Origin of the sequence: Streptomyces sp. NPDC127129, from assembly GCF_042671585.1 — a bacterium.
Classification (GTDB): domain Bacteria; phylum Actinomycetota; class Actinomycetes; order Streptomycetales; family Streptomycetaceae; genus Streptomyces.
Genome location: NZ_JBHXTV010000013.1, coordinates 62708 through 119181 on the forward strand (window position 1 = coordinate 62708; position 56474 = coordinate 119181).

A 56474-nucleotide genomic window follows, 5' to 3' on the forward strand; every position below is an offset into this window, starting at 1 on the left:
TGCCCGCCGACGGCGATCCGCTCCGGGTCGATGCCGAGGTCGGCGGCGTGCTCGGCCGTCCAGGCCAGGACGGCGTACGCGTCGTCCAGGGCGGCGGGGAACGGGTGCTCGGGAGAGAGGCGGTAGTCGACCGAGATCACCACCGCGCCGGAGGCGAGGGCGATGCGGGAGGCCCACGGATGTTCGGTGTCCAGGTCGCCGAAGACGAATCCGCCGCCGTGCAGCCAGATGACGGCGCCCTGTGCCTGCTGCGGACGGTAGATCCGCACCGCCACGTCCGGATCGGCGGGAACCAGGCGGTTCTCGATCTCCATGCCGGTGGTGTCCGGCACCGGGAACGCGGCGGCGCGTTCGGCGAAGGCGATGCGTGTGGCGACGGGATCGGAGTAGTCCGGCTTCGGGATGAACGGGAGGAACGCTTCGAGTTCTGGGTCCATGTCGCCATCCTCCCGGCCGCCGCCCACCGGGCGTCAGCGACCGTCGTCGCGCTCCTGGTCCCGATGACGCACCGATCGGCGCACCCGCATCCTCCTATCCTTCTCCCATGGAGGCACTGGCCGTTCGACTCTCAGGACTGGATCCGTACGTCGAGGGTGCGCTCAGGGTCGTCGCGTTCTACGACACGCTGATGCGCCGCCGGGTGGATCTCCCCGCCCTCGCCCGGGCCTCGGCCGGCCTGGCGGAGTCCGTGACGGGCATACGGCTCCACGGCACGGGTCGCACGATCCGGGTCGCGTCCGACGGCGGGGAGGCGTCCGCCCGGCCCGCGCCCGCCTCCACCACGGTGCCGATCACCCTCGACGGGGAGGAGATCGGCGCGGTCTGGCTGGAACGGCCCGGCCCGCCCGGACCGCTCGACGCGGTCCTGCTCGACCGGCTCGCCCTCGCCGCCGCGGCGGTCGTCGAGCGGTACGGCCCGGCCACGACCACGATGGCCGATCCGGCCCTCGTCGAGCTGGTCATCGGCTCCGGCACCGACGAGGCCGCCCGGGCCCGGGCGTTGCGTCTCCTGGGCTTCGCCGCCGACCAGCCGGTGCGCGTCGTCGCCGTACGCTCGGGGCTTCCGCTCGACCGGATCGGCGCCCTGGTCTGCCCGGCCCGCCTGGTGAAGGCGGCCCCGCTCGCCGATGTCGGCGTCGTCCTGGCCGCCACCGTGGACCGCGACCGGTTTCCGGAGGGGGTACGGGCGGGGATCGGCGGCGCCGAGAGCCCCGAGCGTTCCTGGCGGGAGGCCCGCACCGCCCTCCGCTTCACCACCCCGCGCGAGCCCGTCGTCCACCACGACGACCTGGGCGCCCTCGCGTTGTTGGCGGAGGTGCCCGAGGACGTGTCCCGCGGCAACGCCGACGTGGCCGCGATGGCGCGCATCGCCGGCAACTCGGACGACGTGCAGACCCTGGAGGCGTACTGCGCCACCGGCTCGCTGCGTCAGGCCGCCGACCTGCTCCATCTGCACCACAGCAGCGTCGCCCGCCGGATCGAGCAGATCGGGCGGACACTGGGCATCGACCTCACCACACCCTCGGGGCGGACCCGGGCCGGCCTCGCGCTCGTCGCGCGCCGGCTGCTCGACGACGGACCGACGGCCTAGGAGGCCGCCGGCCGGTCGGCCGGAGGGTCAGCCGAAGTCGAGGCCGCCCGTCCGGGTCCGCTTGATCTCGAAGAGGTCGGGGTGACCTGCGAGCACGCGGAAGCTGTCGAAGAGGTCGGCCGCCTCCTTGCCGCGCGGGACGGCCCGCAGGACCGGTCCGAACCAGACGGTGCCGTCGACGTGGAGGGTCGGCGTGCCGACGTAGCCCTCGGCCTCGGGGTCCTTCCCGGCGTCGTGGCTGCGCCGGACGGCCTCGTCGTACGACGGGTCGTGGGCCGCCGCGGCGAGGTCGGCGGGGAGGCCGGCCTCCGCGAGGGACTCGGCGATCACGGCGTCGAAGTCCTTGTTCTTCTCCTGGTGGATCCGGGTGCCGTAGGCGGTGTAGAGGTCGCGCAGGACGTCCTCGCCGTGCCGCTCGGCCGCCGCTGCCGCCACTCGCACGGGTCCTATGGACGCGTCGACCAGCTCCCGGTACCAGTCGGGGAGTTCGTTGCCCATGTTGTGGAGGTACAGGCTCATCACCCGGAAGCGCAGCTCGATGTCGCGGTGCCGCTCGACCTCCAGCATCCAGCGCGAGGTGATCCACGCGAAGGGGCAGGCGGGGTCGAAGTAGAAGTCGACGACGGGCTCGGTCGCTGTCTCGGTGGTCATGCCGGGGAGCCTAGCCAGCCGCCGGCGGCCCGGGCCGGGCCATTCGGGGCCCGGTCGGGCGGGCCACTTCGAGGGGTGGCCGAGCCTTCGGGGACGGGCTCAGGCCCGGGTCATCTCCGCGAGCTTGACCACGGTGTTCCAGTTGCGGCTGGTGGCCACGATCCCCTTGAAGAGAGCGGGGCGGGAGAGCACCTCCCCGAGCTTGGACCGGCCGAGCCCCTCGGGGGCGTAGAGGTACAGCGCGCGGTCGCCGAGCCGGAACTCCTCGGGCAGGAAGGCGGTCTGGTCGATCGAGGCGAACCGCTCGGGGGTGACCGGCTCCGAGAGGTAGGTGACGTGGAGCTGCTTGCCTTCGAGCTCCGCGGCCGGGAACGGGCAGGCGTCGACGACGGCGGCGAGGTAGGCGGCGTCGCGGACGAGGCAGTCGACACGGAAGCCGAACCGCTTCTCGATCGCCTCTTCGAGCGCGGTGGTCAGCTCCTGGTCGGTCAGCCGGCCGGTGTCGGTGGTGAAGACGGCGTTGCCGCTCTGCAGATAGGTCCGGACATCGAGGTGGCCGAGCTCTTCGAGCAGTGAACGGAGTTCCGCCATCGGTACTTTGCGGTGTCCGCCCACGTTGATCCCGCGCAGCAGCGCGGCGTACGTCGTCGTCATGGCCCCACGATAGGGCGGCCGCCGTGCCCCGTGGGGGAGGGCACGGCGGCCGCCGGTCTGTGGAGCCGCCGCTGCCGGACCGCTGGATCACGCGGCCCGGCAGCGGCACGGTGGCTCGCTACTCGACGATCTTGAGCAGCTTGTTCGCGGTGCCCTCGGACGGGTTGCTGATCTTGTCCGCGGTGGCGCCGTCGACGAGCGCCTTGGCGACCTGGTCCGGCGTGGCGTCCTTGTGGGCCGCGAGGTAGACGGCCGCGGCGCCGACCACGTGCGGGGTCGCCATCGACGTGCCGGAGATGGTCTTCGTGCCCTCGTCGCTGTCGTTCCACGCCGAGGTGATGTCCGAACCCGGGGCGTAGAGGTCCACCACGGAGCCGAAGTTGGAGAAGTCGGACTGCTGGTCCTCCTTGGTGGAGGAGGCCACGGTGATGGCTTCCTTCACCCGGGAGGGGGAGCCCTGGCCCGCGTCCGAGGACTCGTTGCCCGCGGCGACACCGAAGGTGACACCGGCGGCGATGGCCTTCTGCACGGCCTCGTCGAGGGCCGGGTCGGCACCTCCGCCGAGGCTCATGTTGGCGACGGACGGGCCCTGGTGGTTCTTGGTGACCCAGTCGATGCCGGCGACGACCTGCTCGGTCGTCCCCGAGCCGTTGTCGTCGAGGACGCGGACGGCGACGATCTTCGCCTTCTTGGCGACTCCGTGCGCGGCGCCGGCGATCGTGCCGGCGACGTGCGTGCCGTGACCGTTGCCGTCGGAGGCGTCGTCGTCGTTGTCGACCGCGTCGAAGCCCGAGGTGGCGCGGCCCTCGAAGTCCTTGTGCGTGACGCGGACCCCGGTGTCGATGACGTAGGCCGTGACGCCCTCGCCCGCGGCGTCCGGGTAGGTGTACTTGGAGTCGCCGGCCGTGTCGGCCTGGTCGACCCGGTCCAGGCCCCAGGACGGAGGGTTGTCCTGGGTCGCGTTGATGGTGAACTTCTTGTTCTGGACGACCTTGGCGACGGCCGGGTCGGCGGCGAGACGCTTGGCCTCGGTCTCCGAAAGGCCGTTCACCGAGAAGCCGTTGACGGCGGAGTCGTAGCTGCGGCGCAGGGTGCCGCCGTACTCCTTCGCCAGATCGCCCTTGTCGGCCTTCTCGTCCAGCAGAACGATGTAGCTGCCTGCGACGGCGCCTTCGACGCCGAGGCCGTGGACCGTTCCGAGGGCGGGTGCGGGGGCCGCGCCGGCGAACGGGCTGACGATGACGGTGACTCCGGCCGCTGCTGCGATCGCGGTCGAGACGGCGATGAGCTTGGTCCGGCGAACACGCTTGTGTATTGCCATGAAGAGGGGTCTCCTCGTCAGGATTTGTGGGGGGTCGAGCCTCCGGAAGGAAACTCTCCGGTGGCTGCCTCGAAACCCTTGCTCATTGACGAGTGCAAATCAAGACCTTCATACATCTGTGATTTACTCAACAAGCCTTCGTAATAATCAATGGGGCATCTCGCCCCAACTCGGCGCACACGTAAGGCCCCTGGGCCATTCCCAGGGGCCTACATCAAGGTTTCGTCACAGCAGTTCGGCCTCGATCAGGTCCGCCGCCCGGAGCGTTCCGCCCTCGTTCGCCATTCGCTCCCGGACCTCCCGGGCACGGAGGGCCACTTCGGGATCGCCCACGAGGCCGAGGACGGCCTCACGCAGGCGCTCGGGGGTCACCTCCTCCATCGGCAGGTGCCGTGCCACACCCAGGGACTGGAGCATGTCGGCGTTGCCGAACTGGTCGGTGGCCAGCGGAACCGCGACCATCGGGGTGGCGGTGGCCAGCCCCTCCTGACTGCCGCCCGCCCCGGCATGGGTGATGAAGGCGTCCGCCTGCCTCAGGATCGCCAACTGGGGTACCCAGGAGTGCACTTCGACGTTGGCGGGGAGCTCCCCCAGCTCGGCCGGGTCGACGAACGCGCCGATCTGGAGCACGACGTGCCAGCCGGGCAGGTCGCCGAACGCGGCGACGCACGCCCGGTAGAAGTCCGGCTGCTTGGTGAAGGCCGACCCCAGCGAGACCAGGAGGACCTTCTCCGCACCCGCCGGCCGCCGCCACTCCCCCTGGTCGGCCCGGTCGCCCTGACAGGCGCCGACGAAGGTGAAGACGGACTCGTCGACCCGGTCGGCGTGCGGCTGGAGGGCGCGCGGGATGAGGGCGATCGCGCGGCGGGGGCGGGCGACGAGCCGGTCGGGGTGGGTGTCGACACCGTACTCGGCCAGCCAGTTCTCGAAGCGGGCGTAGTACGCCTTGCCCCGGTCGGAGGCCTTGAGCTCGGCGAACATGGGCTCGGCCACCTCCTCCTCGTATCCCTTCCAGGGAACGAGATTCGGCCAGAGTCCCACGACGGGCACACCCCACCCGTGTGCGAGGACGGGTGCGGGGTAGGCGGTGATGTCGTGGAGGACGAGGTCCGGCCTGTCGCCGTCGAAGGCGGCGGCGAGCTGGGGCAGGGCCTGGATCGCGTCACGGAGGAAGGGCTCGATGTTGTCGATGAGTTCGGTGCCCCAGGCGTCCGGGTCCTCGTCGGTCGGGAGCGTGGAGGTGTAGACGACGGGGGTGGCACCGGCGGCGGCGACCTTGTCGGCGAAGGAGGCGGGAATGGCGTAACTGACGCGGTGCCCGCGGGCGACGAGCTCGCGGATCACTTCGAGGCTCGGGTTCACATGGCCGTGGGCGGCGATCGAGAACATGGCGATGTGGGCGAGGCGCGGGGTCGTGGTCATGCGCTCACATTAAACGAGACGAGACGTCTCGTCCACTTCATGAAGCGCGAAGGATCACCCCACGGCCGGGGGTGACTCAAAAGGGACGCCTTGGGCCAGGGGTTGGCTCAATCGCGCTGGTAGCGGGCGAGGACGAGATTGCCGTCCTCCTCCAGACGCCTCCGCAGCTCCGCCGCGTCGATCGCCCCGCTGTAGTACTCCTGGTAGGCCGGAGTGGCCACCTTGTCCTTCCACTCGGGGTAGCCGCGGACCGACTGCGCGGGCGCGGAGCGCAGATGCCCGGCCACGGCGGCGCCGGTCGCCCAGCCGTCCTTCGGGGTGTGGAGCGAGGGATCGGCGAGGGCCGCGGTCCCGGTGGGCAGCATCCAGTCGCCGCGGGCGAGGCGGACCATGTTCGCCGGCTGGAGGAAGAAGTCGAGGAACTGCGCCGCCTCCTTCTTGTGCGGGCTGTCCTCGGCGAGGGAGAGCGTCTGCGGGCTGACGCCCTGCGCGAGCCCGTTCGCGCCGGCGGGCGCGGGCAGGACGATCCACTCGAAGCCCTTCGGCGCCTGCTGGGTGATCTGCTGGCGGTACGAGAAGCCGAGCGGCACCATCGCGTACTTGCCGCCGAAGAAGCCCGGCAGCGCGTCGGAGCCGCCGGTGCCGAGCGTCGAACGCGAGGCGCTGAGGTCGGTGTTGACCTGGTCGTGGACGGTGCCGGGCACGATCTCGTCCTGCTCGGTGAAGCGGACGGTCACCTTGCCGTCGGTGCCGCGGTGGAAGAGTTGTCCGCCGGCCGAGAGGCCCAGGTTGAGGCTGACCGAGACGGGCTCCTTGAGCGGCCAGGCGACCGCGTACCGCCCCTTGCCCATGGAGGCCGTGAGGTTCTTGGTGATCTGCCGGAACTCCTCCCAGCTCCAGGGCCGTTCGGGCGTCGGGAGGCGGACGCCCGAGGACTCCAGGATCCGCTTGTTGGCCATGATCACGCGCGGCTCCTGGAGGAACGGCACGCCGTGGATCCCGTCGCCGAAGGTCGTCGTCTCCCAGCTGCGCGCCGGGATGTCGGCCTTGAGCCGCTCGGACAGGAGGCCGGTCAGATCGGCCAGATAGCCGCCGTACGCGAAGTCGGCGAGGTCGTCGGAGGCGTCATGGATGATGTCGGGCGCCTCGCCGCCCTCGAAGGAGGTGAGGAGCTGGTCGTGGACGGAGTCCCAGCTGCCCTGGACGTAGTCGACCTGGATGTCGGGGTGGGCGGCGTTCCACTCGGCGACCAGTTCCCGGTTGGCGTCGACGGACTCCTTCTGCCAGGCCAGGGACTGGAACCGCAGCCGTACGGTCCCGTCGCCGGGCTCGTCCCCGGCCGAGCACCCGGTCAGGAGCAGCGCGGCCGTGGCGACGGCGGCCGTGAACGTCCGTACGCGCATCAGGACTTCACCGCCCCGGCCAGCATCCCGCCCGTGATGCGCTTCTGGATGATCGCGAAGATCACGAGCGAGGGGATCGTGGCGAGGAACGCGGCGGCGGCCAGGGGCCCGAGGTCGGCCACCCCCTCCGCGCCGAGGAAGTGGGTGAGGACGACCGGCAAGGTCTGCTTCTCCGGGGTCTTGAGCAGGACGAGCGCGAAGAAGAACTCGTTCCACGCGGTGATGAAGGCGAAGAGCGCGGTGGCGACGATGCCGGGGGCGAGCAGCGGGGCCGTGACCGAGACGAGGGTACGGAGCCTCCCGGCGCCGTCGACGGCCGCGGCCTCCTCCAGCTCGGCCGGGACGGCCCGGACGTATCCGGCCAGCATCCACAGCGCGAACGGCAGCGACCAGACGACGTAGACCAGGACGAGCCCGAAGAGGCTGTTGATCAGATGCAGGTTCTTCAGGACGAGGAAGAGCGGGATGATCACCAGCACGAACGGGAAGGCCTGGCTGATCACGACCCAGCCGGTGGCGGCGGTGGAGAGCCGGCCGCGGTGCCGGGCCATGACATAGGCCATGGGCGTCGCGATGACGACGGCGATCAGAGCCGCGGCGAGCGCGGCGATCAGGCTGTTCGTGGCGGCCCTGAGCAGCGGCTGCTCGTCGAACGCCTGCCGGAAGTTGGCGAGGGTCGGGTCCTCGGGGATCCAGGTCGGGTGGAGCGAGCCGAGCTCGGTCGCCGGCTTGAAGGCGGTGGAGACCAGCCAGAGGAACGGGAAGGCGAGGAAGACCAGATACGCGAGGAGCGCGAGGTACTGGCCCAAGCGCGCCGGTCTGCTGGTACGGAGCGTGCTCACCGGTCCTGGTCCCCCTTCAGCCGGCCGACGAGGTAGAGGGCGAGGAGCACGGAGACGACGGCGACCATGACGCAGCCCATCGCGGCGGCGTAGCCGAACTGCCCGTAGCGGAAGGCCTCCTCGTAGGCGAAGAGCATGGGAAGCCGCGTGCGGCCGCCGGGTCCGCCGCTGGTCAGCACGTAGACGAGGGCGAACGAGTTGAAGTTCCAGATGAAGTTGAGGGCCGTGATGGCGAGGGCCACTGGTTTGAGGGCGGGCCAGGTGACGGTACGGAAGCGGCGCCAGGCGCCCGCGCCGTCGAGGGCCGCGGCCTCGTGGAGTTCGTGCGGGGTGTTCTGCAGGCCGGCGAGGAGGGCGACCGTGGTCTGCGGCATTCCGGCCCAGATGCCGACGAGGATCGCGGCGGGCAGGGCGGTGGCGAGCCCGGTGAGCCAGTCACGTCCGTCGCCGAGGCCGAGATCCCGGACGGTCTCGTTGAGGATGCCGGCGTCGGGGTTGTAGACGAGCCGCCACATGATGCCGACGACGACCTCCGGCATGGCCCAGGGGATGATCGCGAGTGCCCTGGCCAGCCAACGGAAGCGGAGGTTCTGGTTGAGCAGCAGCGCGAGGCCGAGGGCGAGCAGGAACTGCGGGACGGTGACACCGACGGCCCAGAGCAGCCCGATCCGGAAGGAGTCCCAGAAGAGCGTGTCGTGCAGCAGGTCCTGGAAGTTGAGCGTGCCGACCCACTGGGTGGCCTGGGTCCGGCCGGACTGCGCGTCGGTGAAGGCGAGCGCGATGCCGTAGAGCAGGGGGCCGACGCTGAGGACCAGGATGGGGAGGAGCGCGGGCAGTACCAGGAACCAGGCGCCGTGGTCCCTCCCGGCGCTCGGTCTTCCGCCGGCGGCCGTTGTTCCGCCGGACCGCTTCACCGCGGTCGCCACACTCACAGTTCGACCCCTTGTGCGCCTTTTGCCACGCTGCATCGGCCTCCGTCATGGTCCTGACAGGCCGTCGGTCCGTCAAGACAACCTGCGGGGATGCGAGACTTTGGCTGATTCGCACAGGCATCGGGGACAGCTGGGAGAGACGGATGGACGAGGCGCGGGCACGGGAGATCCTGGCCGCCGCGGGGCTGTCGACGGGCGCCACGGCCGGGGCCACGACCGGCCGCGCGGGCGGGTCCGACGCGCGGCTCCTCGCGCTCGGTGAGAACGCGGTCTTCGCCCTGGGCGAGCTCGTGGTGAAGGTCGGCCGGGACGCCGGCCTGCTCCCCCGCGCCGAGCGGGAGCTCGCGCTCGCGGACTGGCTGGCGGAGACCGGCATCCCGGCCGTACGGGCGGCGGAGCCGAAACCCAGCCTGGTCGACGGCCACCCGGTCACCCTCTGGCACCGTCTCCCCGAGGCGGTGCGCCCGGCCGAACCGCGGGATCTGGCCCCCCTGCTGCGGCGGATCCACGCCCTGCCGGAGCCGGAGGGCTTCACGCTGCCGCGCCGCGACCTGCTGGGCGGGGTCGAGCGGTGGCTGCGGCTCGCGGGCGACGCCGTCGACCCGGCCGACGCGGCCTTCCTGCGCGAGCGGCGCGACGCCTTCGCGCCCGCGGCCGCCGCACTCACCCCGCACCTCACGCCCGGCCCGATCCACGGCGACGCCCTCCCCCGCAACGTGCATGTCGGCCCGGACGGACCGGTCCTGGTCGACCTGGAGACCTTCTCCTCCGATCTGCGCGAACACGACCTGGTGGTGCTGGCCCTCTCCCGCGACCGGTACGGACTCGACCCCGCCGCCCACGACGCCTTCACCGAGGCGTACGGCTGGGACGTACGGGAGTGGGAGGGGTGCGCGGTGCTCCGCGGGGCACGGGAGACCGCGAGCTGTGCCTGGGTCGCGCAGCACGCGCCGACGAACCCCAAGGCGCTGGCCGAATTCGAGCGGCGGGTGGCGTCGCTGCGAGAGGGTGATCCCGAGGTGCGGTGGTACCCCTTCTGACCTCAGGGGAGCCCACCACTCGAATTCCCATTCACGATCGGGGTGTTGTGGTGCGTGTGGAACTGTCCGAGGTGACGCTCGACGTCGAGGTGAGCGGCCAGGGTCCGGCCGTCCTGCTGGTGCACGGCTTCCCCGACAGCCACCGTCTCTGGCGCCACCAGGTGCCCGCCCTGACCGCGGCCGGGTACCGGTGCGTGGCTCCCACTCTGCGGGGCTTCGGCGCCTCGGGGCGGCCTGAGGGCGGGACCGAGGCGTACCACCCGGCCAAGCACGTCGGCGATCTGCTGGAACTGCTCGCCCGGCTGGAGATCGACCGGGTCCATCTCGTCGGGCACGACTGGGGCTCGGGCGTGGTCCAGGGGCTCGCGCAGACGGTGCCCGAGCGGGTCGCGAGTCTCAGCATCCTGTCGGTCGGGCACATCGGCGCGATCCGTGACGCGGGCTTCGAGCAGAAGCAGCGCTCCTGGTACATGATCTTGTTCCAGTTCCCGGGGCTCGCCGAGGACTGGCTCGCGCGGGACGACTTCGCCAATCTCCGGGAGATGCTCACCGAGCACCCGGACGCGGAGGCGATCATCGAGCCATTGCGGGCGCCGGGCGCGCTGACCGCCGCCCTGAACATCTACCGGGCGGGCCTGCCCGCCGAGGTCCAGTTCGGTCCCGCCTTCCCTCTCCCGCCGCTGCCGGGCCCCGTCCTGGGCGTCTGGTCCACCGGCGACCGCTTCATGACCGAGCAGTCGATGTCGGGCACCGGCAAGCACGTGGACGGCACCTGGCGCTACGAGCGCCTGGAGGGCGCGGGGCACTGGCTCCAGCTGGACCGGCCGGACGCGGTCAACACCCTGCTCCTGGACTTCCTGGCGGAGAACCCGATCGGCTGACGGGTCCGTGGCCGCGCCGGGGCGGTCCGTCAGCCGGCCACCGGCGCGAGCTCGCGCAGCGGCCAGGACGGGTCGACGACCGCCTCCGGGGTGCCCTTGCGGCGCAGGAACTCCTGGAAGTCCTCGGCCCAGGTCCGGTACCAGTCGATCTGACGCTCGTGCAGCTCCGCCGGCGTCAGCGCGGCAACCCGCGCGTGCCGCTCGGCTATCGCGACGGCCACCCGCACGGCGGCGAGCGCGTCGGCGGCGGCCTGGTGGGCCGCGTCGAGGACGACCCCGTACTCGGCGCAGACCGCCTCCAGGGTCCGCTTCCCCCTCCGGTAGCGGTCGACGGCCCGGTCGATCGTGTACGGATCGACGACGGGGCCTATCGGAGCGCCGCCCAGCCGCTCGCCCAGCGAGGGCAGGCCGTGGCGGCGCAGCTCGGCGGAGAGGAGCGTGAGGTCGAACGAGGCGTTGTACGCCACGACCGGGACGCCCTGGGTCCAGTAGCCGGTGAGTGTCTCGGCGATCTCGTCGGCCACCTCGACGACCGGCCGGCCCTCGGCGGCCGCCCGCTCGCTGCTGATGCCGTGGATCGCGGACGCCTGCGCCGGGATGCGGATCCCGGGGTCGGCGAGCCAGTCCCGCTGCCGCACCACCCGCCCGCCGCGGACGCCGACGACCGAAGCCGTGACGATCCGCGCCTCCAGCGGTTCGGTGCCGGTCGTCTCCAGGTCGAATCCGACCAGCTCTTCCCCGTGCCAAGCCATCGGGTCCTCCTTACGTGATCTCCCCCGTGGTGCTGAACACCCTCGCACGGGCCACTGACAACGCCCCCCGACAGCGGTCCCCGGCCCTCAGGAGACCGGGCGGGAGTCGAGCCAGACCGACTCGAACTCCTCGCGATATGTTGCGAAAAGTCCGTATTCACCGTCACGGGCCACCTGCCCGGAACGCACCACGTTCCGGCCGCCCCCGCGCAGCACGAGCACCGGCGCCTCCATCCCCCGCGCCTTCCTCAGGTACGACTGGACGACGGCGAGCCCGTCCGGCCCGTCCCCGTCCACCAGGTACGCCGTGAAGCGCGGCGTCTCGTCGAAGACATGGATCTGGAAGGCGTCCGGGTCGCGCAGCCGGGCCCGCACCCGCCGCATATGGAGGATGTTCATCTCCACCGAGCGGCTCAACTCACCCTTCTTCAGACCCAGTTCCCGCTCGCGGCGCTTGACGGCACTGCTCGCCGGATTCAGGAACAGCAGGCGTATGCGGCAGCCGGACTCGGCGAGCCGCACCAGCCGCCGGCCGGAGAAGTTCTGCACGAGGAGGTTCAGGCCTATGCCCGTGGCGTCGAGACGGCGCGCCCCGCCGAAGAGGTCCTCGGCCGGCAGCTGGCGCTGCAGCCGTACCCGGTCGGGGTGGACGGAGACCACGTCCGCGTACCGGTCGCCCACCAGGTCCTCGACCGCGTCGACCGGCAGCCGGTCGGCGGACGGCACGCCCGCGCCGCTGCCGAGGATCTCCAGGAGACGCGCGGAGGCGCGTTCGGACTGGGCGAGGACGGTGGTCGACAGGGCGCGGTTGCGGGAGACGACGTTGCGCGTCACCTCCAGCTCGTCCAGGGCGAGTTCGACCTCGCGCCGGTCGTCGAAGTACGGCTCGAAGCACGGCCAGTGCTGCACCATCAGCTCCCGCAGCTGCGGGAGCGTGAGGAAGCTGAGGACGTTGTCGTCGGCCGGGTCGAGGAGGTAGCCCTTGCGCCGTGAGACCTCGCGGACGGCGACGGCGCGCTGCACCCACTCCTGCCCCGCCGGCCCCGCCGCGGCCACGACCCAGTCCTCGCCGTGCACCGGCTCGTACACCGGCCGCAGCACGGCGGCCACCACGGCACGGAGCCGCTGCTCGACGAGATTCAGCCAGATATAGGCCCGCCCTGCCCGCTGGGCGCGGGTGCGCACCTCGCTCCAGGCCTCGGCGCCCCAGTCGAGCTCCGCCCCGATCTCCATCGGCCTGGCGACGGAGACCGCTCCGGGCGGTACGTCCACGGGGCCGGGCGAACCCCCCTCGTGACCCGCGTCACCTGGGGGCAGCTCCAGACCTCCCGAGCTCACCCGCGCACCGCCTTCTGCTGTTGGACGCCCGATCCCACCGTCTGTCGACGATCAAGGAAGGGTACTCCCCGAGCGGGAGGCGGTGCAGCAGGATCGGCAGGCTGCTTGCTCAACTCCCCCCGATCCGAGCGTCGTTCCGCAAGACGCGATGGACCGGAGTGAGCGGATTCATACCGGTGAGGCCCTGCGCGCGCATGCAGGTCCCCGCCGGGGGACCACCCGCCGACGGCGGACCCCGTCCGGGGCGGTGGGGTGGAACCCCAGGTTGACCGGGAGGCCGACAGAGGCGGCGCGCGGTCCGTAAACCCCCGACACGCCACACATCCGAGCTGCGTTCGAACACATTACCGATGGACGCGCACCCGGCAGGGCCGGGGCGAAGTCCTAGGAGGTTGCCCCACTTTCGGGCAGGATCTGGCCGGAGTGCACCCCCACACCCGGATCAGAATGGAAGAGTCTTATCTATGCAGGTCTGGCCGGGACAGGCGTATCCCCTGGGCGCCACCTACGACGGCGCCGGAACGAATTTCGCGGTCTTCTCGGAGGCCGCCCACAGGATCGAGCTGTGTCTGATCCATGACGACGGCTCGGAGACGGCGGTGGAGCTGCGCGAGACGGACGCCTTCGTCCGGCACGCCTATCTGCCGGGAGTGATGCCGGGTCAGCGCTACGGGTTCCGGGTCCACGGCCCGTACGCGCCGGAGCACGGGCAGCGCTGCAACTCGGCGAAGCTGCTCCTGGACCCCTATGCCCGCGCGGTCTCGGGCTCGATCGGGTGGGGCGAGGCGGTGTACGGCTACCACTTCGGGCGGCCGGACTCCCGCAACGACCTCGACTCGGCGCCGCACATGATGACCTCGGTCGTGGTGAACCCGTACTTCGACTGGGGCGACGACCGGCGACCGCGCACCGACTACCACCGGACCGTGATCTACGAGGCCCATGTGAAGGGCCTGACCATGCTCCACCCGGAGCTGCCGGAGGAGCTGCGCGGGACGTACGCGGGGCTCGCGCACCCGGCGGTGATCGGGCATCTGAAGGAACTGGGTGTCACGGCCCTCGAATTGATGCCGGTGCACCAGTTCGTCAACGACCACCGGCTGGTGGACGCGGGGCTCTCCAACTACTGGGGCTACAACACGATCGGCTTCTTCGCCCCGCACAACGCCTACGCCTCCTGGGGCGACCGGGGCCAGCAGGTCCTGGAGTTCAAGTCGGCGGTACGTGCCCTGCACCAGGCGGGGATCGAGGTCATCCTCGACGTGGTCTACAACCACACGGCCGAGGGCAACCACCTGGGCCCCACGCTCTCCTTCCGGGGCCTGGACAACCCCTCGTACTACCGCCTCGCGAACGACCAGCGGTACTACACGGACACCACCGGCACCGGGAACTCGCTGCTCATGCGCTCGCCGCACGTGCTGCAGCTGATCATGGACAGCCTGCGGTACTGGGTGACGGAGATGCACGTCGACGGTTTCCGCTTCGATCTGGCGGCGACCCTGGCCCGCCAGTTCCACGAGGTGGACCGGCTGTCGTCCTTCTTCGACCTGGTGCAGCAGGACCCCGTGGTCAGCCAGGTCAAGCTGATCGCCGAGCCGTGGGACGTCGGCGAGGGCGGCTACCAGGTGGGCAACTTCCCGCCGCTGTGGACCGAGTGGAACGGCAAGTACCGGGACTGCGTACGCGACTTGTGGCGGGGGGAGCCGCGTACGCTCGCCGAGTTCGCGTCCCGGCTCACCGGCTCGTCCGACCTGTACCAGGACGACGGCCGCCGGCCGCTGGCCTCGGTCAACTTCGTCACCTGCCACGACGGCTTCACGCTGCGCGACCTCGTCAGCTACGACGGCAAGCACAACGAGGCCAACGGGGAGGGCAACCGGGACGGCGAGAGCTACAACCGGTCCTGGAACTGCGGGGCCGAGGGAGACACCGACGACATCGGGATCCGGGAGCTGCGAGCCCGGCAGATGCGGAACTTCCTCGCGACGCTGATGCTCTCGCAGGGCGTGCCGATGCTCAGCCACGGCGACGAGTTCGGCCGGACGCAGGGCGGCAACAACAACGCGTACTGCCAGGACAACGAGGTGTCGTGGGTGCGCTGGCCCGAGCCGGGCGCCTCGGAGGAGGGCACCCTGCTGGAGTTCACCCGGGCGATGGTCCGGCTCCGGCGCGACCACCCGGTCTTCCGGCGCCGCCGCTTCTTCCACGGGCGCCCGGTGGAGGGCACGCACGACGAGCTGACCGACATCGCCTGGTTCACGCCCGAGGGTGAGGAGATGACGGCCAGGGACTGGCAGGCGGCGCACGCCCAGGCGCTGTCGGTCTTCCTGAACGGCAACGCGATCTCGGAGCCGGGGCTGCAGGGGGAACGGATCGCGGACGACTCGTTCCTGCTGATGTTCAACGCGTCGGCGCAGGAGCTGGAGTTCGAGGTCCCGATCAACCACGGCGAGAGCTGGCGGGTGGTCGTCGACACCTCCCACCCGGAGGGCATTCCACCTCAGGAGGGCCCCAAGGTCGCGGCCGGCGAACGGGTGTCGCTGGCGCCGTTGAGCCTGACGGTACTGAAGCGACCCGCGTAGCCGGGCACGGCGGGATCCGTGGCGGGCACGGCGGGATCCGTGGCGGGCACGGCGGATCGGTGACGGGCGGGGCCGTACGGCTCCGCCCGGTCGCGTCCGTCAGGTCCTCACCCCGGCCTCCGTCGCGGCCTCCGCCCCGGCCGGACGGGTGCCGGCCGCCGGAAGCCGGGTGCGCACCGACCAGGACAGAGCCGCGCACAGGACCGCCGCCCCGACCATCACCGTGAAGGCCGCGCCGGGTCCGTGACGTTCCGCCAGGCTCCCCGCGAGCGCCAGGGCCAGCGCCTGGCCGCCGACGATGCCGCTGGTCAGGAAGGCCATGGACTCGGCGAGCCGGGTCGCCGGCACCGTCCGTTCGGTGAGGCCGAAGACGGTGATCAGATGGGGTGCGTAGGCCGCGCCGAGGACGACGACGACCACGTACAGCGCCACGAGCGAGTCGACGAACAGCAGGGGCACGGAGAGCACGACCAGCGCGGCGGTGGCGGTACGCCAGCGGGTCGGAAGGCCGATCCGCGCGGGCACGGCGGCCATCGAGAGGCCGACGGCGGCGCTCATCACACCCATGGCCGCGTAGACGAGCCCCGCCTGCTCGGGCGCCCCGAGCCTCTCGGTGAGCGCGGTGATGCCGGCCTGGGACGCCCCGAACATGGCGCCCTGGAGCACCATCGTGATCCGCAGGGCGTACGCGGACCTCGGCAGCCGCGCCCGTTCGGCGGCGCCCGTACGAGTGGTGACGGCCGTGGCACCGCCCTCGGCCCCGCGGGCCGACGGGTGCAGCGCGAACGCCGTGCCGCAGGTCGCGAGGAGGGCCGAGGCCGTCAGGAGCGCCGCCGCCGGGTGGGTGAGGGCGGCGGCGAGACCCACGAGAGCCGGGCCCAGGACGAAGGACACCTCGTCGAGGGTGCCTTCGAACGAGAGGACCGTGCCGACCAGCCGGTCGTCGGCGCCGGAGCGCCGGGCCAGGGCGACCGAGCGGGTCCGGGCGAGCGGTCCGACCTGGGGCACCGTCGCACCGGCGAGCGCGCCGAGGGCGATCAGCCAGCCGGTCGCCGCGTGGGCGAGCGCCGCGAGGACCAGCGCGGCGACGGCGACCGCGTTGGCGAGGGACGCGATCAGGACCACCCCGCGCTGCCCGCGCCGGTCGGCGAGCCTGCCGATGACCGGCCCCGCGACCGTCTGCCCCGCCGCGAGCGCTCCGCCCGCGAGCCCCGCCGTCGTCAGGGATCCGCTCGTCTCGGCGACCAGGATCAGGCTGCCGAGCTGACACATGGCGGTGGGCAGCCGTCCCAGGAACGAGACGACCGGCAGCACCGGCCCGAGCAGGGACAAGGTGTCGCGATACATACGGAGCATCGCCTGAACGTAACGCGATGCACCCGAACGGACGCATGAGCCGATGACACAGAAGGCTCCGCGCCGGGTACGTACGTTCGCATGACGTCCTCGCTCCCGTCCCCGCCCACCGCCCGGACCGTGCCCACCGCCACCTACCGGCTCCAGCTCCAGCCGGAGTTCCCGTTCGCGGCCGCCGAGCGGGCCGTCCCGCATCTCGCCGGACTCGGGGTGTCGCATCTCCATCTCTCCCCCGTCCTGGAGGCCGTGCCCGGCTCGACACACGGCTACGACGTGACCGACCACCGTGCGATCCGCGCCGAGCTGGGCGGCGAGGAGGGGCTGCGGGCCCTGGCCGCCACCGCCCGGGCACACGGTCTCGGCCTGGTCGTGGACCTGGTGCCCAACCACATGGCCGCGTCGCCCACGCACAATCACGCGCTGCGCGAGGTGCTCCGCGAGGGTCCCCGGTCGCCGTACGCCCGCTGGTTCGACATCGACTGGGAGGCGGGGGACGGCCGGCTCCTGCTGCCCGTACTGCCGGACCGGCTGCCGGAGGTACGGGACCGGATGCGGGTCGCCGACGGCGCGCTGCACCTGGACGGCCAGGACTTCCCGCTCCGCGCGGGTACCGAGGGGCTGCCCCTGCCCGAGCTGCTCGACGCCCAGTGGTACCGGCTCGGCTGGTGGCGGCTGGCCCGTACGGAACTCAACTATCGCCGCTTCTTCACCATTTCGGAGCTGATCGGGGTGCGCGTCGAGGACCCCGAGGTCTTCGACGCGACACACGGCACGATCGTGAGACTGGTCGGGGACGGGGTGATCGAGGGGCTGCGGATCGACCATCCGGACGGGCTCGCCGATCCCGAGGGGTATCTGCGGCGACTGCGGGAGGCGACCGGCGGACGGTGCTGGACGGTCGTGGAGAAGATCCTCACCGGCCCGGAGCCGCTGCCGTCAGCCTGGCAGGTCGCCGGCACGACCGGTTACGACGCGCTGCGACAGGTGGACGGCGTCTTCGTGGACGGTGTCGGAGCGGCCGAACTCTCCGACGTCTACCGGTCGTTCGCGGGTCGCGCGGCGGACCGGGGCGGCGCCTGGGAGGCGACGGCCCGCCGGGCCGCGTACGAGGTCGTGACGCACGATCTGGCCGCGGAGACCGCCGCGCTCACCCGGATCGCGGAGCGGATCTGCGCCGCCGATCCCGACCTGCGCGACCACGCCCCCTGGGCTCTGACGACCGCGATCCGTGAACTCCTCGTCCGCGTCCCGGTCTACCGCTTCTACCGGGAGGGCGACGAGACGGTGCTGACTCCCGAGGCCGCCCGGGGCGCGACCGCCGCCTTCGCCGTGCCGGAGGAGGCCGCGGCCGTCGGCACCGTGCGCGACCTGGCGCTGGGGCGGCTCGGCGACGGCCCCGAACACCGGGCGTTCCGGGACCGGTTCGCGCAGACCTCCTCGGCGCTGCGCGCCAAGTCCGTGGAGGACACCGCCTTCTACCGCTACACCCCGCTCCTGTCGGCGAACGAGGTGGGCGGCGACCCCGGACGTCCGGCGATCGCGCCCGAGGAGTTCCACGCGTACTGTCTGCGGCTCTCCCGGGACTGGCCCGCGACCGGGACCGTGCTGTCCACGCACGACACCAAGCGCAGCGCGGACATCCGGGCCGGGATCGCCGTCCTCTCCCAATGCCCTTCCGTGTGGCTGGAGTTGCTGGAGGAGGTGGCCGGGGTTCCGGCGCCCGATCCGCACCTGGCGTGGACGGCGTGGCAGACCGCGTTCGGCTTCGGCACGCCGGACCCGGTGCGGCTCGGCCCCGCGGTCCTGAAGTCGGTACGGGAGGCGGGGCTGCACACGAGCTGGACCGAGCCGGACCCGGCGTACGAGCGGGCGGTGACCGAGTTCGTGGCGGCCGGCCCGGGCCGGATCCCGCTCCGGGCGGCCTCGGAGGCGGCCTTCGCCCTGGAGCCGCACATCCGCGCCCACCAGCTGGGGGCGACGCTGGTCCAGCTCACGATGCCGGGGGTGCCGGAGCTCTACCAGGGGACCGAGCGGGAGTACCGGGCGCTGGTCGACCCGGACAACCGGGTGCCCTTCGCGGTCGGCGAGGACGACGAGAAGACGGCGGTGGTCCGCGCGGCGCTCGCGCTGCGGAGGCTGCACCCCGAGGCCTTCGCCGCGCCCGACTCGTACACCCCGCTGACGGTGACGGGAGCCGCGGCACCGCACTGTCTGGCCTTCGCCCGCGGCGAGGGGGCCTCGGCGGAGGCGGTCACCGCGGTCACGCGGCTGCCGCTGCGGCTGGCGGAGACGGGCGGCTGGCAGGACACGGAGCTGATCCTGCCGCCCGGCACCTGGTTCGATCACCTCGACGGTGTACGGCAGTTCACCGGCGGGGCCGTGAAGCCGGCCGACCTCTTCGACGCGCGTCCGGTGGCGCTCCTGGGCCGCCGCCCCGCGCGGGAGAAGTGAGGAGGACCGGTACGAGGGGGTCAGCCGCCGGGACGGACGAGCAGGTTCCGCGGGGCGCGGGTGATCAGCCCGGTCCGCTCCGGCCGGAAGCCGTGGGCGAGCCGCAGCCGGGGCATGGCGTCGAGGAGCGCCCGTACGGAGTACTCGGCCTCGAGCGCCGCGAGCAGGACCGCGGGGCAGGAGCCGCTGCCGTAGGTGAGCTGGCCCGGGTCGTCGCGCGGCGGGTCGTAGCGGTCGGGGTCCCGGAAGCGCTCCGGGTCCCGGCAGGCGGCTCCGATCAGCAGGGCCACCGGCTCCCCCGCCGGGATCGTGCCGCCGCTGACGCGTACCTCGGCGGCGGTGCGGCGGACGGCGATCTGCACGGGCGGGTCGTGGCGCAGCGATTCGGTCCAGGCACGGGCGATCTCTTCCGAGGGCGCGTCGCGCAGCTCCCTCGCGCGCTCCGGGTCGGCGAGGACGTGGGCGAGGAAGGAGGCGAGGGCCTTCTCCCGTACCGAGATCTGGCTGGTGCACTGGCCGGCGAGCGCGGAGGCGGCGCGCCCGCGGACCAGGCGCATCATGTCCCGGTAGGGCACGCCGACGGCGGCGGCGACGGTACCGGCGGGCAGCCAGTGGCAGTAGTCCGCGACCAGGTCCGCGTTCGGCCGGTCGGCGATCCGGCGGGCGAGGACATGAGCGGTGCGCGCGGTGACGCTGCGCAGCTCGGCCTCGTCGACGTCGGCGTGCGTCTGGGCGCAGGGCGGGTCGCCGGGCCGGTGGCCGTGGGTGAACCGGGCGTCGGTGAGGGCGGTGGCGACGTCGGCGTACCGGCTGAGGACCCAGGCGCGCAGCAGCGGGTCGAACGTGAGCGGGAACTCCTCGCGCAGCACCCGGTGGACGCGGTACGGGTCCCGGGTGGCGCCCGGGTCGAGGGGGCTGGGTGCGACGGTGCGGCTCCGCGACGGCCCGGCGGCGGGGTGCGCGGTCACCCGCGCGCGTCCGCCGGACGCCTGCGCCCGGGCGCGCGGGGCGGGTCCCGGTTCCATGGGCGGCACCTCCGCCCAGGCGTCGCGCCATATCCCCGAGTTCGACTCGTCGCTCATCGCGTCCCCTGTCGGTCCACCGTGAGTACGTCTCCCCACCCCACCACCGAGTGGGAGCCATCGCAGCCCGTATACCGCCGTACGGGTGAAGTGCGACCTCACCGCCCGGTGAAGCGGGCAAGCAGCAAGGCGATGTCGTCGTCCGCCGAGCCCGGCACGAGCGTCGTGAGGAGGCTGTCGCACAGTCCGGTCAGGGACGGGTGGGGTTGGGAGAGGAGGTGGACGAGTTCGGCGAGGCGTTCGTCGATGTCGCTGCCCCGGGACTCGATGAGGCCGTCCGTGTACAGAACGAGGAGACTGCCCGGTTGCAGGGTGGTCTCGCTGGTGGTGAAGCGCGTGCCGCCCACGCCGAGCGGGGCTCCGGGCGGCAGGTCGAGGAGAGCGGCGGTGCCGTCGGGGCCGACGACGGCGGGCGGCGGGTGGCCGGCGCGGACGACGCGGCAGCGGCCGGTCGTGAGGTCGATCACGGCATACAGGAACGTGGCGAGCATCGGCTCCGCGAGGTCGTCGAGCGCGGCTTCCAACTGATGGATCAGTTCCTCGGGTTCGAGGTCGAGCCTGGCGAGCGCCCGGACGCTGGCGGAGAGCCGTCCCATCACGGCGGCGGCAGGGGTGCCGTGGCCCATGACGTCGCCGATGAGCAGGGCCGCCCTCCCATCCGGCAGATCGAGCACGTCGTACCAGTCGCCGCCGACCTCGTTGACATCGCTCGCGGGCAGGTAGCGGTGGGCGACTTCGATCCCCGGCGGCGGGGTGATGTGCTGGGGAAGCATGCTCCGCTGCAGGGTCAGTGCGGTGTCGTGCTCGCGGTGGTAGAGCCGGGCGTTGTCGATGCTGAGGGCGGCGCGGGTGGCGAGCTCGGTGGCGAGGCTCATGTCGTCGGACGTGAAGGGCCCGGCCGGACGCGTCCGGTAGAAGGTCGCCACGCCGAGTACCAGGTCCCGGGCGAAGAGCGGGACCATCATGAACGAGTGCACGCCGAGCCGCAGCAGCTGCGCGGGCCGGCTCGTGTGACGGGCGGCGGGGGCGATGGCCGCCTCGTCGAGGACGGCCAGGAGGAAGGGCTGGCGTCTGGCGAGGGTCTGGGTGTACGGCGCCGCGGCCGGGAATTCGAGGGTGCGGCCGAGCGGGGCGAGGACGTCGGTGACCACGGAGCCGGTCAGCGGGGCCTTGCCCAGGCGGCGCAGGGCGACACCGCCGGTCAGGCCCATGCCGGGGTCGTCTCCGCGGGCGAGCGAGTCCAGGACGTCGACGGTGACCGCGTCGGCGAGGCCGGGAGCGGCGAGATCGGCGAGTTCCTGGGCGGTGCGCTCCAGGTCCAGGCTGGAACCGATCCGGATGGACGCCTCGCTCAGGAGTGCGAGCCTGCGTCGCCCGGCCTCGGCTTCGGTGTGGGCGCGCTGCTGGTCGGTGATGTCGAGCAGGGAGGCGATGACTCCGATCGGCCGGCCGGCCGGGTCCTCCACGCGGACGTAGGAGCACGACCACACCCGGTCGCGGTCGCGATCGGCCGGGGTGCGGCCGATGCGGCGGCGGTCCAGCACAGGATCCCCGCTCTCCAGGACCTGCCGCATCGCCGCCTCCATGTCCTCGGCGTTCACCTGGGGCAGCAGCTCGGACAGGCGCCGGCCGACATGAGCCGACTCCGACAGGCCGTTCATCCTCTCCAGAGCCCGGTTGACCCGCAGGAACCGCAGCTCGGTGTCCAGGACGGCGATACCGACCGGAGAGCGTGCGAACAGCCCGTCCCAGACGGCCGACGATCCACGGATCCGCCGTGCGGCGTGGGCCTCGGCGGCGAAGAGCAGGACCGCGGAGGCATCGTCACGCCGGTCGGGAACGGGGCTCGCCCAGATCTCCACCTCCACCGGGTGCCCGTCGCGGTGCCACGCGGTGACCGTGCCCATCACCCCACGCCCGCCGGCGGCGGCCTCCCACAGGGACCGGCCGAGACTTCTGTCCGCGCCCGGGTGCAGCAGCTCGGCGATGTGCCGTCCGATCACCTGCTGCGGCTTGAAGCCGAGCAGTTCCTCGGCGGCCCGGTTCCAGCGGACGATCGTTCCGTCGGCACTGGTGGTCACCTGTGCCACGGGCAGCGCACCCAGCCAGCCTCCGGCGTTCTGGGCCGCGCCGCTGACGAGCTCCTCGACCGGATTCGGCTCGCTCATCCCGCGCCTCTCCGCAGAGCGCGCTCACCCCGCGCCTCTCCGTTCCCGGAGCCGCCCGGGCGGGGCAGTCCGCCGGATGCGCGTCCTCCACGCTGTCCATCGTCACACCGGCAGCACCGGACCGCTCCCACACACGCGCCCGCGGTGACCGCACGAATCCGGCGGATCACTCAACGAAGCGCGAGCGTCAATCACGTTCGCCGCTCGCGGGGCGCGGTGCGACTCGCGCCCCGCGGATGCGACGAAGGGGGGTCAGACGAGGACCTTCCCCTCCTCCACAGCGCTGGACGGCAGCGTCGGCACGGCCGTCCCGGCCGGCCGCTTCGGCCACCACACGCGGTCGCCGAGGAGGGCCATCGCCGACGGGAGGATCACCGCCCGCAGCACGATCGCGTCGAAGAGGACCGCGACGGTCAGTCCCACCGCGATCTGCTTCATCTCGACGCGGTCGATGAAGAGGAAGCCGGCGAAGACCGAGACCATGATCACCGCCGCGCTCGTCACCACGCTCGCCGACCCGGCGATCCCGTCGACCACCGCCTCCCTGGTCGGCACACCCCGCCGTACGGCCTCCCGGATCCGGCTCACGACGAAGATCTGGTAGTCCGTGGAGAGTCCCACCAGGATCGCGAACACCATCAGCGGCGTACGGGAGCCGACGAAGCCCAGCGACTCGAAGCCCAGCAGGCCCTCCGCCCACGTCCCCTGGAAGACCAGGGTGAGCACGCCCCAGGCGACGAGGACCGCGGCCAGGTTGAGGACCGTGCCGAGCGCCGCCGCCACCACGGAGCGGAACGCGCCGTACATGATCGCCAGCGTGGCGAGCGAGACGAAGAGGACGACCCAGGGGAGCCGCCGCTCCTGGTGCGCCGCGTAGTCGGCACCGGCCGCGATCTCTCCGGAGACGGCCCACTGGAGCCCGGGCGTGCCGTCGACGGCGGCGGGCAGCAGGCGGTCGCGGACCTGGGCCAGGGACCGGGCGGCCTCGGGCGAGTTCGCCGCGTACGGGACGGGCAGCGCGAGCAGCGCCGTACGCCCGTCCTCCGCGACCCGCACGACCGGCGCCCTGTCCTGCGCGAAGAGCGCGTCGCCGCGGGTCGCCGCGCCCAGCTTCCGCAGGGGCGCGGCCGGATCCTCGCCCCGTACGAGTACGAGATGCGCGGGCCCCTCGGACGGGAAGGCCCCGACGAGCCGGTCGTACGCGGCGACGGCCGGGATGCTGTCGGGGAACGTCTCCTTGCCCTCGGTGCCGAGCCGCATGCCGAGCGCGGGCGCGGCCAGCGCGACGGTCGCGGCGACGCCCGCCACCAGCGCCACGAGCGGGCGGCGCACGACCGGGCGCAGCAGCGCGGCCCACACGCGCCCTTCGCCGCCCCCGCGACGGCGCCGGGCGAGCCGGCCGCCGTCCGTCCGGTGGCCCAGCGTGGCCAGCAGCGCGGGCAGTACGGTCAGCGAGCCGCCGACCGCCACCAGCGTGACGAGGATGGCCCCCGTGGCGATCGACGAGAAGATCACGTCCCCGACGAGGTACAGCCCCGCGAGGGAGAGCGCCACGGCGAACCCGGAGTCCACGACGGCGCGTCCCGAAGTCGCCGCGGCCAGCTCGACGGCCCGGGCGTGCGAGAGCGTGCCGCCCGAGCGCTCGCGCTCCTCGCGGGCCCGCTTGAGGTAGAAGAGCGAGTAGTCGACGCCGACCGCCATGCCCATCATGAAGATGACGCTGAGCGCCGCGCCGCCCGCGTCCGGGAAGACCCAGGAGGCGAGCCCGTACAGACCGACCGCCCCGGCGAAGGAGAAGAGCGCGAGGAGGACGGGGATTCCGGCGGCGAGGATCGCGCCGAAGACGACCAGGAGGATGAGGAAGGTGACCGGGAGGCTGATCATCTCGGTCCGCCGGAGCTCTTGGCCCTGCCGGTCGTTGACCGCGACGGAGACGGAGGCGCTGCCGGTCTGTTCGATCGTCAGGCCCGGGTGGGTCCGGCGGACCTCGGCGGTCTGGGCGAGGAGCTTCTCGACGTCCCTTTTCGCGGTCTCCCGGTCGCCTCGCAGGGTGACCGCCACCCGTACCGCCTCGCCATCGCGTGAGGCGACCGGCGCGTCGACCTTCTCGACGGCCGGGAGCGCCTCCATCCGCCGGCGGATCTCCTCTGCGGCGGCCGAGGGTTCGTCCCCGGCCGTCCGGGGTGTGCGCTCGATCAGCACCTGCTCGACCGGCGGCGGTGTCAGTCCGCTGCCGGAGGCCATGGCCTCCGCCCGGCCCGCTTCACCGATCCAGAAGTCGGCGAACGTCCCCTTGTTCGTGCCCACGGCCGCCCCGGCGCCGACGCAGACGGCGAGGAGGAGCACCCAGCCGGCGATCGCCTTCCCCGGGTGCGTCGCACACCACCGTGCGGTCCGGACCGCGACCGGGACTGGCACCGTGCCGCCGTGGGACCCCGGGGATGCCGGGTGCTGCTGACCTGTTCTTCTCATGGTGGTCAGCCTCCCGTCGGAGGTGCCGTGCGGTCACTGGTGGACTCCGGTGGACCGCAGGGGGGTTAGCCCCACCCGTAGGGGAACCCCTGACGAACAGCGGGGAGTTCGGACATCCGAGAGCTCAGAGGTGCTGGGGGCTCAGAGGTGCTGGGGGCTCAGAGCTGCTGGGGACCCAAAGGTGCTGGGGATCCAGAGGTGCCGGGGATTCCGACGTGCGGTGAGCGTCAGCGCACGGAGAGCCGGAAGGACATCTGTCCGAAGCCGACCATGTCCCCGGCCCGGACGGCCACCGCGCCCGTGACCCGGCGTCCGTTCACGACGGTGCCGTTGGTCGAACCGAGGTCGCGCAGCACCCAGAACCCGTCCTGGAGGGAGAGTTCGGCGTGCATCCGCGAGACCGTCTCGTGGCTGAGCCGCAGCCCGTTCACCGGATCACGGCCGATCCGCAGCGGGTACGGACCCGGCTCGGGCAGCAGCAGCTTGGGCAGCCGCTCGGCGTGCCAGGCCCGGCCGAGCTTGGCCGTGAACGCGGACATCTTCTCCACGGCGCCCACCACGCGCCGTGTCCAGCCGGACTCGGTCCTCAGATCGGCCGTGAGAAGGGCGAGTTCGTCCGGGCTCTGGGCGACGAGCGCCCGCTCCATACGGAACACGAACGTGTCGTGCGAGATCCTGCCCTGGGCGGCACCCTCGCGGAGCAGCACCAGCGCACGGTCCCGCTCGGCGTCGGAGAGCCGAGCGGGGTGCGTGGAGAACTCGAAAGGCGTCGTCACAACGTGATTGTCGGCCCGACGGGCCCGAAGTGTCCAGAACGGGGCGGCACAGGGCCGCGGAGGCCTCGCGGACGCCTCCCTCACCACCTGTGACCTGGTCCGGACCCGCCCGGGGAAATCTCGTACCGCCCCGACCAAGATCGCTGCTACGGTCTGCGGACTCGACTCCCAGGGGGAACCACGACGTGACCACGTCATCGACCGGCACGCCCGACGGCGTGACCCTGCGCCCGCTCTCCGGACCGGATGAGCTGGACCTCTTCTGCAAGCTCAGCTACGTCCTCGACCACGAACTCGAGGGCGACCTCGCCACCGGCCGCCGCGTGCCCGCGTGGATGTGGGTCGCCCTGCGCGGCGACCGCGTCCTGGCCAGGCTCGCCTGGTGGACGAAGAAGGCGGGCGGCGAACCGCTCTTCCTCGACTTCTTCGACCTCGACCCGGAACTGCCCGAGCAGGAGCGCGCCGAGATCGGCCTGCGCCTGCTGGAGACGGCGACCGCGGCGGTCGTGCCGGCGGGAGCCGCCCGCCCGGAGTTCGGCCGCTTCCTGCCCGCGGACTGGCGCGAGGTTCCCGAGACCCGCGCGCGCCTGGAGACGCTCTTCGGCGTCCTGGAAGCCTCGGGCGCCCGCCCCCTGGTCGAGCGGCTGCGCCTGGAGTGGCTGCCCGGCACGCCCGTACCCGGGCCGACGGGCCGGCTGGAGTTCCGGCCGGTGCGCGACCGCGAGGACCTGGTCGCGCTGATGACCCCGGTCATGGAAGGCACGCTCGACGCCCACGGGCAGGCGGACCTCGCCTCCGGCCTCTCGCCCCGCGAGGCGGCGGAGCAGCACTACGACGAGGAGTTCGCGCACTACGCCTCGCCCCAGGAATGGTGGCAGGTCGCCCAGCTGCCGGGGACCGGCGAGCCGGTCGGCTTCGTCGTGCCCGCCCGGAACAACTACAACCACACGATCGCCTACATCGGTGTGCTCCCCGCACACCGCGGCAAGGGCTACATCGACGACATCCTCGCCGAGGGCACCCGCATTCTGGCCGCCCAGGACGTGCCCCGCATCCGTGCGGCGACCGACCTGAGCAACGTGCCGATGGCGAACTCCTTCGCCCGCACGGGGTACACGACCTTCCAGCGGGCGATCGACTTCGTATGGGACACGCCGGGCGCGGCCCCCTCCTGACTGCCAGGATGGACGCCGTAGCCGCTGCGCCAGGGTCGCGGCTCATGGTGCGTGTGGTACCCATCGACGAGGGGATCGGCCGGTGCTGTTCGAGGTGTGGGCCCCGCGGGCCCGTGACCGGGTGACGCTGGAGCTGAACGGAACCGGACACCCGCTGGAGCGGGACGCCGAGCGGGCCGGCTGGTGGACCGGAGTCGTACCGGCCGGGGACGGTGACAGGTACGGCTACTCCCTGGACGGGGGGCCGGTGCTCCCCGACCCCAGGTCCCGCCGTCAGCCGGACGGCCCGGACGGCCTCAGCGCGGTCGTCGACCACTCCGCGTACGTCTGGTTCAACGAGGCACCGAGGCTGCGGCTGCGCGCCGCCGTCCTGTACGAGCTGCACGTCGGGACCTTCACCCCGGACGGCACCCTCGACGCGGCGGCGGAGCGGCTCGGGGAGCTGGCCGGGCTCGGGATCACCCATGTGGAGCTGATGCCGCTCTGCCCCTTCCCGGGTCGGCACGGCTGGGGGTACGACGGCGTGGCGCCGTGGGCGGTCCACGAACCGTACGGCGGGCCGACGGCGCTGAAGCGGTTCGTCGACACGGCGCACGGGCTCGGGATGAGCGTGGTCCTGGACGTGGTCCACAACCATCTCGGCCCGTCCGGGAACCATCTGCCGTCCTTCGGACCGTACTTCACCGACACCCACCACACGCCGTGGGGCGCGGCGGTGAACCTGGACGCGCCTGGTTCGGACGAGGTCCGCCGCTATCTCCTGGACAGCGCGCTCGCCTGGTTCCAGGACTACCGGATCGACGGGCTCCGCCTGGACGCCGTGCACGCCCTGGTCGACGACCGGGCGCTGACGTTCCTGGAGGAGCTGAGCGAGGCGGTGGACGAGCTGGCCCGGGAGCAGGGCCGCCAGCACTTCCTGATCGCCGAGTCGGACCTCGCCGACCCGCGGACGACGACCCCGCGCGTCTCGGGAGGGCTGGGTGTCCACGCCCAGTGGAACGACGACTTCCACCACGCGCTGCACACCGCTCTGACCGGCGAGTCCCAGGGCTACTACGGCGACTTCGCGCACGCCCCGCTGGCCGCGCTCGCCAAGACTCTGACCCATGTCTTCTTCCACGACGGCACATACTCGACTTTCCGGGGCCGTCACCACGGGCGTCCGGTGGACCGGGTCCGTACGCCCGCGCACCGCTTCCTGGGCTACGCCCAGACGCACGACCAGATCGGCAACCGGGCGCAGGGCGACCGGCTCTCGGCGACCCTCTCCCCCGGGCTGCTCGCCTGCGCGGCGACGCTGGTCCTGACGGGGCCCTCGGTGCCGATGCTCTTCATGGGCGAGGAGTGGGGCGCGACCACACCGTGGCAGTACTTCACCGATCACACCGATCCGGAGCTGGCGGAGGCCGTACGACAGGGCAGGCGGCGGGAGTTCGCCGAGCACGGCTGGGCGGAGGAGGACATCCCCGACCCGCAGGACCCGGCCACCCGGGACCGCTCGGTCCTCGACCGTACGGAACGCGAACGGGCCCCGCACAACCGGCTCGGGGCCTGGCACCGCGAGCTGATCGCGCTGCGCCGGACGCTGCCGGACCTCACCGACCCGGATCTGGCCGCGGTGCGGGTCGCCTTCGACGAGGAGGGCCGCTGGCTGGCGTTCCGCCGCGGGGTGCTGCGGATCGCGGTCAACCTGGGCAAGGAGGCGGCGGAGATCCCGCTCGGCACGAACGGCCGCGACCGGGTCCTCGCCGCCTGGAGCCCGGTCGACGCCCCGGGCCCGGACGGTCTGCTGCGCCTCCCTGCTGAGTGCGCGGTGGTACTGACGGACGGCTGAGCAGTGCGGGGCGCGCCGGAAGCGGGGCCGGGGCGCGCCACAGGCGGGGCGGGGTGCGCCGGAAGCGGGGCCGGGGCGCGCCACAGGCGGGGGCGGGGCGCGCCGGAAGCGGGGCTCGGCTCACCCGCTCCTGCTGGCCCCTGCCCCCTGACCGCTTCCCCGGCGCTCCTCACGCCTTCGTCACTCCACGATCGCCATCTCACGCGGAGTGTTGTTGAAGCGACGGCCCGGACCGGCCTCCGTCACCGTCACGATGTCCTCGATCCGCACCCCGAAGCGGCCCGGCAGATAGACGCCCGGCTCGATGGAGAAGCACATGCCCGGCACGACGGGCCGCGCCTCGCCCTCGATCATGTACGGCGGCTCGTGGGTCGTGACGCCGATGCCGTGGCCGGTGCGGTGGATGAAGTACTCGCCGTAGCCCGCGTCCGTGATGACCTTGCGGGCCGCCCGGTCCACGTCCTGGCAGGCCACGCCGGGCCGGACGGCCTCGAAGCCGGCCTGCTGCGCCTCCCGCACGAGGTCGTGGACGCGCTGCTCCTCGGCCGTGGGCTCGCCGACGTGCACGGTGCGGGTCGTGTCGGAGCCGTAGCCGTGCTTGAGGCCGCCGAAGTCGAGCACGACCATGTCCCCGCGCCGGATGACCCGCTCCCCCGCCTCGTGGTGCGGGTTGGCGCCGTTGGGTCCGGAGCCGACGACGGTGAAGTCGACCTGCGAGTGGCCGAAGCGCATGAGCAGCGCGGCGAGGTCCGCCGCCACCTCGGTCTCCCTCCGGCCGGCGAAGGCGACCTTGAGGATCTCTCCGTACGCCTGGTCGGCCGCGGCGCCGGCCGCCGCGATCCGCTCCAGCTCGTGCGCGTCCTTGACCGCCCGCAGCATCGGCAGAGCCTCGGTCAGCGACACGTAGGAGGTCGAGGGCAGTTGCTTCTGCAGCCCGAGCAGATGCATCGCCCAGGCGTTGTCGCTGACGCCGAAGCGTCCTCCGGTGTCGAGGAGAGGGGCGGTGACGGTGTACGGGTCCTTGCCGTCGGTCCAGTCCCGCAGGGTGAGCGCGGCGGCGCCCGGGGCCTTCTCGGCGTCCGGCGCTTCGAGCGTCGGCACGACGAGGACCGGGGGCCGGCCGGCGGCGAGGACGAGGACGGTGAGCCGCTCGGTGATCGCGGTGGGCTGATAGCCGGTCAGGTAGACGAGGTCCGGGCCGGGGGCGACGAGGACGCCGGCGAGTCCGGCGTCGGCGGCCGACTCGGCGGCGCGGTCCATCCGGGCCCGGTAGTCCTCGGCGGTGAACGGCTCGGGCGTACGGGTCTCTGACGTACGGGACTCGGGCGTACGGGACTCGGGTGCAGGGGACTCCGGCGTACTCGACATGGGGTCATCCTGCCGGTCGGGGGCGGGGGGCGCGACCCGTCAGCGCGGTTCCCGGCCGTCGTGTCCCGGGCCCTGGGCGATGAGGTGTTCGAGCAGTTCGTGGAAGTCCTCGCCGACGACGATCCGCAGCTCTCCGCCGTCCTCGTCGTGGTCGCTGAGCTGGGTGAGCCTGCCGCCGCGCCACCAGAAGACGTACGGGCTGATGGCGCCGGGGGTGTCCTCGTAGCCCGAGGCGGCGAACGAGGCCATGGCGCCGAGCGCGGGGACGATGGTGGTGTCCCTGATCGGGTGGAAGGCCAGCTGGTGCCGGAACGGCAGCGCGACCAGGGCCCCGTGCTCGCCGAGCGGCCGCCCGGTCACGCGCCGGACTACGGCGTCCAGGTCGAGGACGCGGCTCGCGGTGTAGAAGGAGTCGCCGAGGATCACCTCGAAGCACATGCCGTCGGCGTCCCGTACCGTCTCGTGGGCCTCGACGGGCAGCCCGCGCAGGTTGGCGAGCGCGCGGTCGCGCAGCTCCCCGACGTCGCCGAGCGGTTCGAGTGCCTCGTCCGTCAGCATCATGACGCTCTCGGGGAGGTCGAGGGCGAGGATCTCGTACAGTCCGGGCGCGACGCTGCGGGCATACCCGAAGGTCCCCGGGTCGATGCCTTCGCCGCTGACCACCCGGGGGTAGAGCTGGGCGCGGATCTGCTCCGGCCGGAGGGTGTCGAGCGCGGAGGGGCCGTCCATGGTGCGCAGCACCAGGCTCACATGGCGGCGGATCAGCGTGGGCCAGACGCGTGGGCCGCGCCGGTCGTTGTGGCAGACGGCGGCGAGGTTGCCGAGGCCGAAGGCGCGGCCGTCGGAGTCGCGCACCGAGTCGGCGTAGACGGTGACTTCGAGTCCGAGTTCGGCGAAGGCCTCGCGGACGCGGCTGCGGAAGAGAGCGGCCTCGCGCTGCGAGAAGTACGAGAACTCGGGGTCCCTGGGCGCCTCGTCACCGTCGCGCCTGGGTCCTCGCCGGAACAGCCCCACGTCCGCCCGCCTTCCTGCTCGCCGTGGCTCCAGCCTAGGGGGTGTCCCCGGTCAGGGGACCAGCCGTCCGGCCAACTCCGCGGCCGGGCCGAAGGGTTCGGAGCCGGTGTGGAGGAGTTCGACGCGGTGGACGAGGCGCGGGGCGCTCAGCGATACGGCGACGGCTCCGGCGATCGTCGCGGCGAGGGAGACGGGAAGCAGGGTCAGTCCGTGACCGGCGGCGGCCAGGGCGCCGAGCAGGCGTGAATCGATGCCCTCGTGGCGCAGGGCGGTGCGGAAGCCGTGGCCGGAGGGGCCGCCGTGCGCGGAGCGCAGCCGGTCGAGCGGGACGCCCGCGTCGGAGGCGTCGAGCCGGCGGGCGCCGACGAGGTCGGCGAGCCGCCGGCCGGGCCGGCCGGCGAGCGGATGCCCGGCGGACAGGACCACGGCGACCGGTTCCTCGCCGATGCGGAGGGCGGTGAGCGGCGCGACGTCGGGCAGCCGCAACGGATCGCTGGGGGCGGCGAGTCCGTCGACGAGGCCGAGGCCGACCGGAGCCGGCGAGCGACGGGACGAGGCCGCATCCGATCGTGCGGGCACTGGCGAGGGCGGCCACGGACCACGCCCGCCGCCCTCCGGCCCGTCCCGTCAGCCCCTGGGCAGGCCCGTCCCGCTAGCCCATGGGGACGACGAGGTGGGCGCGGTCCCTGCCCCGGGCGACGAGGCGGGCGTTGGACTCGTCGGAGTCGCGGACCCAACGCTCGGCGTGGGCACGGTCCTTGCCGAAGCGGACGTGCCGTTCGACGAGCCGGGGCACCCGGCGGTCGTCGTCGAGCTCCAGGAACCAGGCCTCGTCGAGCAGGGGCAGGACTCCGGCCCACGCTTCCTCGTCGTGGAGCAGGTAGTTCCCCTCGGTGACGACGAGCGGGACCTCCGGCGCGACCGGAATCGCTCCGGCGACCGGTTCCTCCAGGGCCCGGTCGAAGGCGGGGGCGTAGACCGTGGTGCCGGGCCGTGGGGTGCGGAGCCGGCGGAGCAGCGCGGTGTACCCGGCGGCGTCGAAGGTGTCCGGCGCCCCCTTGCGGTCCGCGCGTCCGAGCCGCTCCAGTTCGCCCTGCGCCAGGTGGAAGCCGTCCATGGGCACGAGGGCGGCGAGCCCGTCGAGCCGGGCGACGAGCCGTGCAGCGAGCGTGGACTTGCCCGCTCCGGGCGCCCCCGCGAGCCCCAGGATCCGCCGCTCGCCGGGGACGGCGAGGAGCCGGGCGCGGTCGGTGAGCTCGGCGAGCAGCTGGGCGTCCATGCGGTGCATTGTCGCACCGCGTGGCGCCTCGCTGGTCATACGTATAACCTTGAGGTATGTCCCTCATCGCTCTCGTCACCCTCGTCGTCCGTGACTACGACGAGGCCCTCGCCTTCTACACCGGCCCGCTCGGCTTCGACCTCGTCGAGGACACCGCCCGCGACGACGGCTCCCGCTGGATCGTCGTCCGCCCCGCCGGAGCCGCCGCCGGTACGGGCCTGCTCCTGGCCCGCGCGAAGAGCGCGGAGGAGGAGTCCGCCGTGGGCCGCCAGACGGGCGGCCGGGTCGGCTTCTTCCTCCACACTGACGACTTCGCCCGCGACCACACCCGGATGGCCGGCGCGGGCGTCCGCTTCCTGGAGGAACCCCGCCACGAGCCGTACGGCACGGTGGCGGTCTTCGAAGACCTCTACGGCAACCGCTGGGACCTGCTCCAGCCGAAGGACTGAGGTGGCGGGCGCCTTGGTGAGCACCTCCGTCAGGGCCGCGATGCTGTGGTCGCCGTGGCCGGCCTCGACCGCGCGTGTCAGCAGGTCGTGGAACGGCTTGTGCCATTCCGCGTCGAGGCCCGCCTCCTCCGCGAACCGGGCGTCGTCGGCGGCTCCGGCGAGGAAGATGTTCACCGAGGACCCCGATGCCCCGTAGTCCCCACGGTCGATCTCGTCGGCGAAGAGGGGCAGCACCGAGTTGATCATCTCGAACCACTTGACGCTGAACCTCACCATCGAGGAGACCTCGAGCCCTCTCGCCCGGAGCGCCGCCGCGCCCTGGAAGAAGCCGACGAGGGCGGGCAGGAGCGTGCCGCCCACCGCCATCTCGTACAGCGCCGCGAGGTCCGGCTCGGCACCGAGGTAGACGGTGTCGCCGCCCAGCACCCGCAGGGTCGGCTCGAACTCCTCGAAGACACCGCTGTCGCCGCCGTAGTAGAGGAGGGTGCCCTCCGCACCGACGGCCGACGGCACGTTCTTGACCGCCCCGTCGAGGTACCGCACCCCGTGGGCCCCGGCCCACGCCGCCGTCCGGCGGGCACCGGCCGGGGAGCCGCTGTTGAGGGTGACCAGTGCCCGCCCCCCGAGCGCGGCGGCGGCCGGCTCGAGGGCGGCGACGGTGTCCTCGTAGGTCGTCAGACAGGCGATGACGAGCCGGCTCGCCGCGACCGCCTCCTCGACCGTCCGCGCATGAACGGCCCCCTTGGCCACGAGCGGTCCGGCCTTCGACGGGGTCCTGTTCCACACGGTCGTCGGGTGCCCGGCGTCGACGAACGCGTCGGCGAGCGCGCTGCCCATCGAGCCGAGGCCGACGACGGTCACGGAAATGGGGTGGTGCCCGGCCATGTGTCGCTCCTGTCCGCGATGTCGGTGCGACCTCGGTGCGAGGTCCGCTCCATGCTGCGCGGGCACGAACCGGTGGACAAGTACTGACAATATTGTCAGGTACCCACAACTTTGTAAGGAACGGCCGGGGACGGAGGAAGGGTCAGCGTCTGCCCCTCCGCAGCCAGTTCTGCACCTTGCCGGGCTCGGGAAGCACCTCGGGGAACGTCGCCGGGGCACCGCCGCCGTACGAAGGTCCGGCGCTGTGCGGCTCGAGGTCCTTCAGACGCGCCTGCCACGGACCGTCCGCCATCATCAGGTGGACGACGACCGGTCCCTCCGGCAGCGGCACCGTCTCCCGCCGTCTGCCGATCTCGTTGACGGAGGACCCCACGTCCGGGAGCGTGGTCGGGTCGTCGTGCCCGGCCAGTTCGTAGACGTAGATGATGAGGTTCTCGCTGCCGCGGTAGCGGATGGCGAAATCGGCCGTCCCTCCGGTGTGCAGGAGGACATCGGGACCGAAGCCCTCCATGTCCGCCTCCGTCAGGCGCCGGGCCGCCGCCAGCGGCTGGACCTGGAGCCGCCACGGTCCGTCGGCCCTGAGCCGCAGTCTCAACCGCCCGTTGTCCGGGACCATGGCGATCACCCGGCCCCGGAAGTTGTCCTCGGTGCTGTTGATGAGGCTCGATTCTTCCTTGTTGAACCGAGTGAGGGGCCACAGGCCGGTGTACGCGTCCTTGGCGTCGACGGCGAGGTCGACCACGACCGGCCCCGGCGGGAGCCCGTTCACCGTGATCACCTCGCCGTCCCGTCCGGTCTGTGTGTACGGCTCGAAGACGGGGCCGAAGGTCCAGTCCGGCGCGGGCTGCGGGGCCGCGGGATGCGGGGCCGCCGGCTGCGGCACGGGCTGCGGGACCGCTGCCGCGGGGACAGCAGGCGGCATACCGGCCGGCGGTTGGAACGGCACGGGGGCCGGGGCCTGGAAAGGCGCGGGGGCCGGGGGCTGGAAAGGCGCCGGAGCCGGGGGCTGGAACGGCGCGGGGGCCGGGGGCTGGAAAGGCGCCGGAGCGGGCGGCTGCTGAGGCCCTGGAGCAGGAGCCTGGAAGGGAACGGGAGCCTGGGCCGCCCCGGCCGGCGGCTGGAAAGGCACCGGAGCGGGGGGCTGAGCCTCGGCCGGGGCTGTGGGAGCGTGGTCCGCGACGTCGACGCCGTGGTCCGTCGCCAGACCGGCGAGGCCGTTCACATAACCCTGGCCCACCGCACGGAACTTCCAGCCCCCCGCCCGCCGGTACAGCTCTCCGAGCACCATCGCCGTCTCACCGCCGGCATCCGTCACCTCGTACCGCGCCACCGAGGTGCCGTCCGGGGCGAACGCCTCCACCGACAGCCCCGGCATGTCCCGCATCGATCCGGTCTCCGTCGACCCGACCACCAGAACGCGGGCGATCTCCCCCTCGACAGCGGTGAGGCCGGCCTCCAGCCACACCGTGCCGCTCTCCTCCCCCAACAGCCTTACGGCGCCCGACGGATGGACCGGCGCCCCGTGGAACACGATGTCGCCGTCCCCCCGGACCCGCCCCTGCTCCGTCAGCAGCAGCACCGCGACGTCGACCCCGTTCCGCACCGCGATCCGCAGCGGCACCGTCGGAACGAAGGCGTTGCCTCCCTTGATCATTTCCCCTCCCCAAAATGGATCACTCCTGGATCTTGCGGCCATCGTGGCCCACGGGACAAGGCCTGTGGAAAACTCACTGTGGCCGGACACGCGCGATGTGCCACGATTCCCTGGCCATGGCTTTCCTACGACACGTCCAGTCCGCCGCGCCGGTCTCCGCCGTCGCCGCCGGATTCCTCGCCGTACTCATCGGCGTCACCAGCTCCGTGGCCGTCGTCTTCACGGCGGCCAAGGCGGCCGGGGCGACCTCCGCCCAGCTCACCTCCTGGGTCTTCGCCCTCGGCATCGGCATGGGCGTCACCTGCATCGGCCTGTCACTGCGCCATCGGGCCCCGGTCGTGACCGCCTGGTCCACCCCCGGCGCCGCTCTGCTCGCCACCGGGCTGCAGGGCGTGACGATGGCTCAGGCGGTCGGGGCGTTCCTGCTGTCCGCCGTCCTCATCGTGATCAGCGGGGTCACCGGCTGGTTCGAGCGGATCATGAACCGGATTCCCGTGCCGCTCGCCTCGGCGCTGCTCGCCGGGGTCCTCCTCCAGTTCGGCACCGAGCTGTTCACGCAGATGGAGAAGGGCGGTGCCATCGCCGTCCCGATGTTCCTGGCGTATCTCGTCGGCCGGCGCTGGTTCCCCCGGTACGCGGTCGTCGCGGCGCTCGCCGCCGGTGTCGCCGCGACGGCGTGGCAGGGGTCCTGGAAGCTGGACGGCTTCGCCCTCACGCTCGCCGAACCGTCCTTCGTGCGGCCCGAGTTCGACTGGCAGGTCCTCGTCGGCGTGGGTCTGCCGCTCTACGCCGTGACGATGGCGTCGCAGAACCTGCCGGGGGTCGCGGTGCTGCGCAACGCCGGCTACTCCACGCCGGTCTCACCGCTGCTGACCTGGACGGGCGCGGTCAACACCGTTCTCGCGCCCTTCGGCTGCTTCGGCCTGAACCTCGCCGCGATCACCGCGGCGATCTGCAGCGGCGAGGCCGCTCACCCCGATCCGCGGAAGCGGTACGTCGCCGGCGTCTGGACGGGCGTCTTCTATCTCCTGGTCGGCCTCTTCGGCGGAACGGTCGGCTGGCTGCTGACCGCGATGCCGCCCGCCCTGGTCCTGGGGATCGCGGGGATCGGCCTGCTGGGCACGATCGGCGGCTCCCTCACCTCGGCCCTGAAGGACGACCGGCTCCGCGAGCCGGCCGTGGTCACCCTGCTCGCGACGGCGTCCGGGTTCACGCTCTTCGGGATCGGCTCGACGTTCTGGGGCCTCCTGGCGGGTGTCCTCACCCTTGCCGTGGCCGACCTCGCCCGGCGCGGGAAGCACCCCGCCGAGCCGTCGGCAAGCCCCGCCCCCGAAGAGCAGCCGACGACCGCGACCACCCGCTGAACCTCACCCCGCGGGACCCGCCGACGGCCCCGAAGACCGCTGAGCCTCAGAGCGAGCGCGCCAGCTCTGCCGCCCGTGCCAGGTGCGCGGCTCTGAGAGCCGGCCATTCCCCCGCGCCCGCCGTCGCCGAACCGCCGAGGACGACGAACTCGCTCGCCCGGGCCCGTGCGCCGATCCGGTCGGTGAGCATGACGGTCCGCATCGCCTCGTGGCAGCCGGAGGCGTCGAGTTCGGCGATGTCGTACCCGGCCGTGCAGAGCACCAGCGCCTTGTCCGCCACCGTGGGAGGGCCGACGGGATTCCGGGCGAAGCCGACCGTCCACACCCGGTCGAACCAGCCCTTGAGCCGGGCCGGGCAGTCCGCCCACCACACGGGATAGACGAACACCCACGCCCGGGCGGCTGCGAGCGCGGCCTGCTCGGCGGCGACCTCGTCGGGCACGGGTGCGTCGGGGCGCCGCCCGGATTCGCGCTCGTACTCGGCGCTCGTGAGTTCCGAGCGGAACTCCATCGCGTACAGATCCGAGACGGTGTGCGTGTGGCCGGCGTCGTCCAGCCCGCCCAGAAACGCGTCGAGAACCTCGCGTGTGAAGCACTGCTCAGCAGGGTGCGTGTAGACGACGTGCACGTGGGTCACGCGTCCGCCTTGCCTGGGAGGGACGAGAAGGCGGCGGCAAGGGCAGGATTCGAACCTACGTCCACCCGGAATGCGAGCCGGGCGCTCCTCCGCAGAGCTTCCTCACCGCCTGCGTACATCCTCATCAGCCGGTGCCGCACCGGTCAACCGATTTCCGGCGCGCCGCTCCCCGCCCGTACCCGGCTCCGCGGCCGTTGCCCCGCTGCACCGCGGTTGCGCCGCTGCACCGCGGTTGCGCCGCTCCACGGCCGATGGGCCGGGCACCGCAGCCTCAGAGCCACTCCCCCGCCGCCGCGCGCTGGCCCTTGCCCGAGAACACGCCGGCGGACCGCAGGGCGCTCGCCATGAGCGGATCCACGACCTGGACGCCGTGCACCAGCTCCGGTGTACGGCGGTAGCCGACGGGTTCGGCGGCGGGGCGCGGCGCGGTCCAGCCGCCCGCCACCGGGTCCACGCCGTGCCGCGCGCAGACCTGCTCGACGAGGGAGCGCGTGCACTCCTCCTCGCCGCGCAGCACCTTCCAGGGCAGCGGAAGCTCCGCCCACACGTACGTGTCGGGGTGGAGGCCGCCACCGCTCTTCCGGTGCCAGTAGGCGACGTCGGCCGCCATCAGCCGGGGTACCTTGCCCGGGCAGACGCGGTCGAGGAAGTCCTCCCGGCCCAGCTCGGTGAGGAGCGCGAACCAGTGGGCCCGGGCCGTGCTCCAGGCCTGCGCGGCCTGGTTCCACGTCGACGAGTCGTCCCCCGGCCGGACGATCATGGTGTCGCGTTCCAGGGCGCACCTGCTCCAGGCGTCCTCCAGCAGCCCGGCGACGGTCCGCAGGAAGCGGCTCCAGCGCGCGAGCAGGAGGGAGAGCTCCTCGTCGGAGAGGTGCTCGAGGACCTCCGCCGTGGGGTGCGCGTGCGCCACCACGTACCAGTCGGTGCGCTCGGGTTCGGCGCGCAGCCGCTGGAACAGGGCGTCGGCCACCTCGTCGTACGGCCGGCGCTGCGTGCCGTTGGTGAAGACACTGCGCATGTATCCGCGGGCGGTCAGGTACGCGACGAAGGCCGCCGTTCCGGGGTCGTCGGCGAAGAGCTCGTACGGCAGGGTGTGGGCGATCGCCCCCTTGCCGGTCATGACGACCTCGTAGCGGCGCTGTTCGTGGACGATCCTCGCCAGTTTCGCCTCCATGCGGCGGAGCAGCCGGAAACGCTTGTTGTACTGACGCTTGGACAGCTCGCCGAGACCCGCCTCGGTGCGCTCGGCCCGGTTGAGCCGGTCCATGCCGAAGTCGTTCTCGCCGTACGCCCGGCCGATCTCCTCGCCCGCCCGGCGGATCACCGCCTCGATGCGCCCGGGGTCGTCGCCCGCGTCCTCGGCGAGCTCCGGAACGCTTCCGAACAGCTGTGCTGCGCGGTCGAGTTGGCGCTGTGCTCCGACGGGCCGGGCGAACTCCTCGCGCATGGAGGTGTATCCGTGCCAGAGGCTGCGCAGCGAGTTCTGGGTGGCCTTGCCGAGGGCGCTCTCGGTGGCCGGGTCGAGCTCGGCTCCCTCGGCGGTGAACAGGTCGAGCACGAGCTGGGCCACGTCTTCCGGACGCTTCCGCAGTCCCAGCGAGGCGTGCAGCTCCCTCAGGAGCCGCTCTGCGTGGTGCGACGTCATGCGTCACACCCTGTCACCGCCTCGCCGGGACCTCCACCGGTTATCCGGCGGCGGCCGCTCAGCCCTCCTGGGGCGTCAGCTTCAGCGAGATGCTGTTGATGCAGTACCGCTGATCCGTCGGGGTCGGGTAGCCCTCGCCCTCGAAGACATGGCCCAGGTGCGAACCGCAGCGCGCGCAGCGGACCTCGGTGCGGACCATGCCGTACGAACGGTCCTCGATCAGCTCGACCGCCGCGCTGTCCTTCGGGTCGTAGAAGGACGGCCAGCCGCAGTGGGACTCGAACTTCTCGGTCGACGTGAAGAGCTCGGCGCCGCAGGCCCGGCAGGAGTAGACACCCTTGGTCTTCGTGTCCGTGTACTCACCGCGGAACGCGGGTTCCGTGCCCGCCTGCCGCAGCACCTGGTACTCCGCCGGGGTCAGCTCCGCGCGCCACTGCTCGTCCGGCTTCTCGACCTCGTACGCCGTCATCACATGCTCCTCAGCTCGAAAGACGGGCCAGGATCAGAGGACCGAGGTCCGTGACGTCACCCGCGCCCATCGTCAGAACGAGATCACCGGGCCTGGCCATTCCCGCGACGACGTCCGGAACGGAGGCCTTGTCGTGGACCGGCGTCACGTCCGCGCCGGCCGCGCGCGCCGCGTCGATGATCAGCTCGCTGGTGATGCCGGGGATCGGGTCCTCGCGGGCCGGGTAGATGTCCAGGACCACGGAGGCGTCGGCGAGGGCCAGGGCGTCGCCCATCTCCGTGCCGAGCTCCTGGGTGCGGGAGAAGAGGTGGGGCTGGAAGACCACGAGGAGGCGGGCGGCCCCGGCGGCGCCGCGCATGGCCTCGAGGTCGGCCGTCATCTCGGTGGGGTGGTGGGCGTACGAGTCGATGACCTGGACACCGGCCGCTTCGCCCTTGAGCTGGAGGCGGCGGCCGACACCGGTGTACGCGGTGAGGGCCTGGGCCAGCTCCGCCGGGTCGATGCCCACGCGGGAGCCGGCGGCGAGGGCCGCGGCGGCGTTGTGGGCGTAGTGGCGCCCGGGGACCGAGACGGTGAAGGTGTGCTCGACGCCGTCGAGGACGACGACGACCTCGCTCGTCATGCCGTTCGGGACGATCGAGCGGATCCGGACGTCGGAGGTCTCGGACTCGCCGACGGTGATCACGTGCAGGTCGCGGTTGCCGGAGACCCGGCGGGCCAGCTCGCGCGCGCCCGCGTGCTCGCCGACGACGAGGGTGCCGCCGGGGCGGATCTTGGCGGTGAAGGCCTCGAAGGACTCGTAGATCTCGTCCATGGAGGCGTAGTTCGCGTGGTGGTCCAGCTCGACGTTGAGGACGATCGCGACCTCGGGGTCGTACTTCTGGAAGCTGCGGTCGCTCTCGTCCGCCTCGGCCACGAAGACCTGCCCGTCACCGTGGAGGGCGTTCGTGCCCGGTCCGGCGAGGTCGCCGCCGATGGCGTACGAGGGGTCGAGGCCGAGCTCGGTGAGCGCGACGGCCAGCATGGACGTGGTCGTCGTCTTGCCGTGCGTACCGGCCACGGCGATCGCCCGCAGACCGTCCATGAGGGAGGCGAGGGCGTCGGAGCGGTGGACGACGGGGATGCCGAGCTCGGCGGCGCGGGCGAGCTCGGGGTTGTCGGCGCGGATGGCGCTGGAGACGACGACGGCGGAGGCGTCGTCGGCGAGGTGGGCGGCGGCGTGCCCGATGTGCACCGTGACCCCGAGCGCGCGGAGCGCCTCGGCGGTCGCGGACTCCTTCGCGTCGCTGCCGGCGACCTTGGCTCCGCGCTGGGCGAGGATCTTCGCGATGCCCGACATTCCGGCACCGCCGATGCCGATGAAGTGCGGCCGTTCCATGGCGGCAGGGATGGCGGGTGCCATGAGTGTTCTCCCCGGGGGACGACGTACAGGAGGTCCCCAGCCTAGTGGCTCCCCACGACACCCCCGGGCCCCGGTGTGACGGTGTCGGCACCCACCGTCGGGGCCGGGCACCGCGCCGCCCGGCCCCGCCCCCGGACGCCGGACGAGGGGGCCCGGGGCGGCCCGGCCGGGGCGCCGCCCCCTCCCCGCCGTCCTCAGGCCGGCTCGGCCTCGCTGTGGGCGAACAGTTTCAGGACCGGTACGCCGACCTTGTGGCGGGCCCGCGACGCCCAGTCCCGGTGGAAGAACTCCTCCACGTAGTGCGGCGCCGTCAGGACGATCACCTCGTCCGCGTCCGACCCCTCGACCACGGACTTCATCTTGTTCAGGGGGTGCTCCTCGACCACCTGTCCGACCGCCTCGCAGCCGGCGTTCCGCAGTGCCTGCAGCGAGTACTCCAAGGCCTGCTCGGCGGGGACACGGGCCGCCTTGCCCTCCGGTTCCCCGCCCTCGCGGGTCGCTTCCTTGAGTTCGCCCATGGCGACGTCGTCGATGGCGCGCAGCAGGACATCGGCCTGGTCACCACGGGGCTGCATCAGCACGATGAACGACACGTTCTCGTCGCCGTGCAGGGTGGTGACGAACTCCACGTCGACGGACGTGAGGGGCTTCTCGATCATCAGAACGCTTGTGAACACCTCAGGAGCCCTTCTGCGGAAACCATCCTTCCCCGTGCCCGCACGGGGTCTACGGGGGTAAGTGTGCCCAGCGGAAGCTAACCGGAACGACAAATTCCGCCGATTGTCAGATCCGACGGTAGCGGGTGAAAAGGAACCCGGCCTCCTCCAGCACGGACGCCACGGCGAACCGTTGCGGCACGGCCACCGCAGGCCCTCCGGCGATGCGCTGCGCGGTGCCCGCCGTCATCGTCGGCGAGACCGTCAGACACAGCTCGTCGAGGACATCGGCCGCCACGAACTGCCCGAGGAGCCGCGGACCCCCCTCGGTCAGCTGACGGCGCAGACCCCGCTCCGCGAGCGCCGCGACCGCTCGGGCCGGCTCGACCCCGGGCCCGTCCCCCGCGATCACCACCTCCGCACCCGCCTTCCCCGCCTCGGCCACCCGGTCGGCGGGCGCCACCGCACCGGTCAGCACGAGGGTCGGTACGAGCGGCTCGGTGAAGAGCGGCGCGGAGAAGTCCAGGTCGAGGGAGGCGCTGACCACGGCGATCACCGGCGCGGGGCCCTGCCCGGCGGCCTCCCGGCGGGCCGCGAAGGCCTCACGCGCGCGTGCCGGGCGGTATCCCTCCTGCCGTACCGTCTGCGCCCCCACGACGATCACGTCCGCAAGGCCCCGCAGCGTGCCGAAGATCCGCATGTCGCTGTCGGAGGAGAGCGGCTGGGAGCGGCCGTCGTGCTGTCCGGCGCCGTCGAGGGAGGAGACCATGTTGGCGCGCAGCCAGGTCTCACCGGGGGCGAGATCGGGGTACGCGTAGGCGTCGGCGAGCTCGTCGAGTGACCACTCACCGTCACCGTAGGTGTCCTGACCGGCGTCGTCGGTGGCTGTCATGTCCGTCACAGGGAACAGGCGTCGCATCCTCGCAGTCTGACACGGCGCATAGAGTGGGGAACTGTGTCGACCCGTGCCTCCCACGCCTCCCGCGCCATAGCCGATGCGGCTTCCACCGAAGCCGCTCCGGTCTCCCTCTGCGCCCGGGAGCCCCATGTCCCCGCCGACCGTCTCGTCGCGGAGATGGTCCCGCCGCCCCGGTTCGACTCGGTGCGCTTCGACACGTACATCCCGGACCCGAACCAGCCGAGCCAGACCGACGCGGTCAAGGCCCTGAGCTCCTTCGCCGAGGGGCTCGGCGGCGCACACGCCACCGGCGCCGGGAAGCGCCCGGCCCTGAGCCGCTGGTTCGCGAAGAAGCCGGCCGCGCCCAGCGGGCCGCGCGGCGTCTATCTCGACGGCGGCTACGGCGTCGGCAAGACCCACCTGCTCGCCTCCCTCTGGCACGCCACGCCCGCCGAGCCCGGACTCAAGGCCTTCGGCACGTTCGTGGAGCTGACCAACCTGGTGGGCGCGCTCGGCTTCCAGCAGACCGTGCGCACGCTCAGCGGCCACCGGCTGCTCTGCATCGACGAATTCGAACTGGACGACCCGGGCGACACCGTCCTCGTCTCCTCGCTCCTCAGCCGGCTCGTCGAGGCGGGTGTGGCGCTCGCCGCGACCTCCAACACGCTGCCGGGCAAGCTGGGCGAGGGCCGGTTCGCCGCCGCCGACTTCCTGCGCGAGATCCAGGGCCTCTCGGCCCACTTCCGTCCGCTGCGGATCGACGGCGAGGACTACCGCCACCGCGGTCTGCCCGAGGCGCCCGCACCGTACTCCGACGAGCAGGTGGCCAAGGCGGCGTACGCGACGCCGGGCGCCTCGCTCGACGACTTCCCGCACCTCCTGGACCACCTGGCCAAGGTCCACCCCAGCCGCTACGGCGCGCTCACCGACGACCTGACGGCGGTCTGTCTCACGGACGTACAGGCGGTCCCGGACCAGTCGACGGCGCTGCGGCTCGTCGTCCTCGCCGACCGTCTGTACGACCGCGAGGTCCCGGTGCTCGCCTCCGGGCTCCCCTTCGACCGTCTGTTCAGTGAAGAGATGCTGAAGGGCGGGTACCGCAAGAAGTACTTCCGGGCGATCTCCCGGCTCACGGCCCTGGCACGAGACGCGAAGGCCTTGGTCGAGCAGTAGGTTGGGGGCCATACCCGATCGAAGGGATACACCATGGCCACCGTCCGTCACGCCCACACCGTCTGGGAGGGCGACCTCCTCAAGGGCAAGGGCGTCGTCACCCTCGACTCCTCCGGCCTCGGCGAGTACCAGGTCTCCTGGCCGGCCCGCGCCGAGAAGCCGAACGGCAGGACCAGCCCCGAGGAACTGATCGCGGCCGCACACTCCTCCTGCTTCTCGATGGCGCTCTCCCACGGCCTGGCCGGCGCGGGCACCCCGCCCACCCGCCTGGAGACCAAGGCCGATGTCACCTTCCAGCCCGGCGAGGGCATCACGGGCATCCACCTGACCGTGCGCGGCGAGGTCCCCGGCCTGGACGCGGAGCAGTTCAAGGCGGCGGCCGAGGACGCCAAGAAGAACTGCCCGGTCAGCCAGGCGCTCACCGGCACGACGATCACGCTGGACGCCGTCCTCGCCTGATCACGCCCTGCCTGCCCGGGCCTGATCGCACACCGGTCGCAGACCCGGCCGGACACCGATCACCCGCGCCACATGAGGCTGTTGTGGCCCGCATGGTTCACCTGTCACCACCTTGCGTGGTACACACATGCGGGTCACACGTCACAGCACACACCTGTCCGCCAACAGGAACAGTGGGTTGCCTCATGTCCGCAACACGACGTCAGATCCTGTCCCGCACCGGCGCGTCCGTCGCCGGCATCGCCTTCGCGGGCTCCTTCACCGAACTCTTCGCCGGTACGTCGGCCGCTCGCGGTCACTCCGGCTACGGGCCGCTGGTCCCCGACCCCGACGGCCTCCTCGACCTCCCCGAGGGCTTCCGCTACACGGTCCTCTCCCGCGAGGGCGACCCCCTCCGCTCCGGCGAGGGCCCCGTCCCCAGCAACTTCGACGGCATGAGCGCCTTCGCCGGCCGCCGCGGGCGGGTCCATCTGGTCCGCAACCACGAGAACCGGGCGACCGGGCGCATCGGGGTCCCGACCGTCGACGGGCTGACGTACGACCCCGCCGGCAAGGGCGGCTGTACGGCGCTCACGCTCGACGGCCGCGGCAACGTCCTCGGCGAGCGCGTCGCGATCGCGGGCACCGCGGTCAACTGCGCCGGCGGGCCGACCCCTTGGGGCACCTGGCTCACCTGCGAGGAGACCGAGGACAGGGCCGGGACCAACGGGTACACCAAGGACCACGGCTTCATCTTCGAGGTCGACGGAGCCGACCCGCACCGCACCGGAGCCGTACCGCTCACGGCCATGGGCCGCTTCCAGCACGAGGCGATCGCCGTCGACCCGCACAGCGGGATCGTCTACGAGACGGAGGACGCTTTCGAGCGGCCGTTCGGGCTCTTCTACCGCTTCCTGCCCGAGGTGCCGATGGGCGGCCACGGTTCGCTGCGCGCGGGCGGAGAGCTGCAGGCGATGCGGGTGCCGGGCGTGCCCGACCTCTCCGTGATCCAGGAGACCGGGGCGAGCTTCGACCGCGTCGAGTGGGTGCCGGTGCCGGACCCCCTGGCCGTCGAGACCCCCATCAGACACCAGGACTTCGGGCCGAAGGGCATCACGCACGCCCAGAAGCTGGAGGGCTGCTACTGGGGCGGGCGGTCCGTCTACTTCGTCTCCTCCTTCGCTCGCACCGGCGACGGCTCCGGCGCCACCCACTTCGGCCAGGTGTGGAAGTACGAGCCGCACCGGCGCCGCTTGACGCTCGTCGTCGTCTTCGGCCCGAGCACCGACATCCAGCTGCCCGGTGAGTCGCCGGACAACATCTGCCTCGCCCCGAGCGGCGGGCTGATGGTCTGCGAGGACGGCAACGGAGCCCAGCACGTGTACGGGCTGAGCCGCCGGGGCGAGGTGTACGCGGTGGCACGCGGCGCGCAGAACATCGGCACCCCCCAGGCGCCGGAGTGGGGCGAGTTCGCGGGTGTCACGTTCTCCCCGGACGGCCGGACGATGTACGTCAACTGCTACACGCCCGGCACGACGTTCGCGGTGACCGGCCCGTGGTGCTGACGTAGCCGGGAGCCAGCGGTCGCGCGTCCCCCCGTTCCGTCGCAGGATCGGGGGGAAGGCGCGGGGTGGACGGGAAGGGTGGCGAGGTGGCGAAGAAGGACCGGAAGCGGGAGAAGGAGCCCGGCGAGAAGCAGAAGGGCCGGGCGAAGAGGGACGGGTCGAAGAAGGACGGGTCGAAGAAGGACTCGTCGAGGAAGGACGCGTCGAAGGACGGATCCGGACGGCTCCGGTCGAAGAAGCAGCCGGTCCTGCGGGACCTGCTGCGCGTGCCCGTCGGGAAGCCCGTCGACCTCGCCACGTACTCCGCCTCGGACATCCCCGCCGGACCCGCGGGCAAGGCGGCGGGGATCGAGGCGACGGCCCTGCTCGCACCCCGCCTCGCCGAGTACCAGGAGCGGCTGTACGCGGCGAGCACGGCCGGCGACCGCCGCCGGCTGCTGCTCGTCCTCCAGGGCATGGACACCAGCGGCAAGGGTGGCACGGTCAAGCATGTGATCGGCCACTTCAACCCCTCCGGCTGTCGGATCCGCGCGTTCAAGGCGCCCACGGCGGAGGAGCGCGGCCATCCGTTCCTCTGGCGGATCGCGCGGGCCCTGCCGGTGCCGGGCGAGATCGGCATCTTCGACCGTTCGCACTACGAGGACGTCCTCATCGCCCGCGTCCGCGAGCTGGTGCCCCGCCGCGACCTCGGCCGCCGCTACGGCCAGATCAACCGCTGGGAGGAGTCCCTCGCCGACGACGGCGTGACGGTCGTCAAGGTCTTCCTGCACATCTCGTACGAGGAGCAGCGCGCCCGGCTCCTGGAGCGCCTCGACAACCCCGAGAAGCACTGGAAGTTCAACAGGGGCGACATCGAGGAGCGCGCGCTGTGGCCCGCGTACCAGGAGGCGTACGAACTGGCCCTGGAACGCTGCTCGACCGAGGCGGCGCCCTGGTACGTGGTGCCGGCCGATCGCAAGTGGTACCGCAACTGGGCCATCAGCGCGCTGCTCCTGGAACATCTGGAGGCACTCGACCCCCGGTACCCGCCGGGTGACTTCGACGTGGCGGAGAGCCGGAGACTGCTGCTGGCGGGCTGAGCCGCCGGCGAGCCGAGGTTCCGCTCGCGTGGACTCGCGCCGGGTTGCTGTCGAGCCGTCACCGTTGCGCTCGGATCATCGGATAACTTCCGTTCGTGACCACTTCTGTACGAAAAATGTCGGCGCTTGCTCTGCTGGGTGCCGTACTCGTCGGCTGCGGCGGGGGCGCCGCCGACACGGCGGCGGCTCCTGACCGTCCGTCCGCCAGGCCGTCGAACTCGCCGTCCGGGGCGAGCCCGAGCGCGAGCGCCGGCGCCGCTCCCGGGCAGCCCGCCGTCGTGCGCCAGGCTCCGCCGACGATGGCGCCCGGGCCGGGAGGGCTCACTCCGGTCTTCGAGCGGGCGGCCAGGACCGGGGGCAACAGCGCGGAGAAGGTCGTCGCGCTCACCTTCGACGCCGACATGACGGCCGACCAGGGGCCACGGGCGGCGGCCGGCGAGCGCTTCGACAACCCGCGGCTGATCGAGACCCTGCGGAGGCTCAAGGTCGACTCGACGGTCTTCATGACCGGCCGGTGGGCCGAGGAGTACCCGGACCAGGCCCGGTCCATCGGCACCGACCCCCGCTTCGAGATCGCCAACCACTCGTACAGCCACTACGCCTTCGCCACACCCTGCTACGGCCTGCCGACGGTGGCGAAGCAGGACATGGCCGCCGACGTGAAGCGGGCCTTCGAGGCGTTCCGGAAGGCCGGGGCGCGCAACGTCGTCCCGTACTTCCGCTTCCCCGGCGGCTGCTACGACGACCGGGCCCTGCGCGCGCTCGCGCCCGCGAAGGTCACGGCCGTGCAGTGGGACGTGGTCAGCGGCGACGCCTTCGCGAAGGACGGCGACGCGGTGGCCGAGCAGGTCCTCGACGGGGTGAAGCCGGGCTCGCTGGTGGTCATGCACTGCACCCGCAGCGCGGCGCCCGTCACGGAACAGGCGATCCGCCGTATCGTCCCCGCACTACGGGCCAGGGGCTACCGCTTCGTGAAGGTCTCCGAGCTGATGGCGGAACGGACGCCCTAGGCCTGCTCACTCCCGCCACGCCGTCGCCCTGGTGCTCACGGCCGTCGCCGCGGCGGCGAGGGCCAGGGCGACCGCGAGGGCGGGCCACGGGAGCGTGACGGTCGCGGTGCGGGAGGCGGTGACCAGGGCCGTCACCGCGTGCCGCGCCGGTGAGCCGGGCGTCACGAGCGCCAGGAGCGAGCCGAGGACCAGCGCGGCCAGGGACCAGCCTCGGGAGCGGACGAGCGGCCGGGTGGTGAGGGCGCCCACGGCGGCGCCCGTCAGGACGCAGGCCGTGACGGCGAGAAGCCCGGCGGTCCCGGCCCGGACCGGGTCGGTCTGCCGGAGGTCGCTCATCGCCGTCACGCCGAGGACGGCGACGACGCCGAGCAGCGCCGCGCAGGCCACGGCGGCGAGGACCGCCGCGAGATGGGCCCGTTCCCGTCCGGCCGCGGCGGCCACCACGTGGCGGGCGGCGGGCGGTTCCTGGCCGAGACAGATCCGTACGAGCCAGGCCGTCACGGGGAGCAGCGCGGCGGCCGCGTAGCCGAGGGCGCCGAGCACGGGCTCCCCTGCCTGGACTCCGACGCCGAGGAACACCGCGTACAGCAGCACCGGCGCGAGCCAGCTCTGGGAGCGGAGCAGCAGGTCGGTCCGGTAGCGCAGGAGTGCGGTCATACCCGTCCTGCCCGGAGGGCTTCGGTGGTCGTCAGTTCGTGGATGTGCCATGAGGCTTCGAGCAGGGCCCGCAGGGTCGTGTCGGAGTGCGCCGTGTCGACCGCGTACACCGTCGTGCCGTCGGGTCCGGGTTCGTACGAGGGGGAGCCGGGCAGCCCGCCGGGGAGCGGGCGGCCGCCGGAGGCGACGATCCGCGCGCGGGTCCGCGGGCCGTCCTCGCGTCGCGTGGTCCCGGGCCGTACCCGCCCCGCCTCGACCGTGAACGCGGTGTCGGCCTCGCCCGCGAGCCGTCGCGGGTCGTGGTCGACGAAGACGACCGTCCCGCCCGCCGCGACCCGCTCGCGGACGGCGCGGTCCAACTGCTCGCGCGCGCCCGTGTCGAGGCCCGTCCACGCCTCGTCGAGGACCAGGAGATCGGGCCCCGCGAGCAGGGCCTGGGCGACGGCGACCTTCTGGCTGCTGCCCTTGGAGAGCTCGGCGAGCGGGGTGCCGGCGAAGTGCCCCGCGCCGAACCGCTCCAGCCACTCCCCCGCCCTCGCGGCCGCCTCCGCCCGGCCGAGCCCCTGGACCCGCCCGAGGTGGGTCAGAAAGCCGCGCGCGGTGAAGGGCAGGGTGGCCGGGAAGCGTTCGGGGACGTACGCCGTGCGCCGGGGCCTGCCGGTGATCCGGCCCTCCGTCGGCGCGTCGATGCCCGCGAGGAGCCGGAGCAGCGTCGACTTACCGGTGCCGTTGGGGCCCGTGATCCTGACGAGGCTCCCCGCGGACAGGCCGAGTTCGACCTCGCGCAGGACCCACGGGCCGCGCAGGCCGTACCGGCGTCCCACCCGTGCCAGGTTCAGTTCGACGTCTTCTGCGGAGTGAGCTCGCTGGGCCGCACGATGACGAAGCCCTCGCCCTCCAGCTTCAGCTGGACGGCCTCGCCCGAGCCGCCGCGGATCATCGAGCCCACGGACTGCGAGCGGTGGAGCGAGGTCTGCAGCTGGTGGCTCCAGCCGACGACAGCGTCGGTGTCGACGAAGACCGGGTACTGCGGCGTGACGGGAATGACGATCGGGTTGCCCTCACAGATCAGGGCGATCTTGCCGTAGCCGGTGAAGACGCTGTTGAAGAGGCCGCCGCCGGTCATGCCGGCGCCCTTCACCGTCTTGATCTCGTAGCTGAGGGTGGAGTCGAAGCAGAGGACGTTGCGGCCGTTCACGGTGAACGCGTCGTTCTGCTCGATGTCGACGATGAAGCAGTTCTGCGCCTCGTGCGCGAACCAGGCCTCGCCCTGACCGCGCACGGCCATCAGCGCCAGGCCCTCGCCGGTGACGGCTCGCTTGAGCATGCCGCCGATGCCCTGGCCCTTGCGCTCGAACTGGAGGTTGCCCCGGAAGGCGATCATCGAGCCCTGCCGCGCCTGCATCTCGCCGTTGACGGCGTACTTGACGCACTTGGCGTTCTGCAGGGTCATCCCGGGGAACGTGGCGGTCTCGGCAAGGTTCTCGCCGGCAAAAAGGTCGCTCTTCATGGGGGCATCCTGTCCCGGAACCGTCCATTCCTCCAAGAAGCGTCCCTGCGGGCGGTGGCAGACTTGCCAGGTGAGCAGCGAAGAGACCGACATCCGCGACGAGAAGCCCCAGTTCGTCCTCCCCTTGGTGGTACGGATCGAGCGGGCGGAGCCCCCGGCCCGTACCGACGCCCTGGAGACGGCCGCCCGCGCCGTCCTGGAGATCCTCGCCGACGAGCGCTCGTCGGGGGACGGCGCGTGGGCCCGGATCATGACCGACTGGCAGGACGCCCGGATCCGCAAGGTCGTGCGCCGGGCGCGTGGCGCGGAGTGGCGGCGCGCGGAGGCGCTCCCGGGCATCACGGTGACGGGTGAGGCCGCGGAGGTGCGGGTCTTCCCGCCGGTCCCGCTGGACGGCTGGCCCAAGGAGCTGGCCAAGCTCCAGGTCTCGGGCACCGATCTGGAGGACCCGGCCGCTCCCGCCGCCCCGCGCCCGGGCGCGGCGCTCCTCTGGTTCAACCCGGAACTGGACATGTCCGCCGGCAAGGCGATGGCCCAGGCGGGGCACGGCGCGCAGTTGCTGTGGTGGGAGATGCCGGAGTCCGACCGCAAGGCGTGGCGCGAGGCCGGCTTCCCGCTGTCCGTACGCACGGCCGATCCGGCGCGCTGGGCGGAGCTGACCACGAGCGGTCTGCCGGTGGTGCGCGACGCCGGATTCACGGAGATCGCTCCCGGTTCGTGCACGGTCGTGTCCGAATTCCCCGCCCTCGGTTCGCTCGGCGACTGAACACGCCCGTCCCGTAGTACGTATCTCCCGATACCGCCAAGCGGGTTGAACGGAACCCTCTTTGCCGGTTCAGTTCCGGTGACCGATATTTCGAACGTACGGGAGAGACACCTTGTCGCTACGCGTCAACGGGACGGCACTCATCATCGCGGCGCTCGTCGCGACGGTCGGCGCGCTCGCCTTCCCCGTCTGGTCCTATGCCGACCGCTCCGGAACCGGCCAGGCGAACCTCAACGCGTCGAGCGTCGCCACCCAGTGGGGGCCGCTCTCGGCCACGGACCGCGACTTCCTGGTCAAGGTGCGGCTGGCCGGCCTCTGGGAGCTCCCGGCCGGCCAGCAGGCCATCGAGCGCGCCCCCAGCAAGGCGATGGTGGAGTGCGGTGACCATCTCGTGGTCGGCCACACGGACCTGGACCGGCGGGCCCGCACGGTGGCGGCGAAGCTGGGCGTCGAGCTGCCGAACCAGCCGACGGAACAGCAGCAGGGGTGGCTGCGGGAGCTGACGGCGGCGAGCGGCCAGGAGTACGAGCGGAAGTTCGCCAACCTCCTGCGCAACGCGCACGGCAAGGTGTTCGCGCTGGTCGCGGAGGTACGGCACACCACGCGCAACACCCTGATACGGCAGCTGGCGAGCGATGCGAACCAGACCGTCCTCGACCACATCACCATGCTGGAGGCCACCGGCATGGTCGACCACGACGCGATCGCGAACGAGGCGGCCGGCCGGAAGACGGCGCCGCCCACGGGCCCGCCGGTCGTGCCCTCGCCCGCGCCCCCCACGCCCGCCGTGCCGTCCGGGACCGACCAGTCGTTCACCTCGCGTCCGGTGCCGGAGGCGGGGATCGTGACGCCGCACTCGGAGCCGTAGGCACCCCCTCGGCGCAGCCGAAACCTCAAATCAACCTCTGAACGTCCCCCTGACTGGATTCGAACGTGCCCGGCGGGGCCATCACGTGGGGGACTGAAGGAGGGGGACATGACGGAACTCGGCATCGGCATCGGCTGGCGGCCGGAGATCGCGGACGCGGTCGAGGCGCTCCCGGGCGTCGACTGGGTGGAGGTCGTGGCGGAGAACGTCTGCCCGGGCCATCTGCCCGACTCGCTGACGCGGCTGCGCTCGCGCGGGGTCAGGGTCGTCCCGCACGGCGTCTCGCTGGGCCTCGGGGGCGCGGACCGGCCGGACTCGGGACGGCTCGCCGACCTGGCGGCGACGGCGACGGCGCTGGGGGCGCCGCTGGTCACGGAGCACATCGCGTTCGTCCGGGCCGGGGGCGCGCTCACCGCGACGCCGGCCCTGGAGGCGGGCCACCTGCTGCCCGTGCCGCGCACGTGGGACGCGCTGGACGTGCTGTGCGAGAACGTCCGGATCGCGCAGGACGCGCTCCCCGTGCCGCTGGCCCTGGAGAACATCGCGGCGCTGATCTCCTGGCCGGGCGAGGAGCTGACCGAGGGTCAGTTCCTGGCGGAGCTGGTGGAGCGTACGGGGGTACGGCTCCTGATCGACGTGGCCAACCTGCACACGAACCACGTCAACCGGGGCGAGTCCCCGTCGAAGGCGCTCTCGGAGCTCCCGGTGGAGGCGATCGCGTACGTCCACGTGGCGGGCGGCCTCATGCGCGACGGTGTCTGGCACGACACCCACGCCCACCCGGTCCCGGAGCCCGTCCTGGACATCCTGTCGGAGCTGGCGTCCCGGGTCTCCCCGCCGGGCGTCCTGCTGGAACGGGACGACAACTTCCCCGCGCCCGAGGAGCTGGCGTCCGAACTGACGACGATCAGGGACCGTCTCGCCGTCGCCGGGACCGCCGGCGCCGAGACGGCGACGGCCGGTACCGCACCCGAGGCCGGGCACGCGCTGCTGATCGGTGCGGGCGCCCGGGTCTCGGGCGGTCCGATGCCACAGCCGTCCGGCGGTCCGATTTCGCAGCCGTCCGGCGGTCCGATGCCTCAGCCGCGGCCCGCGGAGTCCGCGGCCGCGGCACCCGGGGGCGCCGACGGACAGCCCGGCGTCGCCGAGCCCGGAGCCACCCGCCTCACCGCACCGCCCGGGAGCTCCGGCAGCCCGCGTGACACGGGCGCACGGGAACGGGTCGCCGTGGCGCAGGCCGCGGTGCTGTCGGCGCTCGTCGCCGGGACGCCCGTGCCCGAGGGGTTCGACCCGGTTCGGGTCGGGGTGCAGAGCCGGGCCCTCGTCGGCAAGCGGGCCGACGTGATCGCCAAGATCGCGCCCGAGCTCCCCGAGATCCTCGGCGACGACTACCGGCCCTGGTTCCGCTCGTACGCCAGGTCCCGCCCCATGACCGGCGGCTACCGCCGTGACGCGCTCGCCTTCGTCGAGCACCTGCTCGTCGCCGGACGCCCCGAGGACCCGGACGCCCGGCGCCGCCTCACCCGCTGGTGGCAGGAGCGCACCGACACGCGCCCGCCCCGCCCCGCCGCCCGGCTCATCCGCGCTGCCCGCGCCGCACTCGTACGGAGGTGACGCCCTCATGAACCTGATCGCACTGATCTTCTGGGCCGCCGTGATCACCGGCTCCATCCTGCTCGTCGTCAGCCTCCGGTCCGCCCGCGCGGACCGCGGCGGTTCCGTCCACGACCTCGCGGAGGCCGCGTTCCTGGCCGGCGGCCCGCCCCGGGTCGTGGACACGGCCCTGGCGGCCCTGCACGCCGAGGGACTGATCGGGGTCGGCGGTCCCGGCCTCGTCGTCGTCCTCCGCCCCGACCTGCGGGCCCGGGACCACGTCGGCCGTGCCGTACTGGAGCAGTTCGCGGCCGCACCCAGCGGCGCCCTGCACGAGCTGCGCCTCGCGGTGATGCGCAGCCCCGCCGTCCAGGAGATCGGCGACGGCCTCGCCGCCCGCGGCCTGATGGTGGCCCCGGACGCCCGGCGCGCCGGGGGGCGCGCGTGCCTCGCCCTCGGCATCGGATCGGTCGCACTGCTCGTCACCTCGATCATCCTGACCGTGGGCGCCGACCGCGAGCCGTTCGAGGTGCCGCTCTTCGTCAAGGTGATCCCCGTCCTCTTCGCGGGCATCGTCATGGCCCTCGTCTGCTCCGCGTACAACGCCAACCGGGCCACCCGCGGCGGCCGGCGCGCGTCGGCCGAGTACCACCGGGACCACGTGTACGACGCCGACGCCGGGCACCAGGTGGCGCTGCGCGGACTGCGCGGAGTGCCGGATGCCGAACTGCGGACCCAGCTGATCGCGGCGGCCCGGATGCCCGTCGCCAGGACCCGGCCCGCCACCACGCCCGGCATGTCCCGCCCGCACGGCACGCACCACACGCACGGCACGTCCGGCGCGGACGCGGTCCTGCTCCCGGTGCTCTGGTGCGCGGGCACCCCGGGCAGCCCGGGCGGCTGCGGCGGCGCTTCCGGCAACACGGGAGGCTCCGGCGGCGGAGGCGGGACGGACAGCGGGTTCGGCGGCGGCTGTTCCGCGAACGCCTGCTCCGGCGGTTCGGCGGGCGGGTCGAGCTGTTCGAGCTCCGGCAGCGGCAGCTCGTGTTCCAGCTCCAGTGGTTCGAGCTGCTCCAGTTCCAGCGGTTCGAGCTGTTCGAGCTCCAGCGGTTCGAGCTGCTCCAGCTCCAGCGGCTGATCGGGTCGATTCCCGCGACACCGGCCGGAGGAGCTGGACGACGGGGTGGCGGCCGTGCCCACGATCCTGCCCGTGAAAGCCCTCGCGTTGACCGGAACCGTCGGGTCGTTGCTGCTGACCTCGCTCACCGCCGCACCCGCCCCCGCCCTGGACGCCCCGCCCGCCGAGACCGGCGGCACCGTGGTCGCCGCCCGCCGCGCGGCCGCCGAAGGAATCCGCTTCGGCGGCTGTCCTGCGGCCGAGAAGCTGCCGCCGTCCGTCCGGTGCGGCACCGTCCGGGTCCCCCTCGACTACGCGGACCCCGACGGTGTCCGGATCCCGCTCACCGTCAGCCGGCTCAGGGCCTCGGGGCCGGCCGCCGACCGTCAGGGCGCACTCGTCTTCAACCCGGGCGGTCCCGGCGCCTCGTCGACGTACTTCCCCCTGGTCGCCGAACTCCCGGCCTGGAAGCGGATCGCCGCCGCGTACGACCTGGTCGGCTACGCCCCGCGCGGCGTGGGCGCCTCCGCCCCGGTCTCCTGCCAGAACCCCGCCGACCGCCCCAAGGGCCCCACGCCGGCGCCCACCCACCCCTCCGAGGTCTACAAGCGGGAGCGGATCGCCCGCGCGAAGACGTACGCGCAGGGCTGCGCGAACCGCACCGGCACGGCGCTGCGGCACTACCACTCGCTCAACAACGCCCGTGACCTGGAGGTGCTGCGCGCCGCGCTCGGCGAGCCGAAGCTCACGTACATGGGCGCCTCCTACGGCACGTACTTCGGGGCGCTGTACGCGACGCTCTTCCCGCACCGGGTGCGCCGCATGGTCTTCGACGCGCCGGTCCACCCCGCACCGGGGAAGATCTGGTACGCCAACAACCTCGACCAGTCACGTGCGTTCGAGGCCCGCTGGACCGACTTCCGCGGATGGGTCGCCAAGCACGACGAGGTGTACGGCCTGGGCACCACCGTCGAGGAGGTCCAGGAGAGTTACGAGAAGGTCCGCGCCGAACTCGCGGCGCGGCCGGCCGGCGGGCGCGTCGGCCCGGGGCAGCTGCACGGGGCGATGCTCCAGGCCGGATACCACGACGGTTTCTGGCCGCTGCGGGCCACGGCGCTCGCCTCCTATCTGAAGGGCGACCCCGAGCCGCTGATCGAGCAGGCCGCGCCGAGCGAGGAGATCACGGAGTCCACGGGCAACGGGGCGGCCGTCTACACCGCGGTGGAGTGCAACGACGCGCCGTGGCCGGAGGACTTCGCCGTCTGGGACCGGGACAACACCCGGCTGGCGAGGACCGCGCCGTTCGAGACCTGGGACAACGTCTGGGCCAATCTGCCCTGTGCGTACTGGAAGGCGCCCCGGCAGAGGCCTCTGGACGTACGGACCGGTCCCGGCATGCTGCCGCCGGTGCTGATCCTGGCCGCCGAGCGGGACGCGGCCACACCGTACGAAGGAGCCCTCGAACTGCAGCGCAGGCTGGCGGGTTCGGCGCTGGTGACCGAGCGGGAGGCCGGTACGCACGGGATCGGGGGCGGGGCGAACGCCTGCGTCAACGGGTACCTGGAGACCTATCTGCTGACGGGGGCCGTGCCGGAGACCGCCGGAGGGACGCCGGTGCGGCGCGCGTCGTGCGCGCCGCACCCGGAGCCGGACCCGGTGTCGCTGGAGCGGCGTACGGAAACCCGTGCGCCCTCTGATCTTCCGGGTCAAGGGGTGACGGCCCGGCAGGCAGCCGGGCCGTCACCGAGTCGGTAGGGCGGCCGTCAGGCCAGGCCCGCCACCAGGTCCGCCACGGAGCGGCGGCGGCCGGTGTAGAACGGCACCTCCTCGCGGACGTGCATCCGCGCCTCGGAGGCCCGCAGGTGGCGCATGAGGTCGACGATGCGGTGCAGCTCGTCGGCCTCGAAGGCCAGGATCCACTCGTAGTCGCCGAGCGAGAACGAGGCGACCGTGTTGGCGCGGACGTCGGGGAAGCCACGGGCCATCTTGCCGTGGTCCGCGAGCATCCGGCGGCGGTCCTCGTCCGGCAGCAGGTACCAGTCGTAGGAGCGCACGAAGGGGTAGACGCTCACGTAGTCGCGGGGCGTCTCGTCGGCCAGGAAGGCCGGGATGTGCGACTTGTTGAACTCGGCGGGGCGGTGCAGCGCCATGTTCGACCAGACCGGCTCCAGGGCGCGGCCCAGCTTGGTGCGGCGGAAGAGGTTGTACGCGTCCTGGAGCTCGTCGCTCGTCTCGGCGTGCCACCAGATCAT

Annotated in this window: 49 protein-coding genes, 1 tRNA gene and 1 pseudogene (2 of these 51 running past the window's edge); 19 read left to right on the forward strand and 32 right to left on the reverse strand. The window is 72.6% G+C overall.

The window, feature by feature from the left end; all coding sequences use genetic code 11:
- Positions 1-437, reverse strand: the 5' end (the start) of a protein-coding gene (locus ACFVGW_RS24425) for an alpha/beta hydrolase (RefSeq protein ID WP_383229641.1). It extends 457 nt beyond the left edge of the window; 437 of the gene's 894 nt are visible here — the first part of the coding sequence; it begins with the start codon at positions 435-437; the stop codon falls past the left edge of the window.
- Between the two features lie 107 nt (positions 438-544).
- On the opposite strand from ACFVGW_RS24425, the gene ACFVGW_RS24430 reads away from it, so the two are divergent.
- Positions 545-1591, forward strand: coding sequence for a PucR family transcriptional regulator (locus ACFVGW_RS24430; RefSeq protein ID WP_385853469.1), 1047 nt, complete (start codon positions 545-547; stop codon positions 1589-1591).
- 27 nt (positions 1592-1618) lie between these two features.
- On the opposite strand, the gene ACFVGW_RS24435 is transcribed toward ACFVGW_RS24430, so the two are convergent.
- The 7 genes from ACFVGW_RS24435 to ACFVGW_RS24465 form a co-directional block, all read right to left on the reverse strand.
- Positions 1619-2242, reverse strand: coding sequence for a DsbA family protein (locus tag ACFVGW_RS24435; protein ID WP_383229637.1), 624 nt, complete (start codon positions 2240-2242; stop codon positions 1619-1621).
- Between the two features lie 99 nt (positions 2243-2341).
- A complete protein-coding gene (locus tag ACFVGW_RS24440) occupies positions 2342-2896 on the reverse strand; it encodes a DUF1697 domain-containing protein (protein WP_385853470.1) in 555 nt (184 codons plus the stop codon).
- Between the two features lie 118 nt (positions 2897-3014).
- Positions 3015-4217 (reverse strand): S8 family serine peptidase, encoded by a 1203-nt coding sequence (locus ACFVGW_RS24445; protein WP_385853471.1) that lies wholly within the window; start codon positions 4215-4217, stop codon positions 3015-3017.
- A 225-nt stretch (positions 4218-4442) separates the two neighbouring features.
- Entirely contained in the window at positions 4443-5639 is a 1197-nt protein-coding gene (gene mgt / locus ACFVGW_RS24450; protein WP_385853472.1) for a macrolide-inactivating glycosyltransferase, read from the reverse strand.
- Positions 5640-5746: 107 nt separating this feature from the next.
- Entirely contained in the window at positions 5747-7042 is a 1296-nt protein-coding gene (locus tag ACFVGW_RS24455) for an ABC transporter substrate-binding protein (protein ID WP_385853473.1), read from the reverse strand.
- On the reverse strand, positions 7042-7884 hold the full coding sequence (locus ACFVGW_RS24460; RefSeq protein ID WP_383229080.1) for a carbohydrate ABC transporter permease: 843 nt from the start codon (positions 7882-7884) through the stop codon (positions 7042-7044). The genes ACFVGW_RS24455 and ACFVGW_RS24460 overlap by 1 nt, the downstream gene beginning before the upstream one ends.
- Entirely contained in the window at positions 7881-8852 is a 972-nt protein-coding gene (locus ACFVGW_RS24465) for a carbohydrate ABC transporter permease (RefSeq protein WP_385853474.1), read from the reverse strand. Before ACFVGW_RS24465 ends, ACFVGW_RS24460 begins: the two co-directional genes overlap by 4 nt.
- Before the next feature lie 107 nt (positions 8853-8959).
- Here ACFVGW_RS24465 and ACFVGW_RS24470 point away from each other — a divergent pair, with 107 nt between their 5' ends.
- Together ACFVGW_RS24470 and ACFVGW_RS24475 are read left to right on the forward strand one after the other, a co-directional pair.
- On the forward strand, positions 8960-9856 hold the full coding sequence (locus ACFVGW_RS24470; protein WP_385853475.1) for a phosphotransferase enzyme family protein: 897 nt from the start codon (positions 8960-8962) through the stop codon (positions 9854-9856).
- 50 nt (positions 9857-9906) lie between these two features.
- Positions 9907-10737 carry an alpha/beta fold hydrolase gene (locus ACFVGW_RS24475; RefSeq protein WP_385853476.1) on the forward strand — a complete coding sequence of 277 codons (831 nt, stop codon included), beginning with the start codon at positions 9907-9909 and terminating at the stop codon, positions 10735-10737.
- 29 nt (positions 10738-10766) lie between these two features.
- On the opposite strand, the gene ACFVGW_RS24480 is transcribed toward ACFVGW_RS24475, so the two are convergent.
- Both ACFVGW_RS24480 and ACFVGW_RS24485 read right to left on the reverse strand, forming a co-directional pair.
- Entirely contained in the window at positions 10767-11489 is a 723-nt protein-coding gene (locus ACFVGW_RS24480) for an exonuclease domain-containing protein (protein ID WP_385853477.1), read from the reverse strand.
- Positions 11490-11576: 87 nt separating this feature from the next.
- Entirely contained in the window at positions 11577-12827 is a 1251-nt protein-coding gene (locus tag ACFVGW_RS24485; RefSeq protein WP_352186903.1) for an SAV2148 family HEPN domain-containing protein, read from the reverse strand.
- Between the two features lie 464 nt (positions 12828-13291).
- On the opposite strand from ACFVGW_RS24485, the gene glgX reads away from it, so the two are divergent.
- Entirely contained in the window at positions 13292-15412 is a 2121-nt protein-coding gene (glgX, locus tag ACFVGW_RS24490; protein WP_383229085.1) for a glycogen debranching protein GlgX, read from the forward strand.
- A gap of 99 nt (positions 15413-15511) precedes the next feature.
- Here the strand turns inward: glgX and ACFVGW_RS24495 are convergent, their stop codons facing one another.
- Entirely contained in the window at positions 15512-16759 is a 1248-nt protein-coding gene (locus ACFVGW_RS24495) for an MFS transporter (protein ID WP_385853577.1), read from the reverse strand.
- 90 nt (positions 16760-16849) lie between these two features.
- On the opposite strand from ACFVGW_RS24495, the gene treY reads away from it, so the two are divergent.
- Complete coding sequence (gene treY, locus ACFVGW_RS24500) at positions 16850-19219, forward strand: malto-oligosyltrehalose synthase (RefSeq protein WP_385853478.1); 2370 nt, start codon at positions 16850-16852, stop codon at positions 19217-19219.
- A 20-nt stretch (positions 19220-19239) separates the two neighbouring features.
- On the opposite strand, the gene ACFVGW_RS24505 is transcribed toward treY, so the two are convergent.
- The 4 genes from ACFVGW_RS24505 to ACFVGW_RS24520 all read right to left on the reverse strand — a co-directional run bounded on the left by ACFVGW_RS24505 (position 19240) and on the right by ACFVGW_RS24520 (position 25717).
- Positions 19240-20301: a cytochrome P450 gene (locus ACFVGW_RS24505; protein WP_385853479.1), complete on the reverse strand. Its 1062-nt coding sequence runs from the start codon at positions 20299-20301 to the stop codon at positions 19240-19242.
- Between the two features lie 98 nt (positions 20302-20399).
- Positions 20400-22469, reverse strand: coding sequence for a SpoIIE family protein phosphatase (locus tag ACFVGW_RS24510; RefSeq protein WP_385853480.1), 2070 nt, complete (start codon positions 22467-22469; stop codon positions 20400-20402).
- Between the two features lie 252 nt (positions 22470-22721).
- Complete coding sequence (locus ACFVGW_RS24515; protein ID WP_385853481.1) at positions 22722-24941, reverse strand: MMPL family transporter; 2220 nt, start codon at positions 24939-24941, stop codon at positions 22722-22724.
- A gap of 227 nt (positions 24942-25168) precedes the next feature.
- Positions 25169-25717 carry a DUF1707 and FHA domain-containing protein gene (locus tag ACFVGW_RS24520; protein WP_352186909.1) on the reverse strand — a complete coding sequence of 183 codons (549 nt, stop codon included), beginning with the start codon at positions 25715-25717 and terminating at the stop codon, positions 25169-25171.
- Between the two features lie 185 nt (positions 25718-25902).
- Here ACFVGW_RS24520 and ACFVGW_RS24525 point away from each other — a divergent pair, with 185 nt between their 5' ends.
- Positions 25903-26892: a GNAT family N-acetyltransferase gene (locus ACFVGW_RS24525; RefSeq protein ID WP_385853482.1), complete on the forward strand. Its 990-nt coding sequence runs from the start codon at positions 25903-25905 to the stop codon at positions 26890-26892.
- Positions 26893-26974: 82 nt separating this feature from the next.
- Positions 26975-28726, forward strand: a complete 1752-nt coding sequence (gene treZ / locus ACFVGW_RS24530) for a malto-oligosyltrehalose trehalohydrolase (RefSeq protein WP_385853483.1) — start codon at positions 26975-26977, stop codon at positions 28724-28726.
- A gap of 180 nt (positions 28727-28906) precedes the next feature.
- Here the strand turns inward: treZ and ACFVGW_RS24535 are convergent, their stop codons facing one another.
- The 4 genes from ACFVGW_RS24535 to ACFVGW_RS24550 form a co-directional block, all read right to left on the reverse strand.
- Positions 28907-29986, reverse strand: coding sequence for a M24 family metallopeptidase (locus tag ACFVGW_RS24535; RefSeq protein WP_385853578.1), 1080 nt, complete (start codon positions 29984-29986; stop codon positions 28907-28909).
- A gap of 147 nt (positions 29987-30133) precedes the next feature.
- Positions 30134-31108, reverse strand: coding sequence for a hypothetical protein (locus ACFVGW_RS24540; protein ID WP_385853484.1), 975 nt, complete (start codon positions 31106-31108; stop codon positions 30134-30136).
- 51 nt (positions 31109-31159) lie between these two features.
- Positions 31160-31687, reverse strand: coding sequence for a LysR family transcriptional regulator substrate-binding protein (locus ACFVGW_RS24545; protein ID WP_385853485.1), 528 nt, complete (start codon positions 31685-31687; stop codon positions 31160-31162).
- A 73-nt stretch (positions 31688-31760) separates the two neighbouring features.
- Positions 31761-32396 carry a nucleoside/nucleotide kinase family protein gene (locus ACFVGW_RS24550; RefSeq protein WP_385853579.1) on the reverse strand — a complete coding sequence of 212 codons (636 nt, stop codon included), beginning with the start codon at positions 32394-32396 and terminating at the stop codon, positions 31761-31763.
- A 47-nt stretch (positions 32397-32443) separates the two neighbouring features.
- On the opposite strand from ACFVGW_RS24550, the gene ACFVGW_RS24555 reads away from it, so the two are divergent.
- Positions 32444-32836, forward strand: coding sequence for a VOC family protein (locus ACFVGW_RS24555; RefSeq protein ID WP_385853580.1), 393 nt, complete (start codon positions 32444-32446; stop codon positions 32834-32836).
- 18 nt (positions 32837-32854) lie between these two features.
- Here the strand turns inward: ACFVGW_RS24555 and ACFVGW_RS24560 are convergent.
- Both ACFVGW_RS24560 and ACFVGW_RS24565 read right to left on the reverse strand, forming a co-directional pair.
- Positions 32855-33721 (reverse strand): annotated as a pseudogene (locus tag ACFVGW_RS24560) (NAD(P)-dependent oxidoreductase); the annotation flags it as partial.
- Between the two features lie 142 nt (positions 33722-33863).
- A complete protein-coding gene (locus tag ACFVGW_RS24565; RefSeq protein ID WP_385853486.1) occupies positions 33864-35375 on the reverse strand; it encodes a TerD family protein in 1512 nt (503 codons plus the stop codon).
- A 116-nt stretch (positions 35376-35491) separates the two neighbouring features.
- Here ACFVGW_RS24565 and ACFVGW_RS24570 point away from each other — a divergent pair, with 116 nt between their 5' ends.
- Positions 35492-36739, forward strand: a complete 1248-nt coding sequence (locus ACFVGW_RS24570; protein ID WP_385853487.1) for a benzoate/H(+) symporter BenE family transporter — start codon at positions 35492-35494, stop codon at positions 36737-36739.
- Between the two features lie 46 nt (positions 36740-36785).
- Here the strand turns inward: ACFVGW_RS24570 and ACFVGW_RS24575 are convergent, their stop codons facing one another.
- From ACFVGW_RS24575 to ACFVGW_RS24605, 7 genes are all read right to left on the reverse strand, one after another.
- A complete protein-coding gene (locus ACFVGW_RS24575; protein WP_385853488.1) occupies positions 36786-37376 on the reverse strand; it encodes an NAD(P)H-dependent oxidoreductase in 591 nt (196 codons plus the stop codon).
- Positions 37377-37410: 34 nt separating this feature from the next.
- Positions 37411-37483 (reverse strand) — tRNA-Ala (locus ACFVGW_RS24580).
- A gap of 164 nt (positions 37484-37647) precedes the next feature.
- Positions 37648-39021 carry a hypothetical protein gene (locus tag ACFVGW_RS24585; protein ID WP_385853489.1) on the reverse strand — a complete coding sequence of 458 codons (1374 nt, stop codon included), beginning with the start codon at positions 39019-39021 and terminating at the stop codon, positions 37648-37650.
- Between the two features lie 58 nt (positions 39022-39079).
- Entirely contained in the window at positions 39080-39490 is a 411-nt protein-coding gene (gene msrB / locus ACFVGW_RS24590) for a peptide-methionine (R)-S-oxide reductase MsrB (RefSeq protein ID WP_385853490.1), read from the reverse strand.
- Positions 39491-39500: 10 nt separating this feature from the next.
- Positions 39501-40892 carry a UDP-N-acetylmuramate--L-alanine ligase gene (gene murC, locus ACFVGW_RS24595; RefSeq protein WP_385853491.1) on the reverse strand — a complete coding sequence of 464 codons (1392 nt, stop codon included), beginning with the start codon at positions 40890-40892 and terminating at the stop codon, positions 39501-39503.
- Between the two features lie 194 nt (positions 40893-41086).
- The gene (locus ACFVGW_RS24600) at positions 41087-41569 is read right to left on the reverse strand and encodes an indole-3-glycerol phosphate synthase (RefSeq protein WP_385853492.1); all 483 of its coding nucleotides are present in this window, start codon (positions 41567-41569) and stop codon (positions 41087-41089) included.
- Positions 41570-41675: 106 nt separating this feature from the next.
- Positions 41676-42467: a pyrimidine reductase family protein gene (locus ACFVGW_RS24605; RefSeq protein ID WP_383229109.1), complete on the reverse strand. Its 792-nt coding sequence runs from the start codon at positions 42465-42467 to the stop codon at positions 41676-41678.
- A gap of 36 nt (positions 42468-42503) precedes the next feature.
- Between ACFVGW_RS24605 and zapE the strand changes: the two genes are divergently transcribed.
- The 5 genes from zapE (at position 42504) to ACFVGW_RS24630 (ending at position 47711) form a co-directional block, all read left to right on the forward strand.
- On the forward strand, positions 42504-43619 hold the full coding sequence (gene zapE / locus ACFVGW_RS24610; protein WP_383288789.1) for a cell division protein ZapE: 1116 nt from the start codon (positions 42504-42506) through the stop codon (positions 43617-43619).
- A 33-nt stretch (positions 43620-43652) separates the two neighbouring features.
- A complete protein-coding gene (locus ACFVGW_RS24615) occupies positions 43653-44078 on the forward strand; it encodes an OsmC family protein (RefSeq protein ID WP_385853493.1) in 426 nt (141 codons plus the stop codon).
- A gap of 185 nt (positions 44079-44263) precedes the next feature.
- Positions 44264-45622, forward strand: a complete 1359-nt coding sequence (locus ACFVGW_RS24620; protein ID WP_385853494.1) for an alkaline phosphatase PhoX — start codon at positions 44264-44266, stop codon at positions 45620-45622.
- Positions 45623-45870: 248 nt separating this feature from the next.
- Positions 45871-46701, forward strand: a complete 831-nt coding sequence (locus ACFVGW_RS24625) for a PPK2 family polyphosphate kinase (RefSeq protein ID WP_385853581.1) — start codon at positions 45871-45873, stop codon at positions 46699-46701.
- Between the two features lie 116 nt (positions 46702-46817).
- A complete protein-coding gene (locus tag ACFVGW_RS24630) occupies positions 46818-47711 on the forward strand; it encodes a polysaccharide deacetylase family protein (RefSeq protein ID WP_385853495.1) in 894 nt (297 codons plus the stop codon).
- A gap of 6 nt (positions 47712-47717) precedes the next feature.
- Here ACFVGW_RS24630 and ACFVGW_RS24635 read toward each other — a convergent pair whose 3' ends face one another.
- From ACFVGW_RS24635 to ACFVGW_RS24645, 3 genes are read right to left on the reverse strand one after another with little or no spacing between them, the layout of a single operon-like run.
- Positions 47718-48368: an ABC transporter gene (locus tag ACFVGW_RS24635; RefSeq protein WP_385853496.1), complete on the reverse strand. Its 651-nt coding sequence runs from the start codon at positions 48366-48368 to the stop codon at positions 47718-47720.
- The gene (locus tag ACFVGW_RS24640; protein WP_385853582.1) at positions 48365-49207 is read right to left on the reverse strand and encodes an ATP-binding cassette domain-containing protein; all 843 of its coding nucleotides are present in this window, start codon (positions 49205-49207) and stop codon (positions 48365-48367) included. Before ACFVGW_RS24640 ends, ACFVGW_RS24635 begins: the two co-directional genes overlap by 4 nt.
- The gene (locus ACFVGW_RS24645; RefSeq protein ID WP_383227591.1) at positions 49204-49878 is read right to left on the reverse strand and encodes an AIM24 family protein; all 675 of its coding nucleotides are present in this window, start codon (positions 49876-49878) and stop codon (positions 49204-49206) included. The genes ACFVGW_RS24640 and ACFVGW_RS24645 overlap by 4 nt, the downstream gene beginning before the upstream one ends.
- A 70-nt stretch (positions 49879-49948) precedes the next feature.
- Between ACFVGW_RS24645 and ACFVGW_RS24650 the strand changes: the two genes are divergently transcribed.
- The 5 genes from ACFVGW_RS24650 to ACFVGW_RS24670 all read left to right on the forward strand — a co-directional run bounded on the left by ACFVGW_RS24650 (position 49949) and on the right by ACFVGW_RS24670 (position 55977).
- Positions 49949-50644: a peptidyl-tRNA hydrolase gene (locus ACFVGW_RS24650; protein ID WP_385853497.1), complete on the forward strand. Its 696-nt coding sequence runs from the start codon at positions 49949-49951 to the stop codon at positions 50642-50644.
- 112 nt (positions 50645-50756) lie between these two features.
- Entirely contained in the window at positions 50757-51512 is a 756-nt protein-coding gene (locus ACFVGW_RS24655; protein ID WP_383227596.1) for a DUF4142 domain-containing protein, read from the forward strand.
- Positions 51513-51620: 108 nt separating this feature from the next.
- Positions 51621-53126 (forward strand): DUF692 domain-containing protein, encoded by a 1506-nt coding sequence (locus tag ACFVGW_RS24660; protein ID WP_385853498.1) that lies wholly within the window; start codon positions 51621-51623, stop codon positions 53124-53126.
- Between the two features lie 7 nt (positions 53127-53133).
- On the forward strand, positions 53134-54243 hold the full coding sequence (locus tag ACFVGW_RS24665; protein ID WP_385853499.1) for a TIGR04222 domain-containing membrane protein: 1110 nt from the start codon (positions 53134-53136) through the stop codon (positions 54241-54243).
- Positions 54244-54315: 72 nt separating this feature from the next.
- Positions 54316-55977 (forward strand): alpha/beta hydrolase, encoded by a 1662-nt coding sequence (locus tag ACFVGW_RS24670; RefSeq protein WP_385853583.1) that lies wholly within the window; start codon positions 54316-54318, stop codon positions 55975-55977.
- Positions 55978-55985: 8 nt separating this feature from the next.
- On the opposite strand, the gene hemQ is transcribed toward ACFVGW_RS24670, so the two are convergent.
- On the reverse strand, positions 55986-56474 hold the 3' portion of the coding sequence (gene hemQ / locus ACFVGW_RS24675; RefSeq protein ID WP_383173382.1) for a hydrogen peroxide-dependent heme synthase. Its footprint extends 225 nt past the window's final position; the window shows 489 of its 714 coding nt (coding positions 226-714); its start codon lies off the right edge, out of view; the stop codon is at positions 55986-55988.

What these genes read in the sequence shown, in the direction of transcription:
- ACFVGW_RS24445 (WP_385853471.1), bottom strand. Translation starts at nt 4,217, where the DNA reads ATGGCAATACACAAGCGTGTTCGCCGGACCAAGCTCATCGCCGTCTCG.
- ACFVGW_RS24440 (WP_385853470.1), bottom strand. Translation starts at nt 2,896, where the DNA reads ATGACGACGACGTACGCCGCGCTGCTGCGCGGGATCAACGTGGGCGGA.
- ACFVGW_RS24480 (WP_385853477.1), bottom strand. Translation starts at nt 11,489, where the DNA reads ATGGCTTGGCACGGGGAAGAGCTGGTCGGATTCGACCTGGAGACGACC.
- ACFVGW_RS24565 (WP_385853486.1), bottom strand. Translation starts at nt 35,375, where the DNA reads ATGATCAAGGGAGGCAACGCCTTCGTTCCGACGGTGCCGCTGCGGATC.
- murC (WP_385853491.1), bottom strand. Translation starts at nt 40,892, where the DNA reads ATGGCACCCGCCATCCCTGCCGCCATGGAACGGCCGCACTTCATCGGC.
- treY (WP_385853478.1), top strand. Translation starts at nt 16,850, where the DNA reads ATGACGTCCTCGCTCCCGTCCCCGCCCACCGCCCGGACCGTGCCCACC.
- ACFVGW_RS24515 (WP_385853481.1), bottom strand. Translation starts at nt 24,941, where the DNA reads ATGAGAAGAACAGGTCAGCAGCACCCGGCATCCCCGGGGTCCCACGGC.
- ACFVGW_RS24630 (WP_385853495.1), top strand. Translation starts at nt 46,818, where the DNA reads ATGTCGGCGCTTGCTCTGCTGGGTGCCGTACTCGTCGGCTGCGGCGGG.
- ACFVGW_RS24555 (WP_385853580.1), top strand. Translation starts at nt 32,444, where the DNA reads ATGTCCCTCATCGCTCTCGTCACCCTCGTCGTCCGTGACTACGACGAG.
- ACFVGW_RS24505 (WP_385853479.1), bottom strand. Translation starts at nt 20,301, where the DNA reads ATGAGCGACGAGTCGAACTCGGGGATATGGCGCGACGCCTGGGCGGAG.
- ACFVGW_RS24510 (WP_385853480.1), bottom strand. Translation starts at nt 22,469, where the DNA reads ATGAGCGAGCCGAATCCGGTCGAGGAGCTCGTCAGCGGCGCGGCCCAG.
- ACFVGW_RS24550 (WP_385853579.1), bottom strand. Translation starts at nt 32,396, where the DNA reads ATGCACCGCATGGACGCCCAGCTGCTCGCCGAGCTCACCGACCGCGCC.
- ACFVGW_RS24535 (WP_385853578.1), bottom strand. Translation starts at nt 29,986, where the DNA reads ATGGACCGCGCCGCCGAGTCGGCCGCCGACGCCGGACTCGCCGGCGTC.
- msrB (WP_385853490.1), bottom strand. Translation starts at nt 39,490, where the DNA reads ATGACGGCGTACGAGGTCGAGAAGCCGGACGAGCAGTGGCGCGCGGAG.
- ACFVGW_RS24465 (WP_385853474.1), bottom strand. Translation starts at nt 8,852, where the DNA reads ATGCAGCGTGGCAAAAGGCGCACAAGGGGTCGAACTGTGAGTGTGGCG.
- ACFVGW_RS24570 (WP_385853487.1), top strand. Translation starts at nt 35,492, where the DNA reads ATGGCTTTCCTACGACACGTCCAGTCCGCCGCGCCGGTCTCCGCCGTC.
- ACFVGW_RS24585 (WP_385853489.1), bottom strand. Translation starts at nt 39,021, where the DNA reads ATGACGTCGCACCACGCAGAGCGGCTCCTGAGGGAGCTGCACGCCTCG.
- mgt (WP_385853472.1), bottom strand. Translation starts at nt 5,639, where the DNA reads ATGACCACGACCCCGCGCCTCGCCCACATCGCCATGTTCTCGATCGCC.
- ACFVGW_RS24620 (WP_385853494.1), top strand. Translation starts at nt 44,264, where the DNA reads ATGTCCGCAACACGACGTCAGATCCTGTCCCGCACCGGCGCGTCCGTC.
- ACFVGW_RS24615 (WP_385853493.1), top strand. Translation starts at nt 43,653, where the DNA reads ATGGCCACCGTCCGTCACGCCCACACCGTCTGGGAGGGCGACCTCCTC.
- ACFVGW_RS24470 (WP_385853475.1), top strand. Translation starts at nt 8,960, where the DNA reads ATGGACGAGGCGCGGGCACGGGAGATCCTGGCCGCCGCGGGGCTGTCG.
- ACFVGW_RS24435 (WP_383229637.1), bottom strand. Translation starts at nt 2,242, where the DNA reads ATGACCACCGAGACAGCGACCGAGCCCGTCGTCGACTTCTACTTCGAC.
- glgX (WP_383229085.1), top strand. Translation starts at nt 13,292, where the DNA reads ATGCAGGTCTGGCCGGGACAGGCGTATCCCCTGGGCGCCACCTACGAC.
- ACFVGW_RS24665 (WP_385853499.1), top strand. Translation starts at nt 53,134, where the DNA reads ATGAACCTGATCGCACTGATCTTCTGGGCCGCCGTGATCACCGGCTCC.
- ACFVGW_RS24635 (WP_385853496.1), bottom strand. Translation starts at nt 48,368, where the DNA reads ATGACCGCACTCCTGCGCTACCGGACCGACCTGCTGCTCCGCTCCCAG.
- ACFVGW_RS24660 (WP_385853498.1), top strand. Translation starts at nt 51,621, where the DNA reads ATGACGGAACTCGGCATCGGCATCGGCTGGCGGCCGGAGATCGCGGAC.
- ACFVGW_RS24605 (WP_383229109.1), bottom strand. Translation starts at nt 42,467, where the DNA reads ATGCGACGCCTGTTCCCTGTGACGGACATGACAGCCACCGACGACGCC.
- ACFVGW_RS24645 (WP_383227591.1), bottom strand. Translation starts at nt 49,878, where the DNA reads ATGAAGAGCGACCTTTTTGCCGGCGAGAACCTTGCCGAGACCGCCACG.
- ACFVGW_RS24455 (WP_385853473.1), bottom strand. Translation starts at nt 7,042, where the DNA reads ATGCGCGTACGGACGTTCACGGCCGCCGTCGCCACGGCCGCGCTGCTC.
- ACFVGW_RS24495 (WP_385853577.1), bottom strand. Translation starts at nt 16,759, where the DNA reads ATGTATCGCGACACCTTGTCCCTGCTCGGGCCGGTGCTGCCGGTCGTC.
- ACFVGW_RS24430 (WP_385853469.1), top strand. Translation starts at nt 545, where the DNA reads ATGGAGGCACTGGCCGTTCGACTCTCAGGACTGGATCCGTACGTCGAG.